Source organism: Klebsiella sp. CN_Kp104 (assembly GCF_040064515.1).
GTDB lineage: Bacteria > Pseudomonadota > Gammaproteobacteria > Enterobacterales > Enterobacteriaceae > Klebsiella > Klebsiella aerogenes.
Genome location: NZ_JBEAII010000037.1, coordinates 1 through 57,101, shown reverse-complemented (window position 1 = coordinate 57,101; position 57,101 = coordinate 1). Strand labels below are relative to the sequence as shown.

Sequence of the window (57,101 nt, the reverse complement as noted above, 5' to 3'; positions counted from 1 at the left end):
ATACGTCAGATAATTACTATAAATTCATCACCGTGTGGTTTATCAAAACCAAGCAGGTCATTGATACTTCAGGTTCGGACTCAAACCCATCAATCAGCTTTTCTGTCGGTAATCCGACCACTAACCCTGGCACCACCGAAAAACTCTTATACACGACTAGCATTAAGCTCAAAAGCACTAAATATCAGGCAACCTCCTGTGATATCTCACCATCCAGTTCACAGATAACGCTAAACCGGATTAAGAAAAGTACGTTAATGTCGGTCTCTCGCGGCGGCGTCACCCCGGAGCAGAAAAATATTCTATTAACGATTACCTGCCCTGCGGGGTCAATTGGTAATACACTGATGTATTGGTTTAACCCGGTAGGTACAGCAAGTACATCTGGTGATGGTATCATTAATAATATGATAACCGATGATTCTGGCGCCAAAAACGTTGGTATCATTTTCAAGCAAACCGGAACCCCATTAGTCTTTTATGATATGGATAGCTACAGCTTTAATAGCGCCGCCACGTCACAGGTTATCAACCTTACCGCTGATTATTATCGCCAGAGTAATAGCAGTGATAGCATCACAAACGGTAAAGTTAAGGCTATGTTAGAAGTAGTGATCCAGGAACAGTAGAAATACTGAATGTAACAAGAGAGCCTGTAATGGCTCTCTTTCATTCTCTTTGTATACAAAAGGATTGCGGTACTTTTGCATATAAATAAACTCACAAATACAATATGAATGCCAGAATAATTATGAATTATCTAATGTGAAAGCACTTCATAAATTATTCACATTTCATTTCGTTGATCACACTCATTTTCATCTCTATTGTTTGCCACCGGGCGATTACATCGACCAGTAATTTAGTCAACGTTTACTTAAGGGAATTATAGTAATGAAAGAATTAACAGTTTTTGAAATGGAAGCAATCTCCGGTGGATATACGTGGGATTTTTCCTCCGCTTCAGCAGCGTTCACTTCTCTGGCTAGTAATGCAGTAGAAGCGCTCGGTGCTGGTATCCTCGGCTCTGTCATTATGGCCTGTGTCGGAGCGGGACTTGGCGGCTTCCAGGGTGGTTCTAACGGTGGCGTCCTCGGGCTGGGTCTAATTGGCAATGCCGTTGGCGCCGTCGCAGGCTTTATCTTAGGTGCTATCGGCGGAGCCGTAGGCGCTGTCGCATTAGGTTGGGAAGGTTCCGTTGAAGCTCTGCAATCACTGATTGAGAGCACGCTTAACGGCACTTTCGCTCCGTGGTAAAAATGATGAAATAATAACAAAGGCCTTTTAGGCCTTTGTTGCTCTATATTCAATGTCAGCCAGAACCAGTAAAATACTATTAACATGAATAATAAGCTATATCGCAAGGAAGCGATCGAATACAAAAGGCATCACTGGAAAGGAAAAGCCTTGTTGCTCGCTGGCTTACCCGCCTGGTTAATCGCCTTATTGTCGGCATTATTTCTCATTGCGCTTATCTGCGCATTGATATTTTGCAAGTTTACCCAGCGTGTCGATGTTAAAGGCGAAGTCATTACCCTGCCTCACTCAATTAACGTCTTTGCGCCACAGCAGGGATTTATCGTCAAGCAATTCGTAAAAATTGGTGACGTCGTTAAAAAAAACCAACCGCTATACGAGATTGATGTTTCCCGCAGCACCACCAGTGGCAATGTTAGCGCGGCACAGATAGAAGTTATCAATGAAAAAATCGCCAACTCTGAAGATATTATTAAAAAACTGGAAGATAATAAAAACCAGACGTTAAATGCGCTGAATGCGCAGTTAAAAACTACCACTGCCTCCCTGAAGGAGACCAACCGTATGCTGGTCAACACCCAGGTAGGCCTGAAGAAAATGCATGATAACCTTTCCAGCTACGATAAATACCTTAGCAACGGCCTGATAACAAAAGATCAGTATAACTATCAGCACTCTTTATACTTTCAGCAGCAGAGTGCCTACCAGTCTTTAGTTAGCCAAAAAATGCAACTCGAATCGCAAATTACACAACTTAATAGCGATATAATCACTAAAGCTGCTGATTTTGACAACCAAATTTCCAGTCAATACAACCAGGCCAATGATTATAAAAATCAGTTAGTGGAATCTAATGCTAACGGTAATATTATTATCAAATCGACCAGCGATGGCAGGATTGAGTCACTGTCGGCTACCCAAGGGCAAACCGTTGATAATGGAAGTAGCCTGGCCCAGATAAAACCGACCGGAAACGTTGAGTATTATCTCATTCTGTGGCTACCCAACAATACCATTCCGTATTTAAAAACGGGAGATACCATCAATATTCGCTATGATGCCTTCCCATCGGATAAATTTGGTCAATTCCCAGGAAAAATTATATCCATATCATCAATGCCAGCGTCACGGCAAGAAATGTCTGAATACACCAACGTCAGTAACGGTACCAATCAGCAACAAGAACTGGCGCTGTATAAAGCGATTGTCAAAATTAAAGATAAACAGTTCGAATATGACGGGAAAAAGCTAAGCCTCTCCAATGGGCTTAAAGCACAGGCTGTTGTCTTCCTTGAAGAACGCCCTCTCTACATGTGGATGTTTACTCCGGTTTATAAGATTACTCAAAGCGTGAGCGGCCCGATTCATGACTAATGAACTGTTTGAAAAAATTACGGCAAAAGTTAATTTTTCAATACTGAAAAAAACGCCGGTCATATTGCAATCTGAAGCCGCCGAGTGTGGCATTGCCTGTCTGGCAATGGTTTGCGGCCATTATGGTCTCGATATCGATCTGTTCAATTTCCGTCAACGCTTTGGCAGCCCCTCCCAGGGGGTAACGTTGATGTCACTGAGCAAAACGGCAGAACATGCTGGCTTAAAAAGCCGCGCGCTGTCGCTCGATCTTGATGAAATCAGACAATTAAAGCTGCCCTGCGTTATCCACTGGGGAATGAACCACTACGTCGTGCTCACCAAAGTACGCAAATCCAGCTTTGTGGTTCACGACCCGGCGCTGGGTAAACGCATTATCGGCATTCAGGAAATGTCGAACAACTTTACCGGCATCGCGTTAGAGTTATGGCCCGATCAGAACTTCCAGCAGGAAAAAGCCAAATCTCGCCTGCGTTTGTTAGATCTGATGCGTAATATCGTTGGCTTAAAATCAGCGCTGCTGAAAATTTTCGCCTTTTCCGTCGTCGTTGAAGCGATTGGACTACTGTTGCCAATTGGCACACAGTTGGTCACTGACCACGTGATCATGGCCCACGATCAAAGCCTGCTCTCGGTTATCTGTATTGGTCTGGTCTTCTTTACCCTCTTCCGCACCTTTATCAGTATGCTGCGCGCATGGACTTCACTGACGCTCAACACGCTAACCAATATTCAGTGGAAAACCACTCTATTCGATCATTTGGCCAGCCTGCCGCTGGCATTTTTCGAAAAGCGTCATCTGGGGGATATTCAGTCCCGTTTCTCATCGCTGGATACCATTCGCTCCACGTTCACTAATAGCATCGTCAGCGGCATTATCGACTCGATCATGACGATCGGCCTGCTGATTATGCTCACCCTGTACGGCGGTTGGCTAACATGGGTCGTCGTTGGCTTTACCTTATGCTACGCCCTTATGCGTCTGGGGACTTATCGCTTCTATCGCCGCGTTGCTGAAGAACAGGTAATCAAAGGCGCGCGCTCCAGTTCACACTTTATGGAGTCGCTATACGGTATTTCGACCATCAAAGCGCTGAACCTAAAAGAACGCCGCTCTCAGCACTGGCTGAATATCAACATCGACGCCTGTAATGCGGGGATCAAACAGACCCGTTTCGACATGATGTTTAGCGGTATCAATACCTTTATTACCGCTATCGATCAGGTGGCGGTACTGTGGCTGGGCGCCATTATGGTCATTGATAATGAAATGACCCTCGGTATGTTTATGGCTTTTAACGCCTACCGCGGTCAGTTCTCCCAGCGCGCATCCAGCCTGGTTGACCTGACCATGCAGCTACGCATGCTCTCGCTGCATAACGAGCGTCTTTCAGAAATCGTCTTCAGCGAACCAGAGCAAGAGCTACCGTCACGTGATGTCTTTTCGAAGGATGCCGGCGCCAGGCTTGAAGTCAGAAATCTCAGCTATCAATACGATCCCTTTTCGCAGCCGATTTTCTCAAACCTGAACATCACCGTTGAGCCGGGGGAATCCGTCGCGCTGGTCGGCCCGTCCGGCGTCGGTAAGACCACGCTATTGAAAGTGATGTGCGGGCTGCTCTCCCCCACCAGCGGCGACGTCTTCGCCGATAATCTCGATATCCAGAAGATAGGTCTCAATAACTATCGCCAGGGAACCGCCTGCGTGCTGCAGGAGGACCGCCTCTTTTCCGGGTCGCTTATCGATAATATCAGCGGTTTTGAAGATAACGCCGATGTGGATTTTGTCGTCGAATGCGCCAAACGCTGCAACATTCACGACGAAATTATGAAAATGCCGATGGGCTATGAAACCATCGTTGGTGAGTTGGGTCTGGGGATTTCCGGGGGCCAAAAGCAACGTATTTTGATTGCCCGCGCACTTTACCGTAAACCGAGCATTCTGTTTATGGATGAGGCCACCAGCCATCTCGATTTACGAAACGAGTCGGTGATCAACCAGTCTATTTCAGGCCTCAGTATTACCCGCGTCATCGTCGCCCACCGCCCGTCAACCATCGCCTCTGCCGATCGGGTTATTGATTTATCGCAGTCAAGAATACCAATGCCAGCGTAAGGAGAAGAGTATGCAAGGAACGTTTATTGGTTTTAACACCGCCGGAATTACCTATGAAGACCATTTCATGGCGCTGCTGCTGAAAGTACAAAAGCAGAATGGCCTGTGTCAGACATACTATCTGCAAGCACCAGTGCTGGCTGACCTGCTCATGGTCCTGGCAAACCGGATGTCTATTTTCTTGCCGCGCTTGCAGCAAAGCGACGATACGCTGAAAGAGGAGCTTATTGCCTATAATAATGAGCTCATCGCCAATACCCCGGCAGTCGATATGGACGAGGTGCAAAACCCTAATCCAGAGCTAAGAATCATGTCGATTACGTTGAAGCCGGGGGTAAACGAGTCAACGCTAATTCTGATGTTGCAAAACGAACAAATCACGACATTACGCATTGACGACCGGCAGGTAGAGGCGCTGATTCTGGGTATCAATCAGTCACTCAAAATGGTTGCGGATACGAAATTAAATGAGTATCTGGCGCTAGCTCTGGACTTCGTATTACTGTATACCGTCGATTTAACGACCCAACCTAACATTGAGTACCAGCAATATGCTCAGGAAGAGTGGAAGCTGAATTTGTTTAGCCATCATCTGGCCGTGTTATACAGCTACGAGCAGGAGGAGGGTAGAAAAGTACTCTCCGGTGCAGTGATTAAAACCAGCGCCGCGCATCAGTCCGATGTTGAAAAGAGTATCGTGCTGCGTCTGCTTGAAAAGAGTCAGAAGCTAAAGCAGGTCCACAGCCAGCATACGCCGTATCAAATCTTCAGTAAGGTAATTCCATCCTCACCGGGACAAATGCTGACCAGAGATGAATGTATGCTGTCGCTGCGTGAATTCTACGTGGCTACCAAAGCAGCGCTTGAGGCATAAGTTGTTAAGCACTCTCTGCCTGGGCAGAGAGTGCTTAACGCATCAGTTCGGGCACTTATAAACCTGGCCGTTCATCTGGCTATCGGTCGGAACAAAGCTCGACAGCAGGTTTTGCGTCGGGCTGCTCACGCCATAAATGACGTTACCGCCCATGGCCGCAGCCTGGTTACGTAGGGCATTCGCCGCGCCGCGCATCGAGCCGCCTTCATCGCCATTCTGCCCTGACAGCCAGTTGCTTTGCGTACCGGTTGCCGTCCCTAACAGCTGGCATTCCGTTCCCGGTTTATCTTCAACAAAACGCACGCTCTGGCCGCCTGCGGTTAATTCGTTGCTGGAACTGCAACCCGCTAACAATAATGCTGCGCCGACAATCCCTGCTAAATATTTTACCTGCATGTTATTCCCCAATGAGCTGGACGCACTGGCCCGGATGTAAACCTTATACTAAAAAGCCAGCAAAAAGAAAAACCCCCAGCCATTTCTGACCGGGGGTTTCTGTATTTTTATGCCGTATAGCGCACGATTACATCATGCCGCCCATACCGCCCATGCCGCCCATGCCACCAGCAGCACCTAAATCAGGCGCGTCGCCTTTCGGCAGGTCGGTCACCATGCACTCGGTGGTGATCATCAGACCAGCAACGGATGCCGCGTACTGCAGCGCAGAACGGGTGACTTTAGTCGGGTCCAGGATACCGAAGTCGATCATGTTGCCGTACTCTTCGGTAGCCGCGTTGTAACCGTAGTTACCGTCGCCTGCTTTCACGTTGTTGGCAACAACAGACGGCTCTTCACCTGCGTTGGAAACGATCTGACGCAGCGGCGCTTCCATTGCGCGCAGCGCAACTTTGATACCGACGTTCTGATCTTCGTTCTGACCGGTCAGGCCAGCGATTTTCGCCGCCACGCGGACCAGCGCTACGCCGCCGCCAGCTACCACGCCTTCTTCAACCGCAGCACGGGTCGCGTGCAGGGCATCGTCAACGCGCGCTTTTTTCTCTTTCATTTCAACTTCGGTAGCAGCACCGACTTTGATTACCGCAACACCGCCGGCCAGTTTAGCCACGCGCTCCTGCAGTTTTTCACGGTCGTAATCAGAGGTCGCTTCTTCGATCTGCTTACGGATCTGAGCAACGCGGCCCTGAATTGCGGCTTCTTCGCCAACGCCATCGATGATGGTGGTGGTGTCTTTATTGATAACAACGCGTTTAGCCTGACCCAGGTCTTCCAGAGTCGCTTTTTCCAGCTCCATACCGATCTCTTCAGAGATAACGGTACCGCCAGTCAGGGTCGCGATGTCCTGCAGCATAGCTTTACGACGGTCGCCGAAGCCCGGCGCTTTAACCGCTGCAACTTTCACGATGCCGCGCATGGTGTTAACCACCAGGGTCGCCAGCGCTTCGCCTTCAACGTCTTCAGCGATGATAACCAGCGGTTTGCCAGCTTTCGCTACGGCTTCCAGAACCGGCAGCATTTCGCGGATGTTGGAGATTTTTTTGTCAGCCAGCAGGATGAACGGGCTTTCCAGTTCAACAGCGCCGGTGTCCGGCTTGTTGATGAAGTAAGGAGACAGGTAGCCGCGGTCGAACTGCATACCTTCAACGACGTCCAGTTCGTCTTCCAGACCGGTACCGTCTTCAACGGTGATAACGCCTTCTTTACCGACTTTATCCATCGCTTCAGCGATCAGTTTACCTACGGTTTCGTCGGAGTTAGCGGAGATAGTACCAACCTGAGCAATGGCTTTAGAGTCAGAGCACGGTACGGACAGCGCTTTCAGTTCTTCAACAGCGGCAACGACAGCTTTGTCGATACCACGTTTCAGATCCATCGGGTTCATGCCCGCAGCAACGGCTTTCAGACCTTCATTAACGATAGCCTGAGCCAGTACGGTTGCGGTGGTGGTACCGTCGCCTGCAGCGTCGTTCGCTTTAGAGGCAACTTCTTTCACCATCTGCGCGCCCATGTTTTCGAATTTGTCTTCCAGTTCGATTTCACGAGCAACGGAAACGCCATCTTTAGTGATGGTCGGCGCGCCGAAGGATTTGTCCAGAACAACGTTACGGCCTTTCGGGCCCAGGGTGACTTTAACTGCATCTGCCAGTACGTTTACGCCGCGCAGCATTTTTACACGAGCGTCGTTACCGAATTTTACGTCTTTTGCTGCCATTTCTTTTATTCCTCAAATTCGTTCAGGGTCGTGCGAATTACGCTTCAACAATTGCCAGGATGTCGCTTTCGGACATGATCAGCACTTCTTCGTTGTCGATCTTCTCAGACTTCACGCCGTAACCATCGTTGAAAATCACGATGTCACCAACTTTAACGTCCAGCGGCTGCACAGTTCCGTTTTCCAGGATGCGGCCTTTACCGACAGCGATGATTTCGCCACGAGTTGATTTAGCTGCCGCAGAACCGGTCAGAACGATGCCGCCTGCAGATTTGGTTTCAACTTCTTTACGTTTGACGATCACACGATCATGTAACGGACGAATACTCATTGATAGCTCTCCTTCGAGAAAGTCATTATCAGTTATGGATGGCGCCGGGCCGTAAACGGTTTCCGACTAGTGCAGAGAGAGATGGGGATGGCCATTTACGGCTTCAAGGGGAAAATTAAAAAAAAATTTCCGCCTGTGCGCTGACGCGCAAAAATATTCCCGTGGCGGCTGCGCTATCTGGCGCAAAGGGTTGTGATAACATCGTTTTTTTGCCGCGCGCAGGGTTGAGTCATGAGTGGTTTAAAACAGGAGCTGGGGTTAGGTCAGGGAGTCGGGTTGCTTTCAACATCACTACTGGGAACCGGCGTATTCGCCGTACCGGCGCTGGCGGCGCTGGTCGCTGGCGATAACAGCCTGTGGGCGTGGCCAGCGCTGATTCTCCTGGTCTTTCCCATCGCTATCGTGTTTGCCGTGCTTGGGCGCCACTTTCCCAGCGCTGGCGGCGTGGCTCATTTTGTGGATATGGCGTTTGGCTCGCGTCTGGCGCGGGTAACCGGTTGGCTGTTTTTATCGGTGATCCCGGTGGGTTTACCCGCCGCCCTCCATATTGCTACCGGGTTTGGCCAGGCGCTGTTTGGCTGGCACGATACTCAACTGCTGCTTGCCGAGCTCGGCACGCTGGCGATCGTCTGGTGGGTGGGCTCGCGCGGCGCCAGTTCCAGCGCCAATTTACAGACGCTGGTCGCGGTAATGATTGTCGCGCTGATCGTCGCCATCTGGTGGCGCGGCGGCATAAACCCGGCGCAGATCCCTTTCCCGGAACCTAAAGATGTCGACACGTCGCAGCTGTTTGCTGCCCTATCGGTAATGTTCTGGTGCTTCGTCGGCCTTGAAGCCTTTGCTCATCTGGCATCAGAGTTTAAACGTCCGGAGCGCGACTTCCCCCGAGCGCTGATGATTGGCTTATTGCTGGCAGGAACCGTTTATTGGGGCTGTACCGTGGTGGTACTGCATTTTCGCGCCTTCGGTACAGAAATGGCGGCGGCGGCCTCGCTGCCAAACATCGTAGTACGGCTATTCGGCGTGCAGGCGCTGTGGGTCGCCTGCGTGATCGGCTATCTCGCCTGCTTCGCCAGCCTCAATATCTATATCCAAAGTTTTGCCCGCCTGGTCTGGTCGCAGGCGCAGTTCAAGCCGGAAGGTTATCTGGCCCGCCTGTCGCCGCGTCAGGTACCGCGCAATGCGCTGAATGCGGTCTTAGGCTGCTGCGTACTCAGTACGCTGTGCATTTACTGGCTGAACATTAATCTCGATGCGCTGATCGTCTATGCCAACGGCATTTTCATCATGATTTATCTGCTGTGCATGCTGGCGGGATGCCGACTTCTGCACGGTAAATACCGCGTGCTGGCCATTGTGGGCAGCGTGCTCTGCGTTTTGCTATTGGCAATGGTCGGCTGGAAGAGCTTGTACGCCATTATTATGCTGGCAGTGCTGTGGTTCGCCTTACCTGCACGGTCATCCTCAGCAAGCCGATAACAAAAAACCGGCGCAGGCCGGTTTTGTCGTTTTAGCGGTCGTCTTTGTGATCCAGACGGTCGCGTTCGTCGTCTTTGCGCTGGAACTCCCCTTCGAAGGTGTCTCCGTTGCCGGCGCCAGCGCTAAAACCGCCGCCCGGCATCCGGCTAAAGCGCAGATACGGCATCAGTTTTAAAGTCATCAGCTTTTGCACCGGCGGCAACAGCAGCAGCAGGCCGAGGAAGTCGGTAAAGAAGCCCGGGATCAACAGCAGCAGCCCGGCGATAATCAGCGACACGCTTTTGATCATTTCTGCGGCAGGGCTTTCGCCAGCCGCCATTTTCTGCTGCATCAGCATCAGGTTTTTGAAGCCCTGGTTGCGCACCAGCGACATCCCCACCACCGAGCTAAAGATAACCAGAATCAGCGTCAGCAACACGCCAAGCACGTGTGCGACCTGGATAAAGATCGAGATCTCGACGTAAACGTATAAGAAAAAGGCAATAAATGGGATCCAACGCACCGGCGTCTCCTTCATTCGGCCGTCGTCGCAGACGCCCGTAGTGATAAATTTGCTATTCGCGTCATAGGAATGTGGGGTTGGCGCGCCATTTTTCAATCAACGGTAACGGCATTTTTTTCAAAAATAGTAAAGCGGTGACTCATTTCACAGATTAATAATTCTTATCCGCCGCGCTATATAATAAGTGATCAAGGTTACTGAACTTCGCTATCATCAGCATATGATCGTGGGCACCGGGCCGGTTAAGGAAATAATCTTCGGTCTGAAAATACGCTAAATCCTATAAATTCTGTGTATTTGGTGAATTCATTGGCAGCTTGAAAAAGAAGGTTCACATGTTAAACAACATTCGTATCGAAGAAGATCTGTTGGGCACCAGGGAAGTTCCAGCTGACGCATACTATGGCGTTCATACTCTGAGAGCGATTGAAAACTTCTACATCAGCAACAACAAGATTAGCGACATCCCTGAGTTTGTTCGGGGCATGGTGATGGTGAAGAAGGCCGCCGCGCTGGCTAACAAGGAACTGCAAACCATTCCTAAAAGCGTAGCGAACACCATTGTCGCCGCATGCGATGAGGTGCTGAACAACGGTAAATGCATGGACCAGTTCCCGGTTGATGTGTTCCAGGGCGGCGCGGGCACCTCCGTCAATATGAACACCAACGAAGTGCTGGCGAATATCGGTCTGGAACTGATGGGCCACCAGAAAGGTGAATACCAGTTCCTCAACCCTAATGACCACGTCAACAAATGCCAGTCCACTAACGACGCCTACCCAACCGGTTTCCGCATCGCGGTCTATGCTTCTATTCTCAAATTAATCGATGCCATCAAACAGTTGGGCGAAGGCTTCCAGGCGAAAGCCGTCGAGTTCCAGGACATCCTGAAAATGGGCCGCACGCAGTTACAGGATGCGGTGCCGATGACCCTCGGCCAGGAATTCCACGCTTTTAACGTTCTGCTGAACGAAGAAACCAAAAGCATTCTGCGTACCGCAGAACTGCTGCTGGAAGTGAACCTCGGCGCGACCGCTATCGGGACTCGCCTGAACACCCCTGACGGCTACCAGCAGCTGGCGGTACAGAAACTGGCGGAAGTCAGCAACCTGCCGGTCGTTCCGGCGGAAGACCTGATTGAAGCGACTTCTGACTGCGGCGCGTATGTGATGGTTCACAGTTCGCTGAAACGCCTGGCGGTCAAACTGTCCAAGATTTGTAACGACCTGCGCCTGCTCTCTTCCGGGCCGCGCGCTGGCCTCAACGAAATCAACCTGCCAGAGCTGCAGGCCGGTTCCTCTATCATGCCGGCAAAAGTTAACCCGGTGGTGCCGGAAGTGGTTAACCAGGTGTGCTTCAAAGTTATCGGCAACGATACTACCGTAACCATGGCCTCTGAAGCCGGTCAGCTGCAGTTGAACGTTATGGAGCCGGTGATTGGCCAGGCGATGTTTGAATCTATCCATATCCTGACTAACGCCTGCTACAACCTGCTGGAAAAATGCGTGAACGGCATTACCGCCAACAAAGCGGTATGCGAAAGCTACGTCTACAACTCCATCGGTATCGTGACCTACCTCAATCCGTTCATCGGCCACCACAATGGCGATATCGTCGGCAAGATTTGCGCCGAAACCGGTAAGAGCGTACGTGAAGTGGTACTGGAACGCGGGCTGCTGACCGAAGCCGAACTGGATGACATTTTCTCCCCGCAAAACCTGATGCATCCGGCTTATAAAGCAAAACGGTATACCGATGAAAGCGAACAGTAAGCTTTCAGGGTAAACTAACCAAAGGCATGTCAGTGATGACATGCCTTTTTGCTTTTTTGGGTTTACGAAACGACAACAATTCAATATCAACTTGTTAAAAAACAAGGAAGGCATATATGTTTGGTGCAGAGCTCGTGGTTGTCCTGCTGGCAATCTATTTGGGGGCCCGACTCGGGGGCATTGGTATCGGCTTTGCCGGTGGCCTCGGCGTCCTCGTCTTAACCTTAATTTTTCAAATTCCACCCGGCGCAATCCCCTTTGACGTCATTGAAATCATCATGGCGGTTATCGCCGCAATCGCCGCGATGCAGGTCGCCGGAGGGATGGATTATCTGGTCAGCCTCGCCGAACGTATGCTACGCCGCCATCCCAAGTACATTACCTTCCTTGCGCCGCTGGTCACCTGGTTTATGACCGTGCTGGCAGGCACCGGTCATACCGCGTTCTCTACCCTGCCAGTGATTACCGAAGTGGCGAAAGAACAGGGTATTCGCCCTTCCCGCCCGCTCTCCATCGCCGTTGTCGCTTCGCAGATTGCGATTACCGCCTCGCCGATCTCCGCGGCAGTGGTCTTCTTTGCCGGTATTCTCGAACCGCTTGGCGTCAGCTACCTGACGCTGCTGGCGATCTGCCTGCCGGTTACCCTGATTGCCGTCATGCTGACCGCCGTGGTCTGTAACTTCCTCGGCTGCGAGCTGAAAGACGACCCGGTCTACCAGGAACGGCTGGCAAAAGGGGAAGTGAGCCTGCGCGGCAGTCAGGTCTTCGAACTGAAGCCGCATGCTAAACGCTCCGTCCTGCTGTTCCTCGTCGGCATCGTCGCGGTCATGTTCTACGCTACTGCCATCAGCGACACCGTCGGCCTGATCCAGAACCCGGTACTGCCGCGTAACGAAGCGATCGTAGTCTTCATGCTGACCATCGCCACGCTGATTAGCATCACCTGTAAGATCGACACTGGCGAAGTGCTGAACGCCAGCACCTTTAAGTCCGGGATGAGCGCCTGCGTCTGCGTGCTCGGCGTCGCCTGGCTTGGAGATACCTTCGTCAAAGCGCACATTGCCGATATCCAGACGGTAGCGGGCGATCTGCTGCACAACTATCCGTGGCTGCTGGCGGTAGTGCTGTTCTTCGCCGCTACGCTGCTCTATTCACAGGCCGCCACGACCAAGGCGTTGATGCCCGCCGCGCTGCTGCTCGGCGTCACCCCGCTGACGGCAATTGCCTCATTCGCCGCGGTCTCAGCGCTGTTCGTGCTGCCAACCTATCCGACCCTGCTGGCCGCGGTTGAAATGGACGACACCGGCTCCACGCGTATCGGCAAATATGTCTTTAACCACGCCTTCCTGATCCCGGGCGTCATCGCCATTACGCTTTGCGTGATCCTCGGATTCATCTTCGGCGGCCTCATGCTGTAAGATCGTTAAAAAGGGGCCAGTAAAGTAACTGGCCCCTTTGGTTAATCTCCCCGCATCATGCATGCTATAGTGCCTCTTTTCGCTGATACGAGGTTCACGATGACTACGCCTGATGCTGTTGTTGTACTCTGTACCGCGCCGGATGAAGCGACCGCCCAGGATCTGGCGGCCAAAGTGCTCGGGGAAAAACTCGCCGCCTGCGCCACCATCCTGCCGGGAGCGACGTCGCTCTACTACTGGGAAGGAAAGCTTGAGCAGGAGTATGAAGTCCAGATGCTGCTCAAAACCAACCTGGCCCATCAGCAGGCGTTACTGGACTGTCTGAAGTCCCATCACCCGTATCAAACCCCCGAACTACTGGTCCTGCCGGTTACTCACGGAGACAACGATTACCTCTCATGGCTCAACGCATCATTACGCTGATCCTGCTACTGTGCAGCGCATCCGCCAGCGCCGGGTTGTTTGACGCCCCCGGGCGCTCAAACTTCGTGCCTGCCGATCGGGCTTTCGCCTTTGACTTTCAGCAGAATCAACACGACCTCAACCTGAGCTGGCACATCAAGGATGGCTACTACCTCTACCGTAAGCAGATTACGCTGACGACAAAGGACGCGGCGATCGTCGACCCTTCTCTACCGCCTGGCGAATGGCATGAAGACGAGTTTTATGGCAAAAGCGAAATTTATCGTCAGCGCCTGATGTTGCCGATTACCCTCACGCAAGCCGGCAAAGCAGCCACGCTGACCGTCACCTATCAGGGCTGTGCCGACGCCGGGTTCTGCTATCCGCCGGAGACCAAAGTCGTGCCGCTCAGCGCGGTGCTCGCCGATTCCGACAAGGCGCAAGCGGCCAAACCATCAGCGCCCGCCACGCTCCCGGCCAGCGGCAGCCAAACCGGCGCGGAACCCGCGTCGCTGCCATTTTCGGCGCTATGGGCGCTGCTGATTGGTATCGGCATCGCCTTTACGCCTTGTGTTTTACCGATGTATCCGCTGATTTCCGGGATTGTCCTCGGCGGTAAACAGCGCTTATCGACGGCGCGCGCCCTGCTGCTGGCATTTATTTATGTTCAGGGGATGGCGGTAACCTATACCGCGCTGGGGTTGATCGTGGCCGCCGCCGGCCTGCAATTCCAGGCCGCGCTGCAGCACCCTTACGTATTAATTGGGCTGTCAGTGGTATTTATCGCGCTGGCGCTGTCGATGTTCGGTCTGTTTACGCTACAGCTGCCTTCATCGCTGCAAACCCGACTGACGCTAATGAGCAACAAGCGCCAGGGGGGCTCGCCGGGCGGCGTGTTTGCAATGGGCGCTATCGCCGGGCTTATCTGTTCCCCTTGCACTACGGCCCCGCTTAGCGCCATTCTGTTGTATATCGCCCAAAGCGGTAACCTGTGGCTCGGCGGCGGCACGCTGTATCTGTACGCGCTGGGAATGGGGCTGCCGCTGATCCTGGTGACCGTGTTCGGTAACCGTCTGCTACCGAAGAGCGGGCCGTGGATGGCTCATGTCAAGACCGCGTTTGGCTTCGTGATCCTCGCGCTGCCGGTTTTTTTACTGGAGCGTGTTATTGGCGAAGCCTGGGGTTTACGCCTGTGGTCGCTGCTTGGCGTCGCCTTCTTTAGCTGGGCGTTTATTACCTCGCTTGGCGCGAGCAAACCGTGGCTACGGCTGGTGCAAATCGTCATGCTGGGCGCTGCGCTGGTTAGCGCGCGTCCGCTGCAGGATTGGGCCTTTGGCGCGCCGGCTGTCCAGCAGCAGGCGCATCTGGAATTTACCCGCGTCAGCACCGTGGATGAACTCAACCAGGCGCTGGCGCAGGCCAAAGGGAAACCGGTCATGCTCGATCTGTATGCCGACTGGTGCGTGGCCTGTAAAGAGTTCGAAAAATATACCTTTAGCGCTCCTGAAGTGCGACAGGCCCTAAAAGAGACCGTTTTGCTGCAAGTGGATGTCACCAAGAACAGCGCGCAAGACGCGGCCCTGCTGAAGCATTTACAGGTGCTCGGCTTGCCGACGATTCTGTTCTTCAACGCGCAGGGAGAAGAACAGCCCGCGCAGCGCGTCACCGGGTTTATGGATGCCGCGGCATTCAGCGCCCATTTGCGCGATTGGCAACCGTGAACGACACTTGAGGAGGATAAATGGAGGAGACTACCGTGCAACGTGAAGATGTCCTGGGTGAAGCCATACAAATTCTCGAAATCGAGGGTATCGCCAACACCACGCTGGAAATGGTCGCCGACCGCGTCGCATATCCGCTTGATGACCTCAAGCGTTTTTGGCCTGACCGCGAAGCGTTGCTCTATGACGCCCTGCGTTATTTAAGCCAGCAGGTAGACGCCTGGCGTCGCCAGCTATTGCTGGATGAGACGCTGAGCGCAGAACAAAAGCTGCTGGCGCGCTATAGCGCACTGACCAAATGCGTCAGCAACCACCGTTATCCCGGCTGCCTGTTTATCGCTGCCTGTACCTTTTACCCGGATGCCCAGCACCCAATTCACCAGTTAGCGGAACAGCAGAAGCAGGCTTCGCTGGCCTACACGCACGAGCTGCTCACTCAGCTTGAGGTGGATGATCCGGAAATGGTCGCCAAGCAGATGGAATTAATCGTCGAAGGCTGCCTGAGCCGCATGCTGATCAAACGTAGCCAGGCCGACGTCGATACCGCCCATCGTCTGGCGGAAGATATCCTGCGCTTTGCCCGCTGCCGGATGGGCGGCGCGCTTACGTAATTCGGATTTCCGAACCCCCGCAAGGCGCATATAATTCCCTGACACTTTCTGTGGTAGGGATTTCTATGCGTCCACTTCTCTGGGCCGCCGTACTGGGGCTCTGTTCGACCTCGCTGATGGCCGCCCCTCCTCGCGGTTTCTCTTTCGCCTACAAAGATTGGGAAGTCGCCTGCGATAATACCGGCACCTGCCGGGCGGCGGGCTATGGCGCGACAATGGGCGAAGTCAGCGTTCTGCTGACCCGTAGCGCCGGCCCCGGGCGGCAGGCAACCGCGCAGGTCACGTTTGCGCAGACCGAGCACGATATTCCGCCAGATGCCAGCGTAAATCTGTTTATCAACGATAACGATCGCGGAGCGCTTGAGGCTATCGACGACAGCCATTTTCATTTTGACAGTACGCAAACCAGCACGCTTATTACCGCCCTGGAGCAAAACGCTAAAATCGAGCTGGCGCTCAATGGCCAGCGCAAACGGCTGTCTAACGCGGGCAGCAGCGCGGTGTTCCTCAAGATCGATGAATTCCAGCAGCGGATCGGTACCGCCGATGCGCTGTTACGTAAAGGCGGCGGTGACGGCAGCACCGTCCTGCGCGCCATTCCCGCACCGGAGATCCTGAGCGCGTCGTTTATTCACAACGCCCAGCCCGTTGCGCTCAATGCGAAACAACAGCAGAAATGGCTGCCGCAATTGGAAAGCACGCTCAACCGCCAGTGTGATGACTGGCAAAACACCGATATTCCGGCCAACGAACGGCAGATCACCGTCGCCCCGCTGGATAAAAATCACTCGCTGCTGCAGACTATATGCTGGCGCGCCGCCTATAACGACGGCTACGCGATGTGGGTTGTCGATAACACACAGGCCGCCAGGCCACAGCTGATAACCACTGATGCCTCCAGCTATAACGATGGCGTAATGACCTTCTTCAACAAGGGACGCGGCGTCGCCGACTGCGTTAACGGGGAAGAACGTGTGTGGGATGGCAAAACCTTTGTGCAAAGCCTCAAGTACAGTACCGGCATGTGCCGGGAAATCACCCCAGGCGGAACCTGGCAGCTTCCCACCTTTGTTAGCAAAGTTATCCCCCGCCAGCAACGAGAGGCCGACATACTCGCGCTGAAGACGTTGCACGATGCGGTACTAAAAGAGCAAAAACGCAACCCGGAACTCGCATTAGAGAACATTGCGGAACAGTTTCCCCTCAGCGGACACATCAGCCACTTTACCCTCACCTATGCCGACGACGCGCCGGTCTCGACGACCAAGCCAGCGGCGGATATCAGCGACGATGAATGGCAAGCGTTTTTGCATTCCGATATCAGCGCCGATTCGGAAAACGGCAAAGTCAGCTTCACGCTTATCGACCTCGACGGCGACGGCAAACGCGATCTTATCATCGATAGCTATGTTGGCGGCACCGGCCTGTTCAGCTATACCGGTGTGCTGAAACGCGGTGATAGCGCCTTTGAGTCGGTGAACAATGCCGACAGCAATGACGACGATAACTTCGATGCCGGCGTGCCCGGCGCCCTTTACTCTATTAACGATCGCGGAGCGAACCAGTGGGGCCGCTGGATAAGAATCAACGGCCAGGTTTACGCCCTGTGGTTTAACGGCGTGTTTGGGGAAGATAATCTCTATCTGCTGCGTCCGTTCAACCAGAGCGACCTGACGCCGGCCATCACCATCCGCTACCGTTATAACCTCAATATCATTAGCGCTGCGGAAAACGAGCAGGCCCCCACCCCCGCCTTAAACGATAAAGATAGAGCGGGCTTATTGAAGTCATTGGACGTCATGCAAGGTAGCCTGCTAAAGGATAAATCTGCTGACGATAGCGATGAGCCGATTTGCCCGATCCCGCCTGGCACTGCGAAAGACGATGCGGACAGCTACTATGGCGGCGCTGCAGGACACTATACTGTCGAAACGGTGGCGTGGATCCCGGTATGGCTCAACGATAAATGCTTTATCGGCACGATTTTCAGCCATCATGGCGCTTACCGCCATGGAGTGGATGCGATCTTAACCATCAGTTCGCCACGGGATGACGAAGAGCTCGTTGGCGATTACGATATCTCCGGAAAACGCCATGCCATCGCCATCACCAGCGGCTGGAAAGTTCGCGAAGGCGATAACGGAGTGATGTGATTTTAAGCAAAACGCGCCTTTTGGCGCAGAATTGCCGCAAAGATAAGCAATCAAACAATAAATAGAGAAATTTCATTGACGCAGTGGGCGGATTACGGTTTAATGCGCCCCGTTGCCCGGATAGCTCAGTCGGTAGAGCAGGGGATTGAAAATCCCCGTGTCCTTGGTTCGATTCCGAGTCCGGGCACCACTATTTAAAGAACCCGCCCAAAAGGCGGGTTTTTGCTTTTCTGCGACCGGACTCTCCATCGAACTGCGTTCGATTATTCGCCGCAATGCGGCTCACCCCTTCGGGGCCAGCGCGACAAGCGCGCTGTTCAACGCCTGCGGCGTTAGTCCGAGTCCGGGCACCACTAATTCAGAGAACCCAGCCTATGGCTGGGTTTTTGCTTTTCTGCGACCGGACTCTCCATCGAACTGCGTTCGATTATTCGCCGCAATGCGGCTCACCCCTTCGGGGCCAGCGCGACAAGCGCGCTGTTCAACGCCTGCGGCGTTAGTCCGAGTCCGGGCACCACTAATTCAGAGAACCCAGCCTATGGCTGGGTTTTTGCTTTTCTGCGGCCGGACTCTTCATCGAACTGCGTTCGATTATTCGCCGCAACGCGGCTCACCCCTTCGGGGCCAGCGCGACAAGCGCGCTGTTCAACGTCGACTGCATACCGTAGGCCTGATAAGCGCAGCGCCATCAGGCGGAATGCAGGCAGAGAAATCCCCAGCTTGTATCGATAGCCTTTCCTCTACCCAATGTATGATTTCAAAATGAAAAAAATGAGCCTGAAGGAGGAATGGAGGGAGCGCCATGCATCAGAATTTAATCCCCACACCAGGGCACAGATGCTCTCCTCCTGAAACGGGGGAGAGAGAAAGGAATGCCGTCACGCAGAGCTAGCGCCGCGTCGCTTTCTTTTTAGCGGGAAGGCGGAACACTTCGCCATTCGGCTTAGCAATTCCCATACGATACTGCGTCTCTCTGGCTGCCTTGTGGATGTCAGCAAACTCTTCTTTACGCGCCGGCGGCAGCTTCGCTTTTTTCAGGCATTTATTGCGGTGCATCCTAATCCATTCACGGTCGTTATCATCGACGCACGTCTGCATCACATCCACCCAGCGCGAAGCGGCCCGACGGTACAATCCACGGGCTTCCAGAGACTCGGCGATACTGTCCTTGATCATTCGATAATTTCTCTCACATATGCTAGCTAATTTGCGTATATAAATATAACCACGCCATCCGAAGAAATAATGAAAGAAAACCCCGATAATTTGATCCACGATAAATCTATGCCAGCTCAATATTGAGGGCATTTATAATATTAATTGCTGTGTGCATTAAAACTGCCGAAGCAGTAAGTACTTCCAAAGAGCATTTTTATCATATACCGCGGATTATCATCTGAGTTATTCCTGAACTACGGTTATACCTATCAATGATTGATTAAATTAACATAATACCGTTGTTGAGTAGCTTGTCGTAGATACCTTACTCTGTATTCATTTCCCTTTTTATCGCTTCTGTGCGGGACACTCCAGCAGTCTATTTTTAAAGATAAACAAACAGGCCTCATTAAAGTTGGCCAGCCCCAGACGTTCATAAAGCTCAATGCGTTTACGATACAGGCTTTTCACTGAAGTATTAAGCACCCCAGCAATTTGATCCATGGTCATTCCGGCCCTGAGCAAAGTCAACGTCATATGTTCCTGTGGTTTCAGACTGAAATTCTTGAGCCATTCTCGGGTCAGCCGCTTACTCTTCACATCAAGAAACAGGCTAAATAAATTAGCCATATCTGTCGGCGTCAAAGACATGTTGAGAAACCACTTTAAGCTCAGCAAATGCTCTTCCCGATGGCGCATATCAAGCATAATACAGCAGATACGTTTACCCGCTTCCGCTGCGCCAGGAATAAGATAATCATAAAAACAAAGCGGCGCCCGACTATCCACCAGCACCGAAAACTCCTCGGCATCACTCTCAAAAAGCTTATGCTCAATCGAATGTAACTGGATGATATCTGGAAAGAAAATCCTTACCCCTTCAAAGAGATAGTGATCCTGAGTAACTAAAAACATTGTCGTTGCCACAAATCATCCCTTTAACAATAAAGCAACAAAACCCCTCCAGGGAGAATATGCACAGCGCCTGGTGGCGTGCTGACTATGGCGAGCAAAATAAAGCATGTGTTTGTCGTTTTAGTAAACCTCCAACCTCTCCATCTATAGTGAACGCTCCACTTCACGACTCTTACGTCATTTCCTAATTATCTGCCCTTCGGCTAATTATAAATAAAAAACTCGCACAAAAAAGAAGCTTTTCTACTATTGAGATTTTTTGTCAAAAATCGTCTTAAATATCTACAACAACAGCCTAACATTATGCGTGGAAAAGCGAACCAAAAACATTAAAACAGAATTTCGGACAGACCTTAACTTTTTCCAATTCAGTTAGTTATGCGTAACATCAGACAATTAATTATTCTATAAAAAGACAATTTCCAGATTTATCTTAAAACCACAGGTCTATTATTTGACATATTTTCAGGCAAACATATCAGGTGTACATTAATCGCCACCCCGTTATCGCGAGGAGATATTTTATTACCTTAAATAAGTAATCGCAGTCGCGTACCGTCAGGTAAAAACTCATTACCCATCCTTTTGCATTCAGCTAAAAGGCCGACGTGTTGTGCAATGGATTCTTGATGGACATATGGTAAATAGTTATGGGAAGATCAACGCGTTTCAATAAGTTATTCTTTTATCGCCGCACGACATTCTCGTTTTCAATTAGTTTATTGTTGTTAACGCCTATTCTGGCTCAGGGGGCTGAGTCGATATATGATCAGCATGTGCTACAGGCGCGTGAAGGTAATTACTCCCCTTTTCTCGATTATCTTCAGCAGTATCAACAACAACATGCCTTGACGCCCGAGCAAGTCGCCGACTGGCTACAAGTTGCCTCCTGGGCTGGACGTGATGAGGAAGTTATCCAGGTTTGGCAGCGCTATCAGGTTTATATGGCGCTACCGGCACGTGGTACGGCAGCAGCGGCGCAGGCTTACCGTAATCAAAAACGGTGGTCTTCGGCGCTGGCGCTTTGGGATCAAGCGCTCAGCCAACAGCCGATGAACGACGATTATCTTATTGGCCGGATTAAAACGCTTGCCGATGCGCGTCATGACGGGCAGGCGCTAAGTGAAGCCCGGCGCTTAGCCGCCACCACACCCAGCACCGCTCACCTGCAGACGCTCTCCTACGTCTATTTACGTCAGGGAAAAAGCTGGGACCAGCTGCTCACCGATATGCGCGCGCAGGAGCTTGCGCCGCAAAACAGAGAAACGCTCAATAGCTTGCTTGAGAGCCTGAGCAGCAATCGCATCAGTACTCCCGCGCTGCAATGGTCAGCCAAAACCACCTTAACGCCCGCGCAGCAGCGAAAGCTGGAAATGGACGCGGCGGCGGAGTGGGTACGGCTGGCGGACACCCCTGCCCGCGGTGAACAGGAGCGCTTTCGCCTGGCGCAAGCGGCGCTCAACCGCTACGACGCGCTGTTCGCCCGTTGGCGTCAGGATCCGCAGGCCGCAGAGGATCTTGCCCGCGCGCGTATTGACCGCCTCGGTGCGTTATACACCCGCGGCGATTACCCCCAGGTCATCAAAGAATATCAGTCGCTGACCGCCGCTCAGCAGCCCGTTCCTGACTGGGCCATCGGCTGGGTCATCTCCTCTTACCTTGCCCAACAGAACGTCGAGGCCGCGCTGGCGATCGCCCGCCAACATCCCCTTTATCGCCCTGATCCGCAAGATGATCGGCATGAGTTATTTTACGCGCTGCTGGACAGCGGCCAGTATCAGGCCGCCCGCGACTATCTCGCCACAGTGACCAACGGTGTCCCCTACACCCGCCGCCTCTACGGCTCGCCGACGCCGCAGCCAAACGATCCGTGGCTGAACGCCCAATCGCTGAAGGTACAGTATCTACTGAGTACTAATGCGCTGCCGGAAGCCGAGCGTCTCTCCCGCCGGCTGGCCGCCACCGCGCCCGGTAATCAGGGGCTGCGCATTGACTACGCGGCGATACTGCAGGCGCGCGGTCTACCCCGCGCCGCCGAACGGGAACTGAAAGCGGCGGAAGCGTTGGAGCCTTCGAATATCCCCCTCGAACGCCAGCAGGCCTACGTAGCGATGGATCTTCAGGAGTGGCGGCAGATGGAACTATTAACCGATGACTTGCTGGCGCGCAGCCCTGAAGACCTGAGCACGCAAAAATTAGCCCGCGCTCGCGAGGTGCACCATATGTCGGAATTGCGCCTCAACAGTACTCAGGGGATCCACTCGGATAACCCGGTCAGCGGTAGCCACGATTTTAGCTGGGATGCGGCGATTTACGGCCCGCCAATCGCTGATAACTGGTGGCTTTTCGCCGGTAATCGCTTCGCCAAAGGGAATTTTGATGAAGGAAAAGGCTCCAGCCGCCAGCTCTTTGGCGGCATCGAGTGGCGACCGCGTGATGCCTGGGCTGAACTGGAAATCTCCAATAACAGTTTCGCCGGCGACAACAAACCCGGCGCCCGGCTATCCGCCTGGCAAAGTTTCAACGATCGCTGGCAGATTGGCGGCGAGGTCGAACGCCTGTCGCGCCAGACGCCGCTGCGCGCGCTGCGCAATGGTATCAGCGCCAACCGCGGCGAGGGGTGGGTTCGCTGGTATCAAAACGAACGACGCGAATATCGCTTTAGCGCCGCCGCCAGCCGCTTCTCCGACCACAACCGTCGTCAGGAATATACCTTCTCCGGCAAAGAGCGGCTCTGGCAATCGCCAACCATCACGCTCGATCTGGAACCTGGGCTCTCCGCCAGCGCCAACAGCCGGGCGGATACCCTCTACTACAACCCGAAACGCGACTTCTCCGCCACCTCGGCGCTGGTCGCCGATCACGTCATGTATCAGCACTACGATACCGTCTGGAGCCAGCAGCTTGCGGCAGGCGGCGGCGCCTACTGGCAAAAAGCGTATTCGGCCGGCGCTATCGCCATGTTCGGCTACGGCCAGCGTATTCGCTGGAACAACGTGATTGACACCGGCGTGATGCTGAACTGGGACAAGCGCCCTTACGACGGCAAACGCGAAAGTAATCTCTCCATTGCCCTTGATGCGAATTTACGGTTTTAAGGATAAACATGCTCAATAAAAGTATCCGCATCAGCCTGATGGTTATCGGCTGGCTCCTGATGACCTGCGCGCTTCGCGCAGAGACGATTCCTTTTCTGCCGCCGGAGGCGCGGCCGCAGCCGGAGGCGAATAAGCCCTGGCCGCAGAATAAGTTTCTGGTACTGGCCTATCACGATGTGGAAGACGATGCCGCCGATCAGCGCTATCTGGCGGTGCGTACCAGCGCGCTCAACGATCAAATCGGCTGGCTGCTGCACAATGGTTATAAGGCCGTCAGCGTGCAAAATATTCTCGACGCTAACGCGGGGTTAATCACCCTGCCGCCGAAGGCATTTCTGCTGAGTTTCGATGATGGCTACAGCAGTTTTTACACCCGGGTCTGGCCGCTGTTAAAAGCCTGGAATGTACCGGCTCTGTGGGCGCCGGTAGGCAGCTGGGTCGATACGCCGGGACAGAAAAAAGTCGATTTCGGCGGTCTGATGACCCCGCGCGAGCGTTTCGCCACCTGGGAGATGGTGCGCGAGCTCGCGCAATCGCCGTTGGTTGAAATCGGTGCGCATACCTGGGCTTCACACTACGGTATTCAGGCCAATCCGCAGGGCAGCCGCGAACCGGCGGTTGCCAACCGCTTTTATGATAAAGCCAGCGGGCGCTACGAAAGCGACCAGCAGTTTCACCAACGCATCGATACCGACGTGCGCAAAGTGAGCAACAAAATCGCCGACGTCACCGGCAAAGCGCCACGCGCCTGGGTATGGCCCTACGGCGCCGCCAACGGCACATCGCTGGCTATCGCCAAAAATCGCGGCTATCAACTGGCATTTACCCTCGGCGATGGTCTGGGCGATGTGCGCGATCTGGATAATATTCCCCGTCTGCTTATCTCCGGTAATCCGTCGATCAAGGCTTTCGCCAGCCAGGTGACGCAAATCCAGGAGCGTGAACCGGTTCGGGTAATGCACGTCGATCTTGATTATGTCTACGATAAAGACCCGGCTCAGCAGCGCAAAAATATCGATAAGCTGATCCAGCGCGTCTACGACATGAAAATCACTCACGTTTTCCTGCAGGCCTTTTCCGATCCGCTCGGCGACGGCACGGTGAAAGCGCTCTACTTCCCCAACCGCCGCCTGCCGATGCGCGCCGATCTGTTTAATTTCGTCGCCTGGCAATTGCAGACGCGCGGCGGCGTCAAAGTGTATGCGTGGATGCCGGTGCTGGCGTTCGATCTGGACGGTTCGCTACCGCGCGTACAGCGCTGGGATGCACAGAGCAACACGCTGCGCCAGGCCACTCGCCCCTATGTACGTCTGTCGCCATGGAATAGCCAGGTGCGCGATGAGATCCGCGATATTTATCAGGACCTTGCCCGCTACGCGACCTTTGACGGCGTGCTGTTCCACGACGACGCGGTGCTGACGGATTACGAAGATGCCGGCGCCGGGGCGATGGCCGCCTGGCGGGCGGCGGGCCATCGGGAGGATATCGCGCAGATCCGCCAAAACCCCGCCGCGCTGCACGCCTGGACGCGGTTTAAAAGTCAGGCGCTTATCGATTTCACCCGCACGCTCAGCCAGAGCGTGAAAGCGATTCGCGGCCCACAGGTGAAAACCGCGCGCAATATCTTCGCCCTGCCGATCCTGCAGCCGGAAAGCGAGGCCTGGTTCGCGCAGAATCTGGATGATTTTCTGGCGGCCTACGACTGGACGGTGCCGATGGCGATGCCGCTGATGGAATCCGTTCCGGTCGCGGAAAGCGATGCGTGGCTGGCTCGTCTGGTGCGCGCCGTCAGCGCCAGGCCGGGCGCGCTGAAGAAAACCATTTTTGAGCTGCAGGCTAAAGACTGGACTCTCCCGCAGCAGAACGCCATCCCTGACCAACAGCTGGTCGACTGGATGCGGACGTTACAGCTCAACGGCGTCAACAATTACGGCTACTACCCCGACGATTTCCTTAATAATCAGCCTGATATCTCGAAAATCAGGCCCCTGTTTTCATCGTACTGGTATCCCAACAATGACTGATCGCATTATCGCATTTTCGATTTTATGCCTGGTTTTCGGGCTGCCTCTGGGCGTGGCCGCCGTTTTCACCGGCGAGTTGATACTGGATTTCGTCTTTTTTTGGCCGCTGTTTATGTCGGTGCTGTGGATAACCGGCGGGCTCTACTTTTGGTTTCAACTGGAGCGCCACTGGCCGTGGGGTAAAGATACCCCGCCGCCGGAGCTGGCAGGTAATCCGTTGATCTCCATTTTGATTCCCTGCTTTAACGAGGAGAAAAATGCCCGCGAGACCATTGAAGCCGCGCTGGCGCAGCGCTATCGCAACATTGAGGTGATCGCCATCAACGACGGTTCCTCCGACGATACCGCCAGGGTGCTGAATCAACTGGCGGAAGAGTACGCTCTGCTGCGGGTGATTCATCTGGCCGAAAATCAGGGGAAAGCGGTAGCGCTGAAAGCTGGCGCCGCCGCCGCGCGCGGGGACTTGCTGGTGTGCATCGACGGCGATGCCCTGCTCGATCGCGATACCGCCGCCTACCTTGTGGCGCCGCTGATTCAGTATCCCCACGTCGGCGCGGTGACCGGCAACCCGCGTATTCGTACCCGATCGACGCTGATTGGCCGCATTCAGGTCGGCGAGTTCTCTTCGATAATCGGGCTGATTAAGCGTACCCAGCGTATTTACGGCCGGGTATTTACCGTCTCCGGGGTGATTGCCGCTTTTCGTCGCCAGGCGCTGGCGGACGTCGGCTACTGGAGCCCGGATATGATCACCGAAGATATCGATATCAGCTGGAAGCTGCAGCTACGCCATTGGGCGATTTTCTTCGAGCCGCGGGCGCTGTGCTGGATCCTGATGCCGGAGACGCTGAAGGGGCTGTGGAAACAGCGGTTACGCTGGGCGCAGGGCGGCGCCGAGGTTTTCCTGGTCAATCTGCGCCGCCTGTTTCGCTGGGAGCATCACCGGATGTGGCCGCTGTTCCTCGAATATGCCCTCTCCACGCTGTGGGCCTTCGCCTATGCGGTCACCATTTTTCTGTTCATCGCCAGCCATTTTGCCCCGCTGCCGGAAAACCTGACCGTCCGCAGCCTTTTTCCGCCGGAATTTACCGGGCTACTGCTGGGGGTGATGTGTCTGCTGCAGTTTATCGCCAGCCTGTACATCGAACGGCGCTATGAACGCGGCGTCGCCGGCTCGCTGTTCTGGGTGATCTGGTTTCCGATGGTGTACTGGATGATCGGCCTGTTAACCACCATCGTCGCCTTCCCCAAAGTCATGTTGAAACGTAAACGCGCCAGGGCTCGCTGGGTCAGCCCCGATAGAGGTAAAGGAAGAATGTCATGAACGAACAAACCCTGATATTAACCGAGCATCGTATGTTGCCGCGGATCTTTGACGGCGTGTTAACCGCTATCGCGTGGGCCGGCTTCGCCTTTTTTCTGTATGCTAACCTGCTGATGCAGTTTACCGAGCGCGGTAACGACAGCTGGGACGCGATTATGGCGTCGTTTAATACCGTGCTGGTCTATTTACTGGTGGCGGCCATCAACGGCTGGCTGCTGATTTTGTGGTATCAGTACAATCTACGCCGTTATAACGCCCGGCGGCACGGCAGCATGGCCTCGCTGCGCCATGAAGAGCTGGCGGAGAGCTTTAATATCGCGCCGCAGATCATTTCCGAGATGAGCCAATATAACCTGCTGACGGTATACCACGACCAGATTGGCAGAATCATTGATTTAAAAATCAATCAGAACGAGGAAGACGAACGCTAACGGGACCACAAAAAAGGCCGCATCACGTGCGGCCTTTCCTCTTTCAGCCCGGTGAGATTACTGACCGCCGGCTTTCTTAATCGCCGCATCCAGCGAGGCTTTGTCAGCCAGTCCAGGGAAGACGGTAATGGTCGCTTCGGTCGCGCCGGTAGTCGGCATGACAATCACGCCAGGCGTACCGCTTAAGCCAATCTCCTGCGCCAGTTGGTTAATGTTTTCCAGCGCCGGTTCGACATCCGCCGCTTTTTTGGCGTCAAAGTTCACCTTTTTCGCCTGCTGCTGAATATCCGCCGCCGTCAGTTTACCTTCGTTATGCCCGGTGGCGTAAACGCCGTTGTGGTAAGTCAGGTAGGCCTCGGCCCCTTTCTGCTGATATATCTGCAGACCGGTTTTCGCCGCGTCCAGCGAGGTTGCCCAGCGGCTGCCGAAAATCGGCCACTCTTTGAAAGCAAAGCGGGTTTGCGGATGGTCTTTAATTACCTGCTCCATAACCGGCGCGAGGCGGCTACAGTAGATGCACTGATAATCGAAGAACTCGATAACGGTAACTTTACCGTTAGCCGGGCCGTAGGTTGGCGTGGCCTTATCCTGCGTCAGCTTGTCGGCATTCTTGATTACCGCCTGGGTAGCGGCGCTGGCCTGCTGTTCCGCCTGAATTTGCTGCAGCTTTTGGCTGGCCTGCAATAGCACTTCCGGATGAGCGACCAGGTAGTCAGCGGCGATTTTGCCGATACGCGCTTCCTGCTCCGCGGTGAAAGTCGCGGCCGGCGCGTCAGCGGCGCTGGCCAGCGCCGGCAGCAGGGAAGCGCCCGCCAGGGCGAGAATAAGTAGATTCTTGATGCCAGACATATTGAAAAGTCCTTACGAAAAAGTAGACGGCAGGTGAGCCTAATCGGACAAAATATCATCCTTTGGCGGCGAATCATTGTCAGTCTATGCATTGATTCGTAACTTTATTTGTCAGACGCCCCGATTCCCCCTACGGCTTGAAGGGTGGTCAGGGGCGAAGAACGGGAGTACCCTGCGCCCATCTTTTTTGATCGACATTATTTGCAATACGAGCCAGGCATGAACGAAATATTGAGTCAGTGGGACTTCGCCGTCATTTTGCTACAAATCATCGCCATCGATTTGTTATTAGGCGGCGATAACGCGGTGGTCATCGCCATGGCCTGCCGCAAGCTGCCGGCGCATCTGCGCACCAAAGCCATTGTTATCGGTACTCTCGGCGCGATTATCGCCAGGGTCGCGCTGCTGGCGGTGGCACTCTATTTACTGTCGTTGCCGTGGCTTAAAATCGTCGGCGCGCTACTGCTACTGTGGATTGGCATTAAGCTGGTCGCCAACGAGGAAGAAGAGAGCGATATCAGCAGCTCAAGCAGCCTATGGCGCACCGCCGTCACCATCACCGTCGCCGATGTCATCATGTCGCTGGATAACGTACTGGCCGTGGCCGCCGCCGGTAAAGGCCATTTGTTACTGGTGGCGCTGGGGGTATTAATCAGCATTCCGATTATTGTCGCCGGTAGTAAGCTGGTGCTGGCAATCCTGACCCGCTTTCCCTCGGTCGTATTACTGGGCGGCGCGCTGATTGGCTGGATTGCCGGTTCAATGATGATAACCGACCCGACCTTTGTTCAGCTGTTCCCCCATTCCCCGAATTATCTACATTTTGTTGCCGGGGCACTTGGCGCGGCGTTGGTGCTGCTGGAAGGATGGCGGCGCAACTACCGCTCCGGTACCCCAGAATAATCACTGAACGCCGTCACCCCCGACGGCGTCAAGTTTTCGCCACTTTTCTCCGCCACCCTTTCTCATTTGCCCTACGCTTAATAGAGCCGCCTGATCCAGGGATTCTGTGACCAGATTTTTGAGCATAAATGAGATAACACCATGGAATTAAAGGATTATTATACCATTCTGGGGGTTAAGCCAACGGACGATCTGAAAACCATCAAGACCGCCTATCGCCGTTTGGCTCGTAAATATCACCCCGACGTCAGCAAAGAACCCGATGCCGAAGCAAAATTCAAAGATCTCGCCGAAGCATGGGAAGTTCTCAAAGACGATCAGCGTCGCGCCGAATATGATCAACTTTGGCAGCACCGCAACGATCCGCAGTTCAACCGCCAGCAACACGCCCACGAACAAAGCTACAGCCAGCAGGACTTCGACGATATCTTCTCCTCGATGTTCGGCCAGCAGGCGCATCACGCCCGCCGCCAGCGCGCCGAGCGCGGCCACGATGTCGAAATCGAAGTGGCGGTGTTCCTCGAAGAAACCCTCACCGAACAGACTCGTACCATCAGCTACAAGCTGCCGGTCTATAACGTCTTCGGCATGGTTGAGAGTGAAACGCCGAAAACCCTGAATGTGAAAATTCCGGCGGGGGTCAGCGATGGCCAGCGTATTCGCCTGAAAGGCCAGGGGACACCGGGCGAAAACGGCGGCCCGAATGGCGATCTGTGGCTGGTGATTCATATCGCGCCGCATCCGCTGTTCGACATCAACGGTCATAACCTGGAGATCGTACTGCCGCTGGCGCCGTGGGAAGCCGCGCTGGGGGCGAAAGTCACCGTACCGACGTTAAAAGAGAGCATTCTGCTGACAATTCCAGCGGGTAGTCAGGCGGGACAACGGCTGCGTATCAAGGGTAAAGGGTTGGTGAGCAAAACCCACACCGGCGATTTGTTCGCCGTCATCAAAATCGTTATGCCGCCAAAACCAGATGAAAAAGCGCGTGAGCTCTGGCAGCAGCTCGCCGAAAGCGAAGCCAGCTTCGATCCGCGTAAGACATGGGGGAAAGCCTGATGGCTAAAGTAACAGTGACGTTTACCATCACCGAGTTGTGCCTGCGCACCGGGGTGTCGGAAGAGGAGCTGACGGAAATCGTCGGCTTAGGGATGATTGAGCCGCACCAGCCGCAGGCTGAAACATGGCTGTTTGACGACAGCGCGGTGACGATTGTGCATCGCGCTGTGCGCCTGCGTAACGAGCTGGAGCTGGACTGGCCGGGGATTGCGGTGGCGTTGACGCTGCTGGATGAAAATGCGCGACTCACCCGCGAAAATCGACTACTGCAGCAGCGTCTGGCCCGCTTTTTGACCCATAGCTAAGCGGAATTCCCGGGTCGCGGCGTTCCGCCTTACCCGGGCTACAGCTCGCTCACGGTGCAAACCGTAGCCCGGCTAAGCGCAGCGAAAGCCGGGAAAAGCGCTTAATCCGGCAGCGAGCCGGCGAGATTACGCGCGGAGACGCTCTCGCTCACCGGGGCTGGCGGCTCGGGCGCCTTAACCGGCGCGGCCGCTGGCGCGGATGCCGGAGCGGAAGAGGCTGGCTGAATCTCAAGAAACGAGGCCAGCATTCTGCGCAGCGTCTCCGGTGGCGTATCTTCCGCCAGCAGCGCCGCCAGCATTGACGGCAGCCGGCTATCAACTTCACCCAACGCTAACCCTGCCAACAGCGCCGTACGCGACATATCCCCGCGATCGCCGCGATGATGGGCCTCAATTTTCGCGTCCGCAAAGCGCTCGCTGGCGCTGATATCCGGGCGCAGGTATATCAGAACCTTTCTGCGATCCAGAGTCATAGACGCTCCTTAACCAATAATTTTCAGACCACGCACGAGGGCGAACTGCGGCTCGTCGGCCACCACAAAGCGATCTTCGCGCAGCCCCATACGTTCGCGAATCGCATCGGCAACCAGCGGCGCGCCGCCGCCAATCACGATGGCGTGCGAATAGCCTTTAAAACTATCAATCGCCGTCAGAACGCGAGTCGTCAGGCGTTCGATGCTATTGGAGATAACCTTTTTCACCTCAGATACCGCATCCGGATCGTTGATGTTATCGGTCAAATACTCTTCGTCGTGGCGGTTGATGATTATCTGATCAACGTTATAACTGGAGGTATCGGTATTCGCCCGCGCCAGCGCCAGCTTAACGGCGTCGGTCACCAGCGACACGCCCAGCTTCGGGTCGCCGTAAATGCGCGAAACCGAGGTCATTTGCCCGGCCACCATCGAAATATCCAGCGTGGTGCCGCCGAGGTCGACAATCAGCACCGAATGCGACGGTTTCAGCTCATCACACAGGCTGATACCCGCCGGAATGGATTCCGGACGCACGGTGACTTTGGTGATATTGAACACCACGCCTTTATTCAGTTTAACTTCGCGAAGCAGGCTCTTTTTCTTACGCTCAATGTTATCAAGACGATATTGTGCATCTTCATCATAAAATTCGGTCAGCGGCAGGGTGACCACAATCTCGACATCCTGCGGTTCCAGACCGCTGGTCAACAGCGCATGGTGGACAGCGATGGAGTTCAACGGACTGTATTGCCAATCAATATTGTTGGTGGGTAACGCATCGGGGGTGATCAGGTCGAAAGAGTACTTTTCATCATCCACGGTGTAGTTAAATGGCTTCCCGGCGCCGAAGGTGGCAGACCAGCCTCGTTTAAAACTATTGGGGCTGATATGGGTGAAAGTTTCGCCATCTTGCTCCCACAGCATTTTGATATTGGTTGAACCATCATCGATAAAAATGCGCATCGCATTGCTCCATCACTGAGACAAAGAAGAGAAAATATAAGACCCAAAAAGAGTAGCAAGAGTTAAAAAGCAGCGCAAGAGCACGAAAAAGAGACAATTCCGAGTTTTATTTGAGAAGAAATGGAGATTTCAATTACCCCATTGAGTTCAAAGAGAGAACTTAAAGAGACAAATCAGAGAACTAAAAATTTTCATTTCTGTCTGTTTTAAACGCTATTTTTGTGCAAAAAGAGAGTATCCCTCCCCTCTTTCGCCAGCGGTTTGCGCACGCTTTTTACACCTGATTGGGTACCACAATCGGCCGTTCCGGCTCGACGACATTTTCCGGTACCCGACGGTATTTATCCAGCAGGTGAATCTGAATACGTCGCAACATATCGCCATTCAGCTTGTAATAACGGAAATAGAGAAACAGCGTCAGGGCAAAAAAGAGCGTCGGCAGCGCAATCATTATCGCCTGCATCCCCAGCAGCGTGTGGGACGACTGCACAACATTCGGCACGTAGCCAATGATACCCAGCACGATGGCGATAAACCAGGCCGCAAACGCCGAACCAGCTTTGACCACCAGCGTCTGCACCGAGTAGGCGATACTTTCGCAGCGGATATTCATCGTATATTCGCCGTAGTCGACGGTATCGGCCACCATAATGACCTGCAGCACCCAGAACAGCGCGGTGCCGATATTCAACAGCACCCCGGCCAGCGAAATCAGCGCGAGGTTGTAAACGCCGCTCAGCGCCATCAGCAACAGCACGCCACAGCCCAGCACCGGCATGATCGATGCCCCCGCCCACAGAATGCGCCGCGACAGCCCTTTTACCAGTCGAGGGAACAAGATCAGCGTCAGTAAATTCGCCGCCCCCGCGTAGGACATGTAATACGGGAACATCTCCGCGCTGCCAATGACGTAGGTAAAGTAATAAATCGCGAAGCCAGCAATGATATTCGCCGCCGTGTTATAGGCCAGCGCCATGCCCAACAGGCAGGCCAGCTGATCGTTTTTATAGATGAGCGCCACCATCTGGCGCAGTGAGAGATGGCTGGAATCCTCGCTTACGCCGCTATCCGACGAGTAAACCTCATGGACGTTGCGCAAGGTAACGAGGGTGGAAATTACGAAAAAGGCAATCAGCACCAGGGTAAACATCTGGAAACCGAAGCCGCGATCGGCGCCGCCGACGGCGCTGACAAACGGCAGTGTGACCCCGGCCGTCACAAACCCGGCAAGGCTGGCGAAAAAGCGCGGGTAAGGCACCAGCTGTTCACGTTCGCGTTTATCAAGGGTAATGGTCGGCACCAGCGACCAGAACGGCACATCCATGATGGTATAGGTGAAGCCCCACAGCAGGTAGGTCAGCCACACCCACGCCAGTAGCGCTCCGCCGCTGAAGTGATGGGCGCTGAACAGCATATACAGCACCACCGAGTTGGTGATAGTCCCGATCAGGATCCACGGCTTGAATTTCCCCCATCGCGATCGCGTGCAGTTGACGATCCAGCCCATGATCGGATCGGCTATCGCATCAAGGATCCTCGCCACCAGGAACAAGGTGCCAACCACCCCAACCGATAGGCCAACAATATCGGTGTAGTAATACATCAGATACATGTAAACGATACCGATAGCGAAATCTTTACCAAAAGCACCAAATCCGTAGCTGAGCTTTGTTGTCATTGAAATACTCATAGGGTACAGGTCGCTGTCGCCAGCGCCTCCTTTAGCGTTTGATAGAGCATGGCAGGCGCCGCCGGGCCAGATCCCCCGGCGGCATGAGAAGATTAGCGGTGCAGCCAGGCCGGCAGCCAGTCGCCGTGGCTGGCGATCAGATCATCCACCAGCGCGTAGATCTCTTCGATCCCCAGCACCGCAGCGGTGTGCGGATCCATCATCGTGGCGTAATAAACGTAATCCCGGTCTTCGTTGAGGATCGCCTGCGTCAGCAGCGTTTGTACGTTGATGTTGGTCTGCATCAGCGCCGCCAGATGCGCCGGCAGCGCGCCCACTTTCGTCGGCTGGATGCCGTTGGCGTCCACCAGGCAGGCAACTTCCACACAACAGCCCTGCGGCAGGTTGTCGATAAGATTATCGTTGCGCACGTTGCCGTACACCACGCTTGGCTCGCCGGTCCAGAGAGCGTTCATGATGGTGCTGGCATACTCGCGCGAAGGTTTAACCTCGATCCGCTCGCCGCTCTTATAGCTCTCCAGCTCTTTATGCCAGTTGGCCAGCTGCTCGACGCAGCGTTTAGGGTACTCATCCAGCGGTACTTTATAGCGGGCGATAAGATCGTCGCGCCCCGGCTTGATAAACCATGGCGTGTATTCGGCGAAATGCTCCGACGATTCGGTGACAAAGTAGCCCAGCTTTTTGAACATCTCATAGCGGACGATGTTTTCGCAGCGCGGATTGCCGTGCAGGTTCGGTTTCGGCGCCCGCCCTTCGGCGTAGGCCTGCAGCAGGTCGGGATAGATACTGACGTAGCTGCCGTCCGCGAGCTTTTTCTCCAGCGACAGATAGAACGCCATATGGTTAATACCCGCGCAGCGGTAGCGTAAATCCGCCGGGTCGAGGTTAAGATCGCGCGCCAGCTCTTCTGCTGTGCCTTGCACCGAGTGACACAGACCCACCTGTTTGATATGCGGGTAGCGGGCGTACATCGCCCAGGTGTTCATCGCCATCGGATTAACGTAGTTAAGCATGGTGGCGTTTGGGCAGACCTCGGTCATGTCGTCGCAGATAGCCCACAGGTGCGGGATGGTGCGCAGCGCGCGCATAATGCCTCCCGGCCCCAGCGTATCGGCAATGGTCTGCTCAAGGCCGTGGCGTTTACAGACTTCAAAGTCAGTCACGGTGCAGGGCTCGTAGCCGCCAATCTGGAAGGCGACGACGACAAAATCGGCGTCGCGCAAGGCGGTTTTACGATCGCGATGGCAGCTAATTTCGCCATTCGCACCGACGGAATCCATCAGCTTTCGCACCACGGTATGCGACTCTTCCAGCCGGGTTTCGTCGATATCCATCAGCGCGATATGCGCCGATTTCAACGCCGGGCGCTGGAAAACATCACCGAGAATATTTTTAACAAATACCGTCGAACCGGCGCCGATAAAGGTAATTTTTGGGGCGGACATCGCGCTCTCTCCATCAGGTCATTGAACACTTTCAGAGTGGCATGCCGCTCGCCGCTGCGCTGCCCCGTTCCCACCGGAGCATTCCCGGAAACTCAGATCGGCCATTGAACGCCACAAAATCTGAGTTTTTGGGAATAAATCGGCTTAAAAGGAGAGAAAACGGGCCGATGATTCCGCTAAGCTGTAATCAGTTCAGGCTAAAAACGCAGCCACTCTGACGATCCAGGAATCCGCCCATGATGGAACACCGCTTCACTTCCCTGCCCCCCGACCCGCACATGTGCAGCAGCGATGAAAAGCAGAGCCGCAGCCCGCTGGCGCTCTATTCCGAGTATCAGCGCATGGATATCGAACTGCGCCCTCCGCACGCCATGGCCACCAGCCACTGGCACGGCCAGGTAGAGGTCAACGTGCCGTTCGACGGCGACGTGGAGTATTTGATTAACAATGAAGTGGTGCGCATTGAGAAAGGCTATATCACCCTGTTTTGGGCCTGTACGCCGCATCAGTTGACCCGCCCCGGCGACTGCCAGCAGATGGCGATATTCAACCTGCCGATGCATCTGTTTCTGTCTTGGCCGCTGGATCGCGAATTGATAAACCACGTCACCCACGGGATGGTGATTAAATCTCTCGCCGCCCAGCAGCTAAGCGCTTTTGAAGTGCGCCGCTGGCAGCAGGAGTTGAATCATGAGAATGAACAGATTCGCCAGTTGGCGATCGATGAAATCGCCCTGATGCTCAAGCGGCTGAGCCTCGCCGGCTGGCAGCCGATTCTGGTTAATAAGACCTCGCGCACGCACAAGAACAGCGTCTCACGCCACGCGCAGTTTTACGTTAGCCAGATGCTAGAATTTATCGCCGCCCATTATGACCAGGCGCTGACCGTCGATGCCGTCGCCGAGCACGTTAAACTCAACCCGAACTACGCGATGGGCGTTTTTCAGCGGGTGATGCAGCAGACCATGAAGCAGTACATTACCGCCATGCGCATCAATCACGTGCGCGCGCTGCTGAGCGATACCGATAAGACCATTCTTGATATCGCCCTCACCGCCGGGTTCCGCTCCAGCAGCCGCTTCTACAGTACCTTCACCCGCTATGTCGGCATGCCGCCGCAGCAGTACCGTAAATTGAGCCAGCAGCGCCGCCACAGCCTCGCGTCGCCGCAGCCATAAAAAATGCCGCCGGGGTCTCCCACGGCGGCATTTTTCACAGCTTAAAACGGTTAGTCGTTGATACGTGGATGCTGCTGTACCAGACGGGCGCGTTTTTCCTGCAGGTCGGCGATTTCCTGATCGATATCTTCGATTTTATGTTCGATGTTATCGTAGTGCTCGCCCAGAATTTCTTTCGCTTCCTGGATATCGGACGCCGCCGGCGTCGCCCCTTTCAGCGGACGGTTAGCGGTCTCTTTCATCGACAGGCCGGTAATCAGACCAATCACCGCAATCACCATCAGATAGTAAGCCGGCATCATCAGGTTCTGGGTCGTTTCCACCAGCCATGCCGCCAGCGTCGGCGTCAGACCGGCGATCAGCACCGAGATGTTAAAGGCGCTGGCCAGAGCGCTGAAGCGGATGTGGGTCGGGAACATCGCCGGCAACGATGAGGCCATCACGCCGATAAAGCAGTTCAGCACCACCGCCAACAGCAGCAGACCGGCGAAGATCAGGCCAATCACGTTACTGTTAATCATGATAAAGGCCGGGATAGACAACGCGAACAGCGCAACGCTACCCACCAGGATAAACGGACGGCGGCCAAAACGGTCGCTCAGCATGCCGATAACCGGCTGGACAAACAACATGCCGACCATGATTGCGATAATAATCAGTACGCCGTGATCTTCCGAGTAGTGCAGGTTATGCGACAGGTAGCTCGGCATATAGGTCAACAGCATGTAGTAGGTCACGTTAGTGGAAATCACCAGACCAATACAGGTCAGCAGGCTGCGCCAGTGTTTGGTGGCAATCTCTTTAAAGGAGACTTTCGGACCCTCCTGCAGGCCTTCGCGGTCGCCCTGTTCAAGGGTATCCACGTGCTGCTGGAACGCCGGCGTCTCTTCTAACGCGTGACGCAGGTACAGGCCGATAATCCCCAGCGGCAGCGCCAGGAAGAACGGAATACGCCAGCCCCAGTCGAGGAAGTTCTCTTCGCCCACGACGCTGGAAATCAGTACCACCACGCCTGCGCCCATTACGAAGCCGGCAATCGAACCGAAGTCCAGCCAACTGCCCATAAACCCGCGTTTACGGTCAGGCGAGTATTCGGCGACGAAGATCGACGCCCCGGTATATTCGCCGCCCACCGAGAAGCCCTGCGCCATTTTACACAGCAGCAGCAGAATCGGCGCCCAGATACCAATGGTGGCATACGACGGAATAAGACCGATACAGAATGTACTTATCGACATGATAACGATGGTGATCGCTAAGATTTTTTGTCGACCGTATTTATCGCCGAGCATCCCGAAGAACAGGCCGCCGAGCGGACGAATCAAGAAAGGAACCGAGAAAGTACCGAGCGCGGCAATCATCTGCACGCTGGGATCGGCATCGGGGAAGAAGACTTTACCGAGGGCATAAGCCACAAAACCATACACACCGAAATCGAACCACTCCATCGCATTACCGAGCGAGGCCGCGGTGATGGCTTTTCGCAGCTTGCTATCATCGATGATAGTGACATCCCTAAGCGTAATCGGCTTTATTTTTTTCCTTTTAAGCATACTTTTCCTCTGTGCTATCGCCTTGAGCGCACGACTCCTCGCCAAATGACGAGGTCATTCGCGACGTACGTTGGGAGCGGCGAAGTGCTGTGCTCCACATTTCAAGCGTAGCAGGTTTGCCTGCACTGTCTTTCTGACAGAGTGTACAACCGAACCTGTTGACGCCTGCTCTGGCCTTAAATTAATAATTCACTTACCAAATAAGCAGTGACGAATTTACTTACATCCCTTTTTACCCTACCAGCGTTTAAATTTGGGATCAACTTCACGAAAAATTCGCCCAGCTTAATTACAGAGCCAAATAAAATGAATAAGTTCAATCTCTGTTTCGCCGCCGATGTTTATTTCTGGACTTTATTAGCGTCTGTTTTTCAGCATATTCTCCGCAAAGCCAAAATAATTACCCTGCGTTATTTCCTGGAAAAAATACCCGACAAAAGTGCGGGATTGCGCTATAATCAGCCGCACTTTCGGCTCACAGCCGCTGTTTAACGGACCAACGTCCTGTTTTTCCCAGTAATCACGAGGAACGCCATGCAACTTCCACACTGCCCAAAATGCCATTCTGAATACACATATGAAGATAACGGCATGTACATCTGCCCGGAATGCGCCCACGAGTGGAACAATGCCGAGCCGGCCGACGATGCCGACGCGCTGATTGTAAAAGACGCTAACGGCAACTTACTTGCCGATGGCGACAGCGTGACCGTGGTGAAAGATCTGAAGGTAAAAGGCAGTTCTTCCATGCTGAAAATCGGCACCAAAGTGAAGAATATCCGTCTGGTCGAAGGCGATCACAACATCGACTGCAAAATTGACGGTTTTGGTCCGATGAAGCTGAAATCTGAATTCGTCAAAAAGAACTAATTAATTTTTTTTACGCCAGCGCCATTATTTTTCCGGCGCTGGCGGCAACCTCGCCGGCACGTCCGAATATCAGCGGCGGATCGTGGCGAAATTATTTTGCTAATTTCGCGAAAATTATTCCCGAAATCTCCAGGCCGAACCGCGCTATCAATTCTCATTTCGTATCTGCCTTCCCGCCACGCGGCGACGCATTTTCAGAAAAATTCACCCCGCTTTGCCGCCTGGCTTCTTTTGCCCGTCACCAACTACGCTTTATGGGTCATTGGTTATCTGAGGTCATGGTTATGTCCCTGAGTCCTTACATCGCTTTTAGCGGCAACTGTGCTGCCGCCATCGCCTTCTATCAGCAGGCGCTGGGGGCGCAGCTTATCCACCAAATCACCTACGGCGAAATGCCGCAGAGCGCCCAGGATGCCGAAGATGGTTGCGCCTCCGGGCAACATCTTGCCGCCGACTGCATCGCCCACGCCAGCCTGCAGGTCGCCGACAGTATTTTGATGTTGAGCGATAGCCCCAGTAGCGACATGGAACATTACGCGGGATTCGTCCTCGTGCTGGAGCCGAAAGATATTGCTGAAGGCAAACACTGGTTTGAGGCGCTGGCCGATGGCGGGCGCATCGAAATGGCATGGCAGGAGACCTTCTGGGCCCACGGTTTCGGCAAAGTGGTCGATCGCTTCGGCGTGCCGTGGATGGTTAACGTCGTCAAACAACCCTAATCTTCTCTCCAGGGCGGCTTCTCCGCCCTGTCATCTCACCGGCATTAACTCTTCATCCTGCGGTCATCGTGACTTAACAGGAATGTAACAAAAACGCGTCAGTATCGGCCCACGCTCAACGGGGAACCCCAAAGTGCTTAGTGAGGCTCGATAACCATGTACTTATCCAGACATCCGACCAGTTACCCCACCCGGTATCAGGAAATTGCCGCCAGGCTTGAACAGGAGCTGCGCCATCACTATCGCTGCGGCGACTATTTGCCTGCGGAACAACAGCTGGCGGCGCGCTTTGAAGTTAACCGCCACACCCTACGCCGCGCCATCGATCAGCTGGTGGAACGCGGCTGGGTCCAGCGCCGCCAGGGCGTCGGCGTGCTGGTATTGATGCGCCCCATCGACTACCCGCTCAACGCCCAGGCGCGTTTTAGCCAGAATCTGCTGGAACAAGGCAGCCACCCGACCAGCGAGAAACTGCTGTCGGTGCTGCGCCCGGCCAGCAGCCATGTCGCCGAAGCCTTTGGCATTGCCGAAGGCGAAACCGTCATTCATCTGCGCACCCTGCGCCGGGTTAACGGCGTGGCGCTGTGTTTGATTGACCACTACTTCGCCGACCTGCGCTTCTGGCCGGTGCTGCAAACCTTCACCCATGGCTCGCTACACGACCTGCTGCGCGACCAACTCGCCATCGAACTGATCCGCGTACGCACCAAAATCAGCGCCCGCCGCGCGCAGGCGAAAGAGAGCAAACTGCTGGAAATCCCCAATATGGCGCCACTGCTGTGCGTACGCACGCTCAATAGCCGCGAGGGCGAGACAGTCACGACGGAGTACTCCGTCAGCCTGACCCGCGCCGACATGATTGAATTCACCATGGAGCACTGAATGCACTTCGATACCGCCACCCGCCAGCGTTGGATGTCAGTGCTGGCCCACAGTGAACCGCAGGACCTTCTGGCGCGCATGCAATCGCTGCGGCTGGCGCCGGAGTATGAATTAATTCGCGCCCCGGAAACCGGGCTGGTACAGCTCCAGGCGCGTATGGGCGGCATCGGCGATCGTTTCTTTGCCGGTGACGCCACTCTGACCCGCGCCGCCGTACGCCTGGCCGATGGCACCCTCGGCTACAGCTGGATTCTGGGCTGCGACCGCCCCCACGCCGAACGCTGCGCGGCGATCGATGGCCTGCTGCAATCGCCTCACTATTTTCACACCTTAATGGAAACCCTCATTACCCCGCTGGAAGCACAACGCAGCGCGCGCCTCGACGCCCGCCGCGCCGAAGTCAATGCCAGCCGGGTCGACTTCTTTACTCTGGTTCGCGGAGATAACGCATGACATTACAAACCGCCTTTACCCTACCGGTGCAGGATGCCCAACACAGTTTCCGCCGCCTGCTGAAAGCAATGAGCGAGCCGGGAGTGATTGTCTCCCTGCAGCAGCTTCAGCACGGCTGGCAGCCATTGAATATCGCCTCCACCAGTCTGTTATTGACGCTGGCCGATCACGACACGCCGGTGTGGATGGCCGCCGCGCTGCATAACGATCTGGTCAGCCAAAATCTGCGCTTCCATACCGGCGCGACGCTGGTGGAACAGCCGCAGCAGGCGGTATTTGCCGTCGCCTGCGACACCATCAGCGCCGAACAGCTTAATGTCCTTTCCGCCGGCACAGCGGCCGCGCCGGAAACCGGCGTCACGCTGATTGTTCAACTAGCCAGCCTGAGCGGCGGACGCATGCTGCGCCTGACCGGCGCGGGCATTGCCGAAGAGCGAATGATCGCCCCCCAGCTCCCGGACTGCATCATCGACGAATTAACCGAACGCCCGCACCCGTTCCCGCTGGGCATTGACCTGATCCTGACCTGCGGCGAGCGCCTGCTGGCTATCCCGCGTACCACCCACGTGGAGGTGTGCTAAATGTATGTTGCCGTCAAAGGTGGCGAGAAGGCGATTAGCGCCGCTCACGCTTTGCAAGAGCAGAAACGACGGGGCGATGGACGGCTTCCCGAACTGAGCGTCGAGCAGATAAGCGAACAGCTCAGTCTGGCGGTGGACCGGGTGATGACCGAAGGCGGCATCGCCGACCGCAAACTGGCGGCGCTGGCGCTGAAGCAGGCCAGCGGCGATAACATCGAAGCGATCTTCCTGCTGCGCGCCTACCGCACCACCCTGCCGCGGCTGGCGGTCAGCGAACCGGTTGATACCGCCGGGATGCGCCTCGAGCGCCGCATCTCCGCGGTGTACAAAGATATCCCCGGCGGCCAACTGCTGGGCCCGACTTACGACTATACCCACCGCCTGCTCGATTTTGCCCTGCTGGCCAACGGCGAACCGCCGTCGGTGCAGAAAGCCGGTAGCGAAACGCAGCCGACGCCGCACGTCTTCAACCTGCTGACGCAGCAGGGGCTGGCCAAAGCTGAAGCGGACTGCGGCGCGCCGCCTGACGATATCACCCGCACCCCACCGGTCTATCCCTGCTCGCGCTCCTCGCGGCTGCAGCAGCTGGTACGCGGCGATGAAGGCTATCTGCTGGCGCTGGCCTACTCAACCCAGCGCGGCTATGGCCGCAACCACCCGTTTGCCGGCGAGATCCGCAGCGGCTACGTGCAGGTGGAAATCGTGCCGGAAGAGCTGGGTTTTAGCGTCAATATTGGCGAGCTGCTGCTGACCGAATGCGAAATGGTCAACGGCTTTGTCGATCCAGAGGATGAGCCGCCGCACTTCACCCGCGGCTACGGCCTGACGTTTGGCATGAGCGAGCGTAAAGCGATGGCCATGGCGCTGGTCGACCGCGCCCTTCAGGCGCCGGAATACGGCGAAGAGATAAGCGGACCGGCCCAGGATGAAGAGTTCGTGCTGGCGCACGCCGATAACGTTGAAGCCGCCGGCTTCGTCTCGCATCTGAAACTGCCGCACTATGTCGATTTCCAGGCCGAACTGGCGCTGTTGAAACGCCTGCAACGGGAGAACGAACGTGGCTAACCCACTGACTGGCTATAACTTTGCTTATCTTGATGAGCAAACCAAGCGCATGATCCGCCGGGCGATACTGAAAGCAGTGGCCATTCCCGGCTATCAGGTGCCCTTCGGCGGCCGTGAAATGCCGATGCCCTACGGTTGGGGTACCGGCGGGATCCAACTGACCGCCAGCGTTATCGGCGAGAACGACGTACTGAAGGTCATCGATCAGGGCGCCGATGACACCACCAACGCGGTGTCGATCCGCCAGTTCTTTAAACGCGTAACCGGCGTCGCCACCACCGAACGCACCGAAGACGCCACCCTGATCCAGACCCGCCACCGGATCCCGGAAACGCCGCTGGTGGAAGATCAGATCCTGATCTATCAGGTACCGATCCCGGAGCCGCTGCGCTTTATCGAACCGCGCGAAACTGAAACCCGCACCATGCACGCGCTGGAAGAGTACGGCGTAATGCAGGTGAAGCTGTATGAGGATATCGCCCGCTTCGGCCATATCGCCACCACCTACGCCTATCCGGTGAAGGTGAACGGCCGCTACGTGATGGACCCTTCGCCGATCCCGAAATTCGATAACCCCAAAATGCACATGATGCCGGCGCTGCAGCTGTTCGGCGCCGGGCGCGAAAAACGTATCTACGCGGTGCCGCCCTATACCGCAGTCGAAAGCCTCGATTTCGACGATCACCCGTTTAGCGTGCAGGAGTGGGATGAACCCTGCGCCATTTGCGGTTCGCGCCACAGCTATCTTGACGAAGTGGTGCTGGATGACAGCGGCCAGCGGATGTTTGTCTGCTCCGATACCGACTATTGCCGCCAACAGAGCGAGGCGCAGAAAAAATGAGCCAGCCGTTACTTACAGTTAATCACCTGACCCATCTCTATGCGCCGGGAAAAGGTTTTAGCGATGTCTCTTTCGAGCTGTGGCCGGGCGAAGTGCTCGGCATCGTCGGCGAATCCGGCTCCGGTAAAACCACGCTGCTGAAAGCGATTTCCGCTCGTCTGGCACCGCAACAGGGTGAAGTGCGGTATCAACAGCGGTCGCTATACGCCATGAGCGAAGCCGAACGCCGTCGCCTGTTACGCACCGAATGGGGCGTCGTGCATCAACACCCAATGGACGGCCTGCGTCGCCAGGTCTCGGCGGGCGGCAACATCGGCGAACGGCTGATGGCGACCGGCGCTCGCCACTACGGCGACATTCGCGCCACCGCCGAACGCTGGCTGCAGGAGGTGGAGATCCCGCCTTCCCGCATCGACGACCTGCCGACCACCTTTTCCGGCGGTATGCAGCAGCGCTTGCAAATCGCCCGCAATCTCGTGACGCAGCCGAAACTGGTGTTTATGGATGAACCCACCGGCGGGCTGGACGTCTCGGTACAGGCGCGCCTGCTCGATCTCCTGCGCGGGCTGGTAGTGGAGTTAGGGCTGGCGGCGGTGATAGTCACCCACGATCTCGGCGTCGCCCGCCTGCTGGCGAACCGCCTGCTGGTGATGAAACAAGGACAGGTAGTGGAAAGTGGCTTAACCGACCGGGTGCTCGACGATCCGCATCATCCTTACACCCAGCTACTGGTGTCGTCGGTGTTGCAGAATTGATGCTGTTTTGCCGGATGGCGGCTGCGCCTTATCCGGCCTACAGGTGCGTTATTCGTAGGCCGGGTAAGCGAAGCGCCACCCGGCACTCCAACCCCGAGAGGGCTAAAATGATACGCGTTGAAAACATCCATAAAACCTTTGTTCTGCACCAACAGCACGGCGTACGCCTGCCGGTGCTCGCCGACGCTTCGCTCACCGTTAACGCCGGGGAGTGCGTGGTGCTGCACGGCCATTCCGGCAGCGGTAAATCGACGCTGCTGCGCTCGCTGTACGCTAACTATCTGCCGGACAGCGGTCATATTCATATCCGCCACGGCGACGAATGGGTAGATCTGGTGACCGCCACGCCGCGCAAGGTGCTGGAAGTGCGTAAAACCACTATCGGTTGGGTTAGCCAGTTTCTGCGGGTGATCCCGCGGATATCCGCACTGGAAGTCGTCATGCAGCCACTGCTCGACCTCGGTACGCCGCGCGAAGAGAGCGCCGCTAAAGCCGCCCGCCTGCTGACCCAGCTCAACGTGCCGGAGCGTCTGTGGCATCTGGCGCCGTCCACCTTTTCCGGCGGCGAACAGCAGCGGGTCAACATCGCCCGCGGTTTTGCGGTCGACTATCCGATTTTACTCCTTGATGAACCCACCGCCTCGCTGGATGCCAACAACAGCGCTGCGGTGGTGGCGCTGATCCAGCAGGCTAAAGCGCGCGGCGCAGCTATCGTCGGTATTTTCCATGATGAAACGGTACGCGGCCAGGTCGCCGATCGCCTGCACCCAATGGGTATCACTGTATGATAATCAATAACGTAAAGCTGGTACTGGAAGACGAGACCATCAATGGTTCACTGGAAGTGCAGGAGGGGCGGATTTACGCCTTTGCCGAGAGCCAGAGCCGACTGCCTGGCGCCCTCGATGGCGAAGGCGGCTGGCTGCTGCCGGGGCTTATCGAACTCCATACCGATAACCTGGATAAATTCTTCACCCCGCGGCCAAAGGTTGATTGGCCAGCACACTCGGCGATGAGCAGCCACGATGCTTTAATGGTCGCCAGCGGCATCACCACCGTACTCGACGCCGTGGCGATTGGCGACGTACGCGACGGCGGTGACCGCCTTGAGAATCTGGAAAAGATGATCAACGCGGTGGAAGAGACGCAAAAACGCGGGCTTAACCGCGCCGAGCACCGCCTGCATCTGCGCTGTGAACTGCCGCACCACACCACCTTGCCGCTGTTTGAAAAGCTGGTCGACCGCGAGCCGGTCACCCTGGTGTCGCTGATGGACCACTCGCCGGGTCAACGCCAGTTCGCCAACCGCGAAAAATATCGTGAATATTATCAGGGCAAATATCAGCTCAGCGGCGAGCAGATGTTACGCTTCGAAGAAGAGCAAATGGCGCTGGCGGCGGCCTGGTCGCAGCCTAATCGCCAGGCTATCGCCGCAATGTGTCGGGAGCGCCAAATCGCTCTCGCCAGCCACGACGACGCCACTCATGAACATGTCGCCGAATCCCACCAGCTTGGCAGCGTGATCGCCGAATTTCCCACCACGTTGGCCGCCGCGCAGGCTTCGCGCCAGCACGGAATGAATGTGTTGATGGGGGCGCCGAATATCGTGCGCGGCGGCTCGCATTCCGGCAATGTCGCCGCGCATCAACTGGCCGCCAGCGGCCTGTTGGATATTCTCTCTTCCGACTACTACCCCGCCAGCCTGCTTGATGCCGCTTTCCGCATCGCCGATAGCGACGACAACGCTTTCACGCTGGCGCAGGCTGTCCGTCTGGTCAGCAAACATCCGGCGCAGGCGCTGGGTCTGCATGACCGCGGCGTCATCGCCGAAGGCAAACGCGCCGATCTGGTACTGGCGCACCGCCGCGGCGAGCACGTCCATATCGATCACGTCTGGCGTCAGGGAAAGAGGGTCTTTTAATGCCTGGAAAACTGATTTGGCTGGTCGGCCCCTCGGGGTCGGGAAAGGATAGTCTGCTGGCCGCGCTGCGCCAGCGTGAGCATCCGCAACTGCTGGTCGCGCATCGCTACATCACCCGCCCGCACCTGGCGGGCTGCGAGAACCATATTGCGCTCAGCGAGCATGAGTTTTTCACCCGCGCCGAGCGTAATCTTTTCGCGCTAAGCTGGCATGCCAACAATAATTACTATGGCGTCGGCGTAGAGATCGACCTCTGGCTGCATGCCGGTTTTGATGTGGTCGCCAACGGCTCGCGCGCGCATCTGGCGCAGGCGCGGGAACGTTACGATGACGTGCTGGTACCGATTTGTCTCGAAGTCTCGCCATCGGTGTTGCGCCAGCGGCTTGAACAGCGCGGCCGGGAAAATGCCGTGGAAATCGCCCAACGCCTGCAACGCGCCGCGCGCTATAAACCGGCCGATTGCCTGACGTTGAATAACGACGGCAGCCTCGGGCAATCGGTAGAGCGTTTCTTCCAGCTGTTGCACCAGCACGCCGGGCGTGAAGAGAATCAGCATGCCTGAGGGTAAGGTAATACGATGAGCCTGACGATCCGCCTGACCGGCACCGGCGGCGCCCAGCAGGTGCCGGTCTTCGGCTGCGACTGCGCCGCCTGCCAGCGCGCCCGCGTCGATGCACGCTATCGCCGCCGCCCCTGCAGCGCGGTGGTGCGCTTTAACCATGCGGTCACGCTGCTCGACGCCGGGCTGGCGGATCTGGCGGAACGCCAGCCCGCTGGCAGCTTCCAGCAGATTTTATTAACGCATTACCATATGGATCACGTGCAGGGGCTGTTCCCCCTGCGCTGGGGGGTGGGCGATCCGATAGCGGTGTACGGCCCGCCGGATGACATCGGCTGCGACGATCTGTTTAAGCATCCCGGCATCCTCGATTTTAGCCACACCGTTACCCCCTTCACGGTATTTGAATTACAGGGGCTACAGGTCACGCCGCTGCCGTTAATCCACTCGAAGCTGACCTACGGCTATCTGCTGGAGTCGGCGCACAGCCGGGTGGCCTGGCTTGCGGATACCGCCGGGCTGCCGGAGAAGACGCTGAAATTTTTACTTAATAATCAGCCGCAGGTGATTGTCATCGATTGCAGCCACGAGCCCAGAACAGAAACAACGCGCAACCACAGCGACTTGAATACCGTGCGCGCGCTGAATCAGATACTTGGCTGCCCACGGGTGATCCTCACCCATATCAGCCATCAATTCGACCGCTGGATGATGACTAACCCGCTGCCGAAAGGTTTCGAGGCGGGATACGACGGCATGGAGATCGTGCTCGATTAGCGCTATCAGTTATGGTTCACGAAGCGCTGCGTTAATGGCACATTCCACGCTTCCGCCAGCGCCATCGCAAACAGGACGATCGCGGCTTTGTTAGCACCATCAAAAGAGAGCTCCGCCGATGAATTGGCGGAGATAAACAGCAGCGTGTACCAGTCGCTTCCGCGACAGGTAAATTCGACAAAGGCAATTTTCTGCAAGCTCCCCGCCGGGAACTGGATGCAGGCGTGCTGATGGCGCAGGCCGAAATCACCGCTATCGTCTCTAACAAAAGCGCACAGCCGCCATGCAAAGATTCTATCGGCATGCGCATCGCCAAGCGTCACCGGCGCTATATATCTTCCGCCAGGGATCGCCGATACGCTCTTTTCAATAAACGAAAATGACCAATCGTTGCCGGCGCCACTAGCTGCTGCTTTACCTTCAGCTAATTCAGGCAGGAACCAGGCCGTAAGGCCGTTTCCCTTACTGCTGTTGCCAGCACTGAAATAGGGATCTGGCTCTTTATAGATCGTAAATGTTATTCCCGCTCGTTTTTCCCAATATGAGCGCTCATCCTCCGCAGGCGCCTCGTCGGGCTCTACCGTATTTTGCACTTCGGCAGGAACCGATTGCGGCGTCCAGAAAGGTAATAGAAACAGTACAGCAAAACCGGCAAACAGCCCGATGACCCAGCCATAATGCTGCCAGCTTTGTACGATCAACGCCCCTGAGACGCCCAGTTGCAGGCAAAAATAGTAACGCGCGGCCCCACCGGGGCGGATCCACTTCATGATGCGGAAAAAGAGAATTGCGGCGAAAACCAGCGCCAGCCCTTTTACGGAAAGATGATTAAAGATATAACCACTCATTACGCTCAGTAATAGATAGACAATCCAGATATATTTGCTCATGAAATCCTTTTCCATATATACAATATTCAGATAAATAAAATCCCAAATTTTGTTTTTGACTTCATTCTCACTTCATAAAACATCATTACTCTGCCATAAAGTAGAATTTTTGCAGGATATTTTCTATGCGGACAGGACGAATATTATATCATATATGGTGGTTTGGTCTGTTGGGCCCTCTGTTCGGCGTACCGGCAGGGATCATCACTTTGGGGCTCTTTGATACTAACAGTTTCGCCGATTATTTATTTCACATTATGCCACTGCTCCCTATCCTGATATTCTTTGGCTATTACTGGGGGGCTATTCCTGCGTTATTGACCGGAGCTATCGTTGGCTGTCTGCCTCGCTGTATTTATAATTATTGCTCGCTGCGAATATTGTTTAGCGGGCTCATTGGCGCAGCTATCGCTTTCTGTATCCAGTATCTGATTGATAATGGCGGACGCAATATTTTCGTTAATGAAATGTTATGGGTAATGGCCAGCGCAGGTCTTTTTTCTGGACTGGTTATGGGATGGCTGATGGTTAAAATATCAAACATTGAGGAATCACCCATTCGTACAGATATTGAAACTCGAAATTAATACGTAAATAGATATCCCAGATATATATATAGTATGAATTGGTTGTAAACATCGAATAATAAAAGCGATAAAACATCCGAGGTAATATCAAAAAGAACCTGAGACTTCACCATCACTTCATAAATGGTCATTACTCTGCCATAAATATCAATTTCTGCAGGGAATCACTGTATGCAACTTAAACGGATTTTACATCATGCTGGCTGGTTTACTTTGCTGGGCCCCTTTGTCGGCGTACCAGCAGGCATTGTAACCCTCGCGTTTTTTGAGGACGGCGATATTGGTCAATTTTACTTCGATGTGGCCAGGACACTGATGCTTATCATGTTCTCCGGCTGGTTTTTTGGCGCGATTCCCGCGCTATTAACCGGGATCGCCGTCGCCTGTCTACCCGCGGTTCTTTATGATTGCCACTGGCGGCGGGTGGTATGTAGCGGGATGATGGGAATCGTTGTTGCTCTTATTGGCGCATTACTCGTTGAAAGCCAGATGCGATATTTCCTTGCAAAGGAAATACTCTGCGCCGCTGCCAGCGCAGGATTATTTTCCGGCCTGATAATGGGATGGGTGGTGGTGACGCTTTCTGGTTTTAGCCTCAAGCCAGCGCAAAAGGGGAGCGAACAATGAACCGTCTACTGCATCATATTGTGTGGCTAATCGTGATCGGCCCCATCCTCCCCTTGCCATTCATTGCTGTCCTTGAGGCCTTTGGCAGCGAGCATCCCCTTGGCCGGTTTATTCGTATTTTTTCGCGAATGCTGGACTTCGAAACCCTGTCGCTCGCCTGGATTATCGGTTTTGTACCGGCCATGCTAACGGCGATGGTACTCGCTAAATTACCGGAAAATCTTTATCGTCCATGGCTTATCCGCACGATATTCGGTGCTATTGCCGGTGTGATTAGCACCGTCATTTTCACCGGCGCAACCGCCATTATCGCCCCCGCCTTCGCCTATCTTCTCGCCTTCTTGTTGATTACCGGGCTGTTCTCCGGCGCGGTGATGGGGCTGATTATCCCGTGGCTGCCGTTCGCTGAAAAATCAGCTTAATAGTCATCATCAAGGCGGCGCTGGTCGCTCTCCAGCTGGCGACGATCGCTATCAAGCTGGCGCTGGCGTTCATCCAGCTGGCGACGGCGGTCGTCAAGCTGGCGCTGGCGATCGTTATATTGCTGCTGGTTATCCCTACGCTGCTGGCGGCTGCCCTGATAGCTGCCGTCATCGTAGCGTCCGTCGTCATAGCGCCCGTCGTCGTCGTCGGAACGGCTGCTGCCCGGATTGTAGGCATCGTTGATGGCTTGCTGAATATTGCCAATAGCGTCGTCAATAATATCGGCATGGGCCAGTTGGCTGCTCAGCGCCAGCGTGCAAAAAAACAGAGCGGTTGCGTAACGTTTCATCGTGGCCAGTCTCATCAGGGTACTGGTGGTACCTTAATCAACCCTATTTGCCGCGTGTAGCGGAGGAATCTCAAATCCGCGCCATCGCCGCACGCAACGCCTGCGCCAGCTGCGTGCGGGTGAAAGGCTTGCGCAGTCGTTCAACCTCAGGCAACGCCGGATTATGCGCCGGGCGCAAATCCTGGCCGCTAATCAATAGCAGCGCCACCGCCGGGAAGCGGCGTTGCGCTTCGTGAATGACCTCGGCGCCGCTCAGCCCCCCAGGGAGCATTAAATCGCTAATCAACAACGCGATATCCCCGGAGGCCGCCAGCATCTGCAGCGCCTGCTCGCCGTTTTGCGCCTCCAACGTCAACCAGCCCAGCTGATGCAGCTGCTCGCATAGCGTCTGGCGCACATCGGCTTCATCCTCCAGCACCAGCACCAGCGCCAGCTGCTCGCCGCTCACCATCGGTTCGCTATCCAACGGCGTTCGTTCATCCTCCGCCGCTGCCGTGGCTCGCGGTAGCTGCAAACGAACGGTGGTGCCCTGCCCCGGCGCGCTTTCAATCGCCACGCGCCCGCCCGACTGGCGCACAAAACCGTACACCATCGACAGCCCAAGACCGCTGCCGCTACCGGTCTGTTTGGTGGTAAAGAAGGGCTCGAAAACCTGCGCTTTTATCTCCTGCGACATGCCGCAGCCGTGGTCAATCACCTCCAGCGCCACCATATCCTGACGCCGTCCATCACTACGGGTGACCCGCTGGTTCCAGGTACGTAGCGCGATAACGCCTGACCGCCCCTCCATGGCGTCGCGGGCGTTCATCACCAGGTTGATTATCGCGTTTTCCAGTTGTCCGACATCGATCCACGCCGGCCAGGCAGGCGACTGCGCTTCAATTTCGAGACGCAACGATGCGGGGAGCGAATGACGCATCAGTTCGCAGACATTCTCCAGCAACGGCTGCAGCGCCACCGCCTGCGGGTTCAGCGCCTGTTTACGCGAAAAGGCCAGCAACCGCTGAGTAAGTAAGGCGCCGCGTTCGGCAGCCTTCAGCGCCCGCGATATCCGCGGCGCATCGCGCTCATCCGGCTGTACCAGTTCGAGGCTGCCGATAATCACCGCCAGCAGGTTGTTAAAATCGTGGGCCAGGCCGCCGGTAAGCTGGCCGACGGCTTTCATTTTTTGGCTATGCAGCAGCGCCTCCTCCAGCCCCTGTCGCTCAAGGCGGTCGATCTCCATCTGGGTGGTTTTCTCCCGCAGCAGGCGGGTGGTGTGCTCAAGGGAAGCGGTATTACGGGCGAAAACGTTAAAGGCGCGCGCCAGTTCGCCAAGCTCATCACGCCGTTGCAGGGCCGGCACCGTCACGTTCTGCTCGCCGTGCGCCAGCCGCGACATCGCGCCGGATATCGCGTTCAGATTGAGACCAAGATTACGATAGATATACCAGCCAGCGCACCCGGTGATCGCCAGCGCCAGCAGCGCGGCCAGCAGGATAAACGTGCTGATGGAGCGCAACTGCTGGTGGCTTTGCGCCGCTCGCGCCTCCGAAGCTTGAGCGACTCTGGCAACATATTGATTAATATCGCCATTAAGCAGCGCAACCAGCGCTTTGATATGAAACATATACCAACCGATCGCCAGATCGCTCTCTTCAAGCTGCGCCGATAGCGGCGCCAGCCGCGCCAGTTCGGCGTTGAAATCCGGCAGGATAAATGCCAGCGCAGAATCGCTATCGTTGCGCGGTAAAAAGCGTCTGATGTCATCGAGCTGCAAGACGATCGAGCGCGGCGTCGCAGTGTGTATCGCGGCGACGATCAACCGGTCCATCTCGTTTAAACGCTGAGGATCGATCGCCGGTTTACCATCGCGATCGTTGAGATCCTGCAAATGGCGCAAATAGCTCTGGTTTTGATACAGCGCGCTCAGCAGTTCATTGCGCTGCAGATGGCGGCGTTGCCCGCGTTCCAGCATGCCGGCGACACTCTGCTGCAGCTCGTTGCTACGACGAATAATGCTCGCTACCAGCGCCAGTTCCTGCCGGGCCAACGGCGCCGAGGCCAACTGGCCCAACGAATGCTTCAGCGCCTGTTGGGTTTCCAGCAGCCGTTGCGCTTCGCTTTTATACTCCAGCGCGCCAACCACCTGCGACAACCGCACCGCCGCGGTGGCGACGTTGGCGGTATCACGCGCCAGATTCATACTGCCGTTCATGTCGCTAAGCGTTTGCAGCTGCACCTGCTCCTGCAACTGACTGGCATGGCGAAAACCGAAAATCGCCACTCCGGCGACCATTAACGTCACCGCCACCATCAACAAGTTAAATGACAGCAGGCGACCGCGGGCGCTAACGAAAAAGTACGGATGGCGAGAAGGCATGGCGACTCCGGTCAGGCGTTTTCTCCCATCATTCCCGGACTGCCACCGAAGGTGAAGAAAATTTCTCGGCGTAATTGTGATCTGCATTAACTATTCAAAAATATGACAATTATGAATGGCCGATGACATCACTCATTTACGTTGCGGTGATGAAGTGCCGACATCGACAACGCAGCCAGGAGAGCAGGCATGCAGGGAACACCGGTGCTATCCATGCGCAACATCGCCAAAGTTTTCGGCAAATTTTATGCGCTGAAAGGGGTGGATCTGACGGTCTGGCCCGGCGAGATCCACGCGCTGATGGGCGAAAACGGCGCGGGAAAAAGTACGTTGATGAAGATCCTCGCCGGCGCCTATACCGCCTCCAGCGGCGAGATCCTGATCGACGGACAACCACAGACGATCAGAGGCCCGAAGGATGCGCTGGCGGCAGGGATTACGCTTATCTATCAGGAGATGCAGCTGGCGCCGAATCTCACCGTCGCGGAAAACATTTTCCTCGGCAGCGAGCTTTCCCGCGGCGGTCTGGTACAGCGTAAAGAGATGGAGTCCCAGGCGCAGGCGGTTATCGACCGGCTCGGCGCGCAGTTCAAAGCCAGCGACCGGGTGATGAAGCTGACTATCGCCGAACAGCAGCAGGTGGAAATCGCCCGCGCGCTGCATCGCAACAGCCGCATTCTGGTGATGGATGAACCTACCGCCGCCCTCTCCTCACGAGAAACGCAGCGCCTGTTTGAGCTGATTTTACGCCTGCGCGATGAAGGGATGGCAATCATCTATATCAGCCACCGCATGGCCGAAGTATATGAACTCTCCGACCGGGTCAGCGTGCTGCGCGATGGCCAGTATGTCGGCAGCCTCACCCGCGACCACCTTAGCGCCCCCGAATTAGTGCGCATGATGGTTGGCCGTCCGCTTAGCGATCTGTTCAATAAAGAGCGCGATATCCCGCGCGGCCAGCCGCGCCTGCGGGTACAGGATCTTACCGACGGCGGCAAAGTGCATCCCAGCAGCCTGGTGGTGCACGCCGGGGAAATCGTTGGCCTCGCCGGGCTGGTCGGCGCCGGGCGTTCCGAGCTGGCGCAGCTGATTTTCGGCGTCCGCAAAGCGACGGGCGGCGTCATTGAAATCGACGGCGAACCGGTGGTTATTCACTCGCCGCGCGAAGCGATCGACCTCGGGATCGGCTTTCTGACCGAAAACCGTAAAGAACAGGGGCTATTTCTCGAACTGGCGGCGCAGGAGAACATCACCATGGCGACGCTTGAGCGCGACGCCAATTGGGGAATGCTCGACCGTAAGAAGGCGCAAGCCATCTCCGATGGCGCCATCCAGCTGCTGAACATCCGCGTCCCGCATGCTCAGGTGCGCGCCGGCGGGCTTTCCGGCGGCAATCAGCAAAAGCTGCTGATTTCACGCTGGGTGGCGATCGGCCCGCGCATTCTCATCCTGGATGAACCGACCCGCGGCGTTGACGTCGGCGCCAAAAGCGAGATTTACCGCATCATGAATCAGATGGCCCGCCAGGGCGTCGCCATTTTAATGATCTCCAGCGAATTGCCGGAAATCGTAGGCATGAGCGACCGGGTATACGTGATGCGCGAAGGCGCTATCGCCGGCGAGTTGCAGGTTGGCGAGATCAGTCAGGAAAGCATTATGACGCTGGCGACCGGCGTGAACGATTCTCACCTTAAGGCAGGACAAGCATGAGCATACCGAAAGAGACCTCCGCGCCGGCGGCGAAATCCGCCTCGGCAAAAAAAATGCTGATGGGCGACCTGATGCAAACCGTCGGCATCCTGCCGATTTTAATCCTGATCGTCGCGGTGTTCGGCTTCGTCGCGCCGAACTTCTTTACCGAAAGCAACCTGCTGAATATTACCCGCCAGTCCTCCATCAACATCGTGCTGGCGGCGGGGATGACCTTTATTATTCTTACCGGCGGTATCGATCTGTCGGTGGGGTCAATTCTCGGCACCACCGCGGTTGCAGCGATGGTGGTATCGCTCATCCCGCCATTCGCGATGCTGTCGATTCCGGCGGCCCTGATGCTTGGCCTGCTGCTCGGGCTGTTCAACGGCGCGCTGGTGGCCTTCGCCGGACTACCGCCGTTTATTGTCACCCTTGGCACCTACACCGCGCTGCGCGGCGCCGCCTATCTGCTGGCCGACGGCACCACGGTGATTAACTCCGATATTAGTTTTGAATGGATCGGCAATAACTATCTCGGCCCGGTGCCGTGGCTGGTGGTGATAGCGCTGGCGGTCGTGGCGGTGTGCTGGTTTATCCTGCGCCGCACCACCCTTGGTATTCATATTTACGCCGTTGGCGGCAACATGCAGGCGGCGCGGCTGACGGGGATTAAAGTCTGGCTGGTGTTGCTGTTCGTCTACGGCATGAGCGGGCTGCTTTCCGGGCTCGGCGGGGTGATGAGCGCCTCGCGGCTGTACAGCGCCAACGGCAACCTCGGCGTCGGCTATGAGCTGGACGCCATTGCCGCGGTGATCCTCGGCGGCACCAGTTTCGTCGGCGGTATAGGCACCATCACCGGTACGCTGGTGGGGGCGCTGATTATCGCCACCCTCAACAACGGCATGACGCTGATGGGCGTCTCCTACTTCTGGCAATTGGTGATCAAAGGGGCGGTGATCATCATAGCGGTGCTGATCGACAAATACCGTACCCGACACCATCAAAGTGCATAACAACAACATCTTATCTGCGAGGAAAAGCGAATGCGTTTAAAACCGATAGTGACCGCGCTGTGTGCCGGCGCGCTGCTGGCCGCCTCCCCTTTTGCGTCGGCCAAAGATTTACAAGCGATAGGCGTGACGGTGGGCGATCTCGCCAACCCGTTCTTCGTGCAAATCACCAAGGGGGCCGAGCTGGAAGCGCGCAAGCTGGCGGGGGATAAAGTGAAGGTCACGCTGGTGTCGAGCGGCTACGACCTGGGGCAGCAGGTAGCGCAGATCGATAACTTTATCGCCGCCAAAGTCGATATGATCATCCTCAACGCCGCTGATTCAAAAGGTATCGGCCCGGCGGTGAAGCGGGCGAAAGAGGCCGGGATCGTGGTGGTGGCGGTTGACGTCGCCGCCGAAGGCGCCGATGCCACCATCACCTCCGATAATACCCAGGCCGGCGCGATGGCCTGTAAATACATAAGCGATCGCCTGAACAACAAAGGCAACGTGGTGATTATCAACGGGCCGCCGGTTTCCGCGGTGCAGAACCGCGTTGAAGGCTGCGAAACCGAATTCAAAAAACATCCGGATATCAAAATCCTCTCTGCCAACCAGAACGCGAAAGGCAGTCGCGAAGGCGGACTGGAGGTGATGACGTCGCTGCTGGCGGCAAATCCGAAGATTGACGGCGTGTTCGCGATTAACGATCCGACGGCGATTGGCGCCGATCTGGCGGCGAAACAGGCGCAACGTAATGAGTTCTTTATCGTGGGCGTCGACGGCAGCCCGGACGGCGAAGAGGCGCTGAAGCGTAAGAATTCCCTGTTCGTCGCCACGCCGGCGCAGGACCCGCAGGTCATGGCGGCGAAAGCGGTGGAAATCGGTTATGACATTCTGCAGGGCAAGCCCGCGCCAGCCGCGCCGGTGCTGATCCCGGTGAAGATGATCGATAAAAATAACGTCAGCAGCTACAAGGGCTGGACGGTGAAATAAAACCGCAAAGCGGCGCCGGGCCTCTTTTCGCCCTACGCCGCTTTGTCGTTATGGATAACGTCAGCGGCGAAAACGTAGCCCAGCCCGCGCAGGGTTTTAATCAAGGTGGGCTGATGCGGATTGACCTCAACTTTACGCCGCAGGCGCATGATCAGCACATCGATCGTGCGGTCGAATACCTCCATGCTCTCATTATGGGTCAGCGCCAGCAGCTGTTCGCGGTTCAGAACCCGGCGGGCGTTTTGCGCCAGCGCCAGCAACAATCCATACTCCCCCTGGGTTAACGCCACGCTCTGCTGTTGGGGATTAAACAGCTCACAGCGGCGGGTATCCAGCCGCCAGCCGTTAAACAACAGCCCATGCTCCCCGCCCGGCACAAGGCTTTCCGCGCCGATCGCCCCGCTGCGCCGCAGCACCGCCTTTACGCGCGCCACCACTACCCGCGCGTTAAACGGCTTGGCGATGTAATCGTCAGCGCCCATTTCCAGCCCGACCACCACATCCGATTCGCTTCCCAGCCCGGAAAGCATTATCACCGGTAGCTCAGGCCGCGTGCGCTGCAGCTGTTGTAACACCAGCAATCCATTGGTATCCGGCAAGATCATATCCAGCAGCACCAGCGCGATATCTGCGCGCCGGGCGACCATCGCCAGCGCTTCGCCGCCGTTCTGGCAGGCCATCACCTCAAACGCGTGGGCGCCGAGCACATCGCTCAGCAGCTCGCAGATCGCGACGTCATCATCAATCACTAAAATGACCGGTTTCATGGTTTACCTCTGCCTGGCGGGAATAGTGTCAGTCTGGTCGATTGTGCAAGCGGGCGACGACAAATCCATTTTTCGCTGCCGTTTTTATAATCGGCGTCACATCTCCGGGCTTTTCGTCACGTCAAAACTGACGATGACCTGTTTTTCGTCAGCATTTCGCCCAAAAAAGCCGCGTACTATCCGTCAATACCCACAATGAAAACATGGCATAGAAGATGCATAGTGACGGTCGATTGCGCGTCAGCGCTAATTGATTAACTGGAGCAAAACCGATGAAAAAAGTCGTCACGGTTTGCCCGTATTGCGCATCAGGTTGCAAAATCAACCTGGTGGTCGATAACGGCAAAATCGTCCGGGCTGAGGCGGCGCAGGGGAAAACCAATCAGGGAACCCTGTGTCTGAAAGGCTATTATGGCTGGGACTTCATTAACGATACCCAGATCC

The 57,101-nt window shown here is 55.5% G+C and carries 55 protein-coding genes and 1 tRNA gene (1 of these 56 running past the window's edge); 40 read left to right on the top strand and 16 right to left on the bottom strand.

Annotated features, from left to right (window positions below; all coding sequences use genetic code 11):
* The 5 genes from ABLU80_RS19240 to yjeJ all read left to right on the top strand — a co-directional run.
* On the top strand, positions 1-629 hold the 3' portion of the coding sequence (locus ABLU80_RS19240) for a fimbrial protein (RefSeq protein ID WP_047080015.1). The gene continues 388 nt to the left of window position 1, outside the view; only the last 629 of its 1,017 coding nucleotides appear in the window; its start codon lies beyond the left edge, outside the window; the stop codon is at positions 627-629.
* Between the two features lie 265 nt (positions 630-894).
* Positions 895-1,257, top strand: coding sequence for a hypothetical protein (locus ABLU80_RS19235; RefSeq protein ID WP_047080014.1), 363 nt, complete (start codon positions 895-897; stop codon positions 1,255-1,257).
* Between the two features lie 84 nt (positions 1,258-1,341).
* Positions 1,342-2,631: an HlyD family secretion protein gene (locus tag ABLU80_RS19230; protein ID WP_032713484.1), complete on the top strand. Its 1,290-nt coding sequence runs from the start codon at positions 1,342-1,344 to the stop codon at positions 2,629-2,631.
* Positions 2,624-4,747, top strand: a complete 2,124-nt coding sequence (locus ABLU80_RS19225; protein WP_047080013.1) for a peptidase domain-containing ABC transporter — start codon at positions 2,624-2,626, stop codon at positions 4,745-4,747. Before ABLU80_RS19230 ends, ABLU80_RS19225 begins: the two co-directional genes overlap by 8 nt.
* Before the next feature lie 10 nt (positions 4,748-4,757).
* On the top strand, positions 4,758-5,621 hold the full coding sequence (gene yjeJ / locus ABLU80_RS19220; RefSeq protein WP_047080012.1) for a YjeJ family protein: 864 nt from the start codon (positions 4,758-4,760) through the stop codon (positions 5,619-5,621).
* A gap of 42 nt (positions 5,622-5,663) precedes the next feature.
* Here yjeJ and ABLU80_RS19215 read toward each other — a convergent pair whose 3' ends face one another.
* The 3 genes from ABLU80_RS19215 to ABLU80_RS19205 form a co-directional block, all read right to left on the bottom strand.
* Positions 5,664-6,017: a DUF4156 domain-containing protein gene (locus ABLU80_RS19215; RefSeq protein ID WP_015368664.1), complete on the bottom strand. Its 354-nt coding sequence runs from the start codon at positions 6,015-6,017 to the stop codon at positions 5,664-5,666.
* Between the two features lie 127 nt (positions 6,018-6,144).
* Positions 6,145-7,791 (bottom strand): chaperonin GroEL, encoded by a 1,647-nt coding sequence (gene groL, locus ABLU80_RS19210; protein WP_015368665.1) that lies wholly within the window; start codon positions 7,789-7,791, stop codon positions 6,145-6,147.
* Positions 7,792-7,828: 37 nt separating this feature from the next.
* A complete protein-coding gene (locus ABLU80_RS19205) occupies positions 7,829-8,122 on the bottom strand; it encodes a co-chaperone GroES (RefSeq protein ID WP_003855929.1) in 294 nt (97 codons plus the stop codon).
* Between the two features lie 231 nt (positions 8,123-8,353).
* Between ABLU80_RS19205 and yjeH the strand changes: the two genes are divergently transcribed.
* Positions 8,354-9,601 carry an L-methionine/branched-chain amino acid transporter gene (gene yjeH / locus ABLU80_RS19200; protein ID WP_221695530.1) on the top strand — a complete coding sequence of 416 codons (1,248 nt, stop codon included), beginning with the start codon at positions 8,354-8,356 and terminating at the stop codon, positions 9,599-9,601.
* 31 nt (positions 9,602-9,632) lie between these two features.
* On the opposite strand, the gene ABLU80_RS19195 is transcribed toward yjeH, so the two are convergent.
* Complete coding sequence (locus tag ABLU80_RS19195) at positions 9,633-10,103, bottom strand: FxsA family protein (RefSeq protein WP_015368667.1); 471 nt, start codon at positions 10,101-10,103, stop codon at positions 9,633-9,635.
* A gap of 335 nt (positions 10,104-10,438) precedes the next feature.
* On the opposite strand from ABLU80_RS19195, the gene aspA reads away from it, so the two are divergent.
* The 7 genes from aspA (at position 10,439) to ABLU80_RS19160 (ending at position 18,370) form a co-directional block, all read left to right on the top strand.
* Positions 10,439-11,875, top strand: a complete 1,437-nt coding sequence (gene aspA / locus ABLU80_RS19190; RefSeq protein WP_015368668.1) for an aspartate ammonia-lyase — start codon at positions 10,439-10,441, stop codon at positions 11,873-11,875.
* A gap of 116 nt (positions 11,876-11,991) precedes the next feature.
* Entirely contained in the window at positions 11,992-13,293 is a 1,302-nt protein-coding gene (locus ABLU80_RS19185) for an anaerobic C4-dicarboxylate transporter (RefSeq protein WP_015368669.1), read from the top strand.
* 99 nt (positions 13,294-13,392) lie between these two features.
* Positions 13,393-13,716 (top strand): divalent cation tolerance protein CutA, encoded by a 324-nt coding sequence (gene cutA / locus ABLU80_RS19180; RefSeq protein WP_015368670.1) that lies wholly within the window; start codon positions 13,393-13,395, stop codon positions 13,714-13,716.
* Positions 13,692-15,416: a protein-disulfide reductase DsbD gene (locus ABLU80_RS19175; RefSeq protein ID WP_126028750.1), complete on the top strand. Its 1,725-nt coding sequence runs from the start codon at positions 13,692-13,694 to the stop codon at positions 15,414-15,416. The genes cutA and ABLU80_RS19175 overlap by 25 nt, the downstream gene beginning before the upstream one ends.
* A gap of 35 nt (positions 15,417-15,451) precedes the next feature.
* Positions 15,452-16,027, top strand: a complete 576-nt coding sequence (locus ABLU80_RS19170) for a transcriptional regulator (RefSeq protein ID WP_015704143.1) — start codon at positions 15,452-15,454, stop codon at positions 16,025-16,027.
* Positions 16,028-16,092: 65 nt separating this feature from the next.
* Positions 16,093-18,180: a DUF1176 domain-containing protein gene (locus ABLU80_RS19165; RefSeq protein ID WP_348850335.1), complete on the top strand. Its 2,088-nt coding sequence runs from the start codon at positions 16,093-16,095 to the stop codon at positions 18,178-18,180.
* A gap of 114 nt (positions 18,181-18,294) precedes the next feature.
* Positions 18,295-18,370, top strand: a tRNA-Phe gene (locus tag ABLU80_RS19160).
* Positions 18,371-19,068: 698 nt separating this feature from the next.
* Here ABLU80_RS19160 and ABLU80_RS19155 read toward each other — a convergent pair.
* The gene (locus tag ABLU80_RS19155) at positions 19,069-19,356 is read right to left on the bottom strand and encodes a PerC family transcriptional regulator (RefSeq protein WP_020079839.1); all 288 of its coding nucleotides are present in this window, start codon (positions 19,354-19,356) and stop codon (positions 19,069-19,071) included.
* 330 nt (positions 19,357-19,686) lie between these two features.
* Entirely contained in the window at positions 19,687-20,253 is a 567-nt protein-coding gene (locus ABLU80_RS19150) for a LuxR family transcriptional regulator (RefSeq protein WP_020079840.1), read from the bottom strand.
* 650 nt (positions 20,254-20,903) lie between these two features.
* Here ABLU80_RS19150 and pgaA point away from each other — a divergent pair.
* The 4 genes from pgaA to pgaD are packed head-to-tail and all read left to right on the top strand — an operon-like array spanning position 20,904 to position 27,130.
* Positions 20,904-23,351: a poly-beta-1,6 N-acetyl-D-glucosamine export porin PgaA gene (gene pgaA, locus ABLU80_RS19145; protein ID WP_348850333.1), complete on the top strand. Its 2,448-nt coding sequence runs from the start codon at positions 20,904-20,906 to the stop codon at positions 23,349-23,351.
* Between the two features lie 8 nt (positions 23,352-23,359).
* Positions 23,360-25,375: a poly-beta-1,6-N-acetyl-D-glucosamine N-deacetylase PgaB gene (pgaB, locus tag ABLU80_RS19140; RefSeq protein WP_348850332.1), complete on the top strand. Its 2,016-nt coding sequence runs from the start codon at positions 23,360-23,362 to the stop codon at positions 25,373-25,375.
* On the top strand, positions 25,368-26,699 hold the full coding sequence (gene pgaC / locus ABLU80_RS19135; protein ID WP_063443862.1) for a poly-beta-1,6-N-acetyl-D-glucosamine synthase: 1,332 nt from the start codon (positions 25,368-25,370) through the stop codon (positions 26,697-26,699). Before pgaB ends, pgaC begins: the two co-directional genes overlap by 8 nt.
* Complete coding sequence (pgaD, locus tag ABLU80_RS19130) at positions 26,696-27,130, top strand: poly-beta-1,6-N-acetyl-D-glucosamine biosynthesis protein PgaD (RefSeq protein ID WP_015704090.1); 435 nt, start codon at positions 26,696-26,698, stop codon at positions 27,128-27,130. The genes pgaC and pgaD overlap by 4 nt, the downstream gene beginning before the upstream one ends.
* 57 nt (positions 27,131-27,187) lie before the next feature.
* On the opposite strand, the gene ABLU80_RS19125 is transcribed toward pgaD, so the two are convergent.
* On the bottom strand, positions 27,188-27,979 hold the full coding sequence (locus ABLU80_RS19125; protein ID WP_015704089.1) for a DsbA family protein: 792 nt from the start codon (positions 27,977-27,979) through the stop codon (positions 27,188-27,190).
* 219 nt (positions 27,980-28,198) lie between these two features.
* Here ABLU80_RS19125 and ABLU80_RS19120 point away from each other — a divergent pair, with 219 nt between their 5' ends.
* From ABLU80_RS19120 to cbpM, 3 genes are all read left to right on the top strand, one after another.
* The gene (locus tag ABLU80_RS19120; protein ID WP_348850331.1) at positions 28,199-28,882 is read left to right on the top strand and encodes a TerC family protein; all 684 of its coding nucleotides are present in this window, start codon (positions 28,199-28,201) and stop codon (positions 28,880-28,882) included.
* A 141-nt stretch (positions 28,883-29,023) separates the two neighbouring features.
* On the top strand, positions 29,024-29,941 hold the full coding sequence (cbpA, locus tag ABLU80_RS19115; RefSeq protein ID WP_015368684.1) for a curved DNA-binding protein: 918 nt from the start codon (positions 29,024-29,026) through the stop codon (positions 29,939-29,941).
* On the top strand, positions 29,941-30,246 hold the full coding sequence (gene cbpM, locus ABLU80_RS19110; protein ID WP_015368685.1) for a chaperone modulator CbpM: 306 nt from the start codon (positions 29,941-29,943) through the stop codon (positions 30,244-30,246). Before cbpA ends, cbpM begins: the two co-directional genes overlap by 1 nt.
* Before the next feature lie 101 nt (positions 30,247-30,347).
* Here the strand turns inward: cbpM and ABLU80_RS19105 are convergent, their stop codons facing one another.
* The 4 genes from ABLU80_RS19105 to ABLU80_RS19090 all read right to left on the bottom strand — a co-directional run bounded on the left by ABLU80_RS19105 (position 30,348) and on the right by ABLU80_RS19090 (position 34,820).
* Complete coding sequence (locus ABLU80_RS19105) at positions 30,348-30,719, bottom strand: plasmid partitioning/stability family protein (protein WP_015704087.1); 372 nt, start codon at positions 30,717-30,719, stop codon at positions 30,348-30,350.
* Between the two features lie 9 nt (positions 30,720-30,728).
* Positions 30,729-31,685, bottom strand: a complete 957-nt coding sequence (locus ABLU80_RS19100) for a plasmid stability protein StbA (RefSeq protein ID WP_015368687.1) — start codon at positions 31,683-31,685, stop codon at positions 30,729-30,731.
* A 274-nt stretch (positions 31,686-31,959) separates the two neighbouring features.
* Positions 31,960-33,375 carry a melibiose:sodium transporter MelB gene (gene melB / locus ABLU80_RS19095; RefSeq protein ID WP_032709637.1) on the bottom strand — a complete coding sequence of 472 codons (1,416 nt, stop codon included), beginning with the start codon at positions 33,373-33,375 and terminating at the stop codon, positions 31,960-31,962.
* A 92-nt stretch (positions 33,376-33,467) separates the two neighbouring features.
* Positions 33,468-34,820 carry an alpha-glucosidase/alpha-galactosidase gene (locus ABLU80_RS19090; RefSeq protein WP_348850330.1) on the bottom strand — a complete coding sequence of 451 codons (1,353 nt, stop codon included), beginning with the start codon at positions 34,818-34,820 and terminating at the stop codon, positions 33,468-33,470.
* A 239-nt stretch (positions 34,821-35,059) separates the two neighbouring features.
* On the opposite strand from ABLU80_RS19090, the gene melR reads away from it, so the two are divergent.
* Positions 35,060-35,998 (top strand): transcriptional regulator MelR, encoded by a 939-nt coding sequence (gene melR / locus ABLU80_RS19085; RefSeq protein WP_032715623.1) that lies wholly within the window; start codon positions 35,060-35,062, stop codon positions 35,996-35,998.
* Positions 35,999-36,048: 50 nt separating this feature from the next.
* On the opposite strand, the gene proP is transcribed toward melR, so the two are convergent.
* Positions 36,049-37,551: a glycine betaine/L-proline transporter ProP gene (gene proP, locus ABLU80_RS19080; protein WP_015704083.1), complete on the bottom strand. Its 1,503-nt coding sequence runs from the start codon at positions 37,549-37,551 to the stop codon at positions 36,049-36,051.
* A 534-nt stretch (positions 37,552-38,085) separates the two neighbouring features.
* Between proP and ABLU80_RS19075 the strand changes: the two genes are divergently transcribed.
* From ABLU80_RS19075 to phnP, 12 genes are all read left to right on the top strand, one after another.
* Positions 38,086-38,421, top strand: coding sequence for a zinc ribbon domain-containing protein YjdM (locus tag ABLU80_RS19075; RefSeq protein ID WP_015368693.1), 336 nt, complete (start codon positions 38,086-38,088; stop codon positions 38,419-38,421).
* A 284-nt stretch (positions 38,422-38,705) separates the two neighbouring features.
* Positions 38,706-39,140 (top strand): VOC family metalloprotein YjdN, encoded by a 435-nt coding sequence (gene yjdN / locus ABLU80_RS19070; protein ID WP_015704080.1) that lies wholly within the window; start codon positions 38,706-38,708, stop codon positions 39,138-39,140.
* Positions 39,141-39,296: 156 nt separating this feature from the next.
* Positions 39,297-40,022 carry a phosphonate metabolism transcriptional regulator PhnF gene (gene phnF / locus ABLU80_RS19065; protein ID WP_260842079.1) on the top strand — a complete coding sequence of 242 codons (726 nt, stop codon included), beginning with the start codon at positions 39,297-39,299 and terminating at the stop codon, positions 40,020-40,022.
* Entirely contained in the window at positions 40,023-40,475 is a 453-nt protein-coding gene (phnG, locus tag ABLU80_RS19060) for a phosphonate C-P lyase system protein PhnG (RefSeq protein ID WP_348850329.1), read from the top strand. It begins immediately after the preceding gene.
* Positions 40,472-41,056: a phosphonate C-P lyase system protein PhnH gene (gene phnH / locus ABLU80_RS19055; RefSeq protein WP_045362698.1), complete on the top strand. Its 585-nt coding sequence runs from the start codon at positions 40,472-40,474 to the stop codon at positions 41,054-41,056. The genes phnG and phnH overlap by 4 nt, the downstream gene beginning before the upstream one ends.
* Complete coding sequence (locus tag ABLU80_RS19050; protein WP_348850328.1) at positions 41,057-42,121, top strand: carbon-phosphorus lyase complex subunit PhnI; 1,065 nt, start codon at positions 41,057-41,059, stop codon at positions 42,119-42,121.
* Positions 42,114-42,962: an alpha-D-ribose 1-methylphosphonate 5-phosphate C-P-lyase PhnJ gene (locus ABLU80_RS19045; protein ID WP_015368699.1), complete on the top strand. Its 849-nt coding sequence runs from the start codon at positions 42,114-42,116 to the stop codon at positions 42,960-42,962. The genes ABLU80_RS19050 and ABLU80_RS19045 overlap by 8 nt, the downstream gene beginning before the upstream one ends.
* Entirely contained in the window at positions 42,959-43,717 is a 759-nt protein-coding gene (phnK, locus tag ABLU80_RS19040) for a phosphonate C-P lyase system protein PhnK (protein ID WP_015368700.1), read from the top strand. The genes ABLU80_RS19045 and phnK overlap by 4 nt, the downstream gene beginning before the upstream one ends.
* Before the next feature lie 107 nt (positions 43,718-43,824).
* On the top strand, positions 43,825-44,505 hold the full coding sequence (gene phnL / locus ABLU80_RS19035) for a phosphonate C-P lyase system protein PhnL (protein ID WP_045362692.1): 681 nt from the start codon (positions 43,825-43,827) through the stop codon (positions 44,503-44,505).
* On the top strand, positions 44,502-45,638 hold the full coding sequence (gene phnM, locus ABLU80_RS19030; protein ID WP_213315841.1) for an alpha-D-ribose 1-methylphosphonate 5-triphosphate diphosphatase: 1,137 nt from the start codon (positions 44,502-44,504) through the stop codon (positions 45,636-45,638). The genes phnL and phnM overlap by 4 nt, the downstream gene beginning before the upstream one ends.
* A complete protein-coding gene (phnN, locus tag ABLU80_RS19025; protein ID WP_047080000.1) occupies positions 45,638-46,201 on the top strand; it encodes a ribose 1,5-bisphosphokinase in 564 nt (187 codons plus the stop codon). The genes phnM and phnN overlap by 1 nt, the downstream gene beginning before the upstream one ends.
* Positions 46,202-46,216: 15 nt before the next feature.
* Positions 46,217-46,975 (top strand): phosphonate metabolism protein PhnP, encoded by a 759-nt coding sequence (gene phnP / locus ABLU80_RS19020; RefSeq protein WP_047079999.1) that lies wholly within the window; start codon positions 46,217-46,219, stop codon positions 46,973-46,975.
* A 5-nt stretch (positions 46,976-46,980) separates the two neighbouring features.
* Here the strand turns inward: phnP and ABLU80_RS19015 are convergent, their stop codons facing one another.
* Positions 46,981-47,865, bottom strand: a complete 885-nt coding sequence (locus ABLU80_RS19015) for a hypothetical protein (RefSeq protein ID WP_213796606.1) — start codon at positions 47,863-47,865, stop codon at positions 46,981-46,983.
* A 125-nt stretch (positions 47,866-47,990) separates the two neighbouring features.
* Here ABLU80_RS19015 and ABLU80_RS19010 point away from each other — a divergent pair, with 125 nt between their 5' ends.
* The 3 genes from ABLU80_RS19010 to ABLU80_RS19000 all read left to right on the top strand — a co-directional run bounded on the left by ABLU80_RS19010 (position 47,991) and on the right by ABLU80_RS19000 (position 49,501).
* Complete coding sequence (locus tag ABLU80_RS19010) at positions 47,991-48,452, top strand: hypothetical protein (RefSeq protein WP_143830428.1); 462 nt, start codon at positions 47,991-47,993, stop codon at positions 48,450-48,452.
* 171 nt (positions 48,453-48,623) lie between these two features.
* A complete protein-coding gene (locus ABLU80_RS19005) occupies positions 48,624-49,079 on the top strand; it encodes a hypothetical protein (protein ID WP_052767581.1) in 456 nt (151 codons plus the stop codon).
* Positions 49,076-49,501, top strand: a complete 426-nt coding sequence (locus tag ABLU80_RS19000) for a hypothetical protein (RefSeq protein ID WP_047079996.1) — start codon at positions 49,076-49,078, stop codon at positions 49,499-49,501. Before ABLU80_RS19005 ends, ABLU80_RS19000 begins: the two co-directional genes overlap by 4 nt.
* On the opposite strand, the gene yjdP is transcribed toward ABLU80_RS19000, so the two are convergent.
* Together yjdP and ABLU80_RS18990 are read right to left on the bottom strand one after the other, a co-directional pair.
* Positions 49,498-49,851 carry a DDRRRQL repeat protein YjdP gene (gene yjdP, locus ABLU80_RS18995; RefSeq protein ID WP_015368705.1) on the bottom strand — a complete coding sequence of 118 codons (354 nt, stop codon included), beginning with the start codon at positions 49,849-49,851 and terminating at the stop codon, positions 49,498-49,500. The two genes, ABLU80_RS19000 and yjdP, sit on opposite strands and share 4 nt — an antisense overlap.
* A 70-nt stretch (positions 49,852-49,921) precedes the next feature.
* Complete coding sequence (locus tag ABLU80_RS18990) at positions 49,922-52,213, bottom strand: ATP-binding protein (protein WP_348850326.1); 2,292 nt, start codon at positions 52,211-52,213, stop codon at positions 49,922-49,924.
* A gap of 189 nt (positions 52,214-52,402) precedes the next feature.
* Here ABLU80_RS18990 and ABLU80_RS18985 point away from each other — a divergent pair, with 189 nt between their 5' ends.
* From ABLU80_RS18985 to ABLU80_RS18975, 3 genes are read left to right on the top strand one after another with little or no spacing between them, the layout of a single operon-like run.
* Positions 52,403-53,923 (top strand): sugar ABC transporter ATP-binding protein, encoded by a 1,521-nt coding sequence (locus tag ABLU80_RS18985; protein WP_348850325.1) that lies wholly within the window; start codon positions 52,403-52,405, stop codon positions 53,921-53,923.
* A complete protein-coding gene (locus ABLU80_RS18980; RefSeq protein ID WP_015368708.1) occupies positions 53,920-54,918 on the top strand; it encodes a putative carbohydrate ABC transporter permease in 999 nt (332 codons plus the stop codon). The genes ABLU80_RS18985 and ABLU80_RS18980 overlap by 4 nt, the downstream gene beginning before the upstream one ends.
* A gap of 30 nt (positions 54,919-54,948) precedes the next feature.
* Positions 54,949-55,890 carry an ABC transporter substrate-binding protein gene (locus tag ABLU80_RS18975; RefSeq protein WP_015368709.1) on the top strand — a complete coding sequence of 314 codons (942 nt, stop codon included), beginning with the start codon at positions 54,949-54,951 and terminating at the stop codon, positions 55,888-55,890.
* 32 nt (positions 55,891-55,922) lie between these two features.
* On the opposite strand, the gene ABLU80_RS18970 is transcribed toward ABLU80_RS18975, so the two are convergent.
* Positions 55,923-56,657, bottom strand: coding sequence for a response regulator transcription factor (locus ABLU80_RS18970; protein ID WP_348850324.1), 735 nt, complete (start codon positions 56,655-56,657; stop codon positions 55,923-55,925).
* Between the two features lie 272 nt (positions 56,658-56,929).
* On the opposite strand from ABLU80_RS18970, the gene ABLU80_RS18965 reads away from it, so the two are divergent.
* Positions 56,930-57,101, top strand: a 172-nt coding sequence (locus ABLU80_RS18965) for a spermidine/putrescine ABC transporter substrate-binding protein (protein WP_042894286.1), incomplete at its 3' end; no start/stop codon positions are given.

Coding starts and splice junctions, on each gene's coding strand:
- ABLU80_RS19235 (WP_047080014.1), top strand. CDS start 895: ATGAAAGAATTAACAGTTTTTGAAATGGAAGCAATCTCCGGTGGATAT.
- ABLU80_RS19230 (WP_032713484.1), top strand. CDS start 1,342: ATGAATAATAAGCTATATCGCAAGGAAGCGATCGAATACAAAAGGCAT.
- ABLU80_RS19225 (WP_047080013.1), top strand. CDS start 2,624: ATGACTAATGAACTGTTTGAAAAAATTACGGCAAAAGTTAATTTTTCA.
- yjeJ (WP_047080012.1), top strand. CDS start 4,758: ATGCAAGGAACGTTTATTGGTTTTAACACCGCCGGAATTACCTATGAA.
- ABLU80_RS19215 (WP_015368664.1), bottom strand. CDS start 6,017: ATGCAGGTAAAATATTTAGCAGGGATTGTCGGCGCAGCATTATTGTTA.
- groL (WP_015368665.1), bottom strand. CDS start 7,791: ATGGCAGCAAAAGACGTAAAATTCGGTAACGACGCTCGTGTAAAAATG.
- ABLU80_RS19205 (WP_003855929.1), bottom strand. CDS start 8,122: ATGAGTATTCGTCCGTTACATGATCGTGTGATCGTCAAACGTAAAGAA.
- yjeH (WP_221695530.1), top strand. CDS start 8,354: ATGAGTGGTTTAAAACAGGAGCTGGGGTTAGGTCAGGGAGTCGGGTTG.
- aspA (WP_015368668.1), top strand. CDS start 10,439: ATGTTAAACAACATTCGTATCGAAGAAGATCTGTTGGGCACCAGGGAA.
- ABLU80_RS19185 (WP_015368669.1), top strand. CDS start 11,992: ATGTTTGGTGCAGAGCTCGTGGTTGTCCTGCTGGCAATCTATTTGGGG.
- cutA (WP_015368670.1), top strand. CDS start 13,393: ATGACTACGCCTGATGCTGTTGTTGTACTCTGTACCGCGCCGGATGAA.
- ABLU80_RS19175 (WP_126028750.1), top strand. CDS start 13,692: ATGGCTCAACGCATCATTACGCTGATCCTGCTACTGTGCAGCGCATCC.
- ABLU80_RS19165 (WP_348850335.1), top strand. CDS start 16,093: ATGCGTCCACTTCTCTGGGCCGCCGTACTGGGGCTCTGTTCGACCTCG.
- ABLU80_RS19155 (WP_020079839.1), bottom strand. CDS start 19,356: ATGATCAAGGACAGTATCGCCGAGTCTCTGGAAGCCCGTGGATTGTAC.
- ABLU80_RS19150 (WP_020079840.1), bottom strand. CDS start 20,253: ATGTTTTTAGTTACTCAGGATCACTATCTCTTTGAAGGGGTAAGGATT.
- pgaA (WP_348850333.1), top strand. CDS start 20,904: ATGGGAAGATCAACGCGTTTCAATAAGTTATTCTTTTATCGCCGCACG.
- pgaB (WP_348850332.1), top strand. CDS start 23,360: ATGCTCAATAAAAGTATCCGCATCAGCCTGATGGTTATCGGCTGGCTC.
- pgaC (WP_063443862.1), top strand. CDS start 25,368: ATGACTGATCGCATTATCGCATTTTCGATTTTATGCCTGGTTTTCGGG.
- pgaD (WP_015704090.1), top strand. CDS start 26,696: ATGAACGAACAAACCCTGATATTAACCGAGCATCGTATGTTGCCGCGG.
- ABLU80_RS19125 (WP_015704089.1), bottom strand. CDS start 27,979: ATGTCTGGCATCAAGAATCTACTTATTCTCGCCCTGGCGGGCGCTTCC.
- ABLU80_RS19120 (WP_348850331.1), top strand. CDS start 28,199: ATGAACGAAATATTGAGTCAGTGGGACTTCGCCGTCATTTTGCTACAA.
- cbpA (WP_015368684.1), top strand. CDS start 29,024: ATGGAATTAAAGGATTATTATACCATTCTGGGGGTTAAGCCAACGGAC.
- cbpM (WP_015368685.1), top strand. CDS start 29,941: ATGGCTAAAGTAACAGTGACGTTTACCATCACCGAGTTGTGCCTGCGC.
- ABLU80_RS19105 (WP_015704087.1), bottom strand. CDS start 30,719: ATGACTCTGGATCGCAGAAAGGTTCTGATATACCTGCGCCCGGATATC.
- ABLU80_RS19100 (WP_015368687.1), bottom strand. CDS start 31,685: ATGCGCATTTTTATCGATGATGGTTCAACCAATATCAAAATGCTGTGG.
- melB (WP_032709637.1), bottom strand. CDS start 33,375: ATGAGTATTTCAATGACAACAAAGCTCAGCTACGGATTTGGTGCTTTT.
- ABLU80_RS19090 (WP_348850330.1), bottom strand. CDS start 34,820: ATGTCCGCCCCAAAAATTACCTTTATCGGCGCCGGTTCGACGGTATTT.
- melR (WP_032715623.1), top strand. CDS start 35,060: ATGGAACACCGCTTCACTTCCCTGCCCCCCGACCCGCACATGTGCAGC.
- proP (WP_015704083.1), bottom strand. CDS start 37,551: ATGCTTAAAAGGAAAAAAATAAAGCCGATTACGCTTAGGGATGTCACT.
- ABLU80_RS19075 (WP_015368693.1), top strand. CDS start 38,086: ATGCAACTTCCACACTGCCCAAAATGCCATTCTGAATACACATATGAA.
- yjdN (WP_015704080.1), top strand. CDS start 38,706: ATGTCCCTGAGTCCTTACATCGCTTTTAGCGGCAACTGTGCTGCCGCC.
- phnF (WP_260842079.1), top strand. CDS start 39,297: ATGTACTTATCCAGACATCCGACCAGTTACCCCACCCGGTATCAGGAA.
- phnG (WP_348850329.1), top strand. CDS start 40,023: ATGCACTTCGATACCGCCACCCGCCAGCGTTGGATGTCAGTGCTGGCC.
- phnH (WP_045362698.1), top strand. CDS start 40,472: ATGACATTACAAACCGCCTTTACCCTACCGGTGCAGGATGCCCAACAC.
- ABLU80_RS19050 (WP_348850328.1), top strand. CDS start 41,057: ATGTATGTTGCCGTCAAAGGTGGCGAGAAGGCGATTAGCGCCGCTCAC.
- phnK (WP_015368700.1), top strand. CDS start 42,959: ATGAGCCAGCCGTTACTTACAGTTAATCACCTGACCCATCTCTATGCG.
- phnL (WP_045362692.1), top strand. CDS start 43,825: ATGATACGCGTTGAAAACATCCATAAAACCTTTGTTCTGCACCAACAG.
- phnM (WP_213315841.1), top strand. CDS start 44,502: ATGATAATCAATAACGTAAAGCTGGTACTGGAAGACGAGACCATCAAT.
- phnN (WP_047080000.1), top strand. CDS start 45,638: ATGCCTGGAAAACTGATTTGGCTGGTCGGCCCCTCGGGGTCGGGAAAG.
- phnP (WP_047079999.1), top strand. CDS start 46,217: ATGAGCCTGACGATCCGCCTGACCGGCACCGGCGGCGCCCAGCAGGTG.
- ABLU80_RS19015 (WP_213796606.1), bottom strand. CDS start 47,865: ATGAGCAAATATATCTGGATTGTCTATCTATTACTGAGCGTAATGAGT.
- ABLU80_RS19010 (WP_143830428.1), top strand. CDS start 47,991: ATGCGGACAGGACGAATATTATATCATATATGGTGGTTTGGTCTGTTG.
- ABLU80_RS19005 (WP_052767581.1), top strand. CDS start 48,624: ATGCAACTTAAACGGATTTTACATCATGCTGGCTGGTTTACTTTGCTG.
- ABLU80_RS19000 (WP_047079996.1), top strand. CDS start 49,076: ATGAACCGTCTACTGCATCATATTGTGTGGCTAATCGTGATCGGCCCC.
- yjdP (WP_015368705.1), bottom strand. CDS start 49,851: ATGAAACGTTACGCAACCGCTCTGTTTTTTTGCACGCTGGCGCTGAGC.
- ABLU80_RS18990 (WP_348850326.1), bottom strand. CDS start 52,213: ATGCCTTCTCGCCATCCGTACTTTTTCGTTAGCGCCCGCGGTCGCCTG.
- ABLU80_RS18985 (WP_348850325.1), top strand. CDS start 52,403: ATGCAGGGAACACCGGTGCTATCCATGCGCAACATCGCCAAAGTTTTC.
- ABLU80_RS18980 (WP_015368708.1), top strand. CDS start 53,920: ATGAGCATACCGAAAGAGACCTCCGCGCCGGCGGCGAAATCCGCCTCG.
- ABLU80_RS18975 (WP_015368709.1), top strand. CDS start 54,949: ATGCGTTTAAAACCGATAGTGACCGCGCTGTGTGCCGGCGCGCTGCTG.
- ABLU80_RS18970 (WP_348850324.1), bottom strand. CDS start 56,657: ATGAAACCGGTCATTTTAGTGATTGATGATGACGTCGCGATCTGCGAG.